At 64.8% G+C, this 57,276-nt stretch carries 50 protein-coding genes and 1 tRNA gene (1 of these 51 running past the window's edge); 30 read left to right on the forward strand and 21 right to left on the reverse strand.

Translation table 11 applies throughout. The features are described from left to right. Positions 1–819, forward strand: an 819-nt coding sequence (locus tag XH88_RS00275) for an IS1182 family transposase (RefSeq protein ID WP_271613434.1), incomplete at its 5' end; no start/stop codon positions are given. A gap of 157 nt (positions 820–976) precedes the next feature. Here XH88_RS00275 and katG read toward each other — a convergent pair. Next, positions 977–3,142 (reverse strand): catalase/peroxidase HPI, encoded by a 2,166-nt coding sequence (gene katG / locus XH88_RS00280; protein ID WP_271613435.1) that lies wholly within the window; start codon positions 3,140–3,142, stop codon positions 977–979. A gap of 114 nt (positions 3,143–3,256) precedes the next feature. Here katG and XH88_RS00285 point away from each other — a divergent pair, with 114 nt between their 5' ends. The 3 genes from XH88_RS00285 to XH88_RS00295 all read left to right on the forward strand — a co-directional run bounded on the left by XH88_RS00285 (position 3,257) and on the right by XH88_RS00295 (position 5,429). Then, positions 3,257–4,183, forward strand: coding sequence for a hydrogen peroxide-inducible genes activator (locus XH88_RS00285; RefSeq protein ID WP_271613436.1), 927 nt, complete (start codon positions 3,257–3,259; stop codon positions 4,181–4,183). 6 nt (positions 4,184–4,189) lie between these two features. Continuing rightward, on the forward strand, positions 4,190–4,642 hold the full coding sequence (locus XH88_RS00290; protein ID WP_271613437.1) for a GNAT family N-acetyltransferase: 453 nt from the start codon (positions 4,190–4,192) through the stop codon (positions 4,640–4,642). Between the two features lie 190 nt (positions 4,643–4,832). Then, on the forward strand, positions 4,833–5,429 hold the full coding sequence (locus XH88_RS00295) for a glutathione S-transferase family protein (protein ID WP_271613438.1): 597 nt from the start codon (positions 4,833–4,835) through the stop codon (positions 5,427–5,429). Here XH88_RS00295 and fabI read toward each other — a convergent pair. The 3 genes from fabI to fabA all read right to left on the reverse strand — a co-directional run bounded on the left by fabI (position 5,426) and on the right by fabA (position 8,159). Next, on the reverse strand, positions 5,426–6,226 hold the full coding sequence (gene fabI, locus XH88_RS00300; protein WP_271613439.1) for an enoyl-ACP reductase FabI: 801 nt from the start codon (positions 6,224–6,226) through the stop codon (positions 5,426–5,428). The two genes, XH88_RS00295 and fabI, sit on opposite strands and share 4 nt — an antisense overlap. Before the next feature lie 138 nt (positions 6,227–6,364). Continuing rightward, positions 6,365–7,588 carry a beta-ketoacyl-ACP synthase I gene (gene fabB / locus XH88_RS00305; protein ID WP_271613440.1) on the reverse strand — a complete coding sequence of 408 codons (1,224 nt, stop codon included), beginning with the start codon at positions 7,586–7,588 and terminating at the stop codon, positions 6,365–6,367. Positions 7,589–7,637: 49 nt separating this feature from the next. Continuing rightward, entirely contained in the window at positions 7,638–8,159 is a 522-nt protein-coding gene (gene fabA, locus XH88_RS00310) for a 3-hydroxyacyl-[acyl-carrier-protein] dehydratase FabA (RefSeq protein WP_271613441.1), read from the reverse strand. A 366-nt stretch (positions 8,160–8,525) separates the two neighbouring features. Here fabA and irrA point away from each other — a divergent pair, with 366 nt between their 5' ends. Beyond that, positions 8,526–9,014 carry an iron response transcriptional regulator IrrA gene (irrA, locus tag XH88_RS00315; protein ID WP_271613442.1) on the forward strand — a complete coding sequence of 163 codons (489 nt, stop codon included), beginning with the start codon at positions 8,526–8,528 and terminating at the stop codon, positions 9,012–9,014. A gap of 145 nt (positions 9,015–9,159) precedes the next feature. Here the strand turns inward: irrA and XH88_RS00320 are convergent, their stop codons facing one another. Beyond that, on the reverse strand, positions 9,160–9,690 hold the full coding sequence (locus XH88_RS00320; RefSeq protein ID WP_271613443.1) for an SH3 domain-containing protein: 531 nt from the start codon (positions 9,688–9,690) through the stop codon (positions 9,160–9,162). Between the two features lie 322 nt (positions 9,691–10,012). Here XH88_RS00320 and XH88_RS00325 point away from each other — a divergent pair, with 322 nt between their 5' ends. Continuing rightward, positions 10,013–11,014 (forward strand): 2-hydroxyacid dehydrogenase, encoded by a 1,002-nt coding sequence (locus tag XH88_RS00325; protein WP_271613444.1) that lies wholly within the window; start codon positions 10,013–10,015, stop codon positions 11,012–11,014. Between the two features lie 3 nt (positions 11,015–11,017). Here XH88_RS00325 and XH88_RS00330 read toward each other — a convergent pair whose 3' ends face one another. Continuing rightward, the gene (locus XH88_RS00330) at positions 11,018–11,929 is read right to left on the reverse strand and encodes a LysR family transcriptional regulator (protein ID WP_271613445.1); all 912 of its coding nucleotides are present in this window, start codon (positions 11,927–11,929) and stop codon (positions 11,018–11,020) included. A gap of 117 nt (positions 11,930–12,046) precedes the next feature. On the opposite strand from XH88_RS00330, the gene XH88_RS00335 reads away from it, so the two are divergent. Continuing rightward, entirely contained in the window at positions 12,047–13,054 is a 1,008-nt protein-coding gene (locus XH88_RS00335; RefSeq protein ID WP_271613446.1) for an aldo/keto reductase, read from the forward strand. A 9-nt stretch (positions 13,055–13,063) separates the two neighbouring features. Here the strand turns inward: XH88_RS00335 and XH88_RS00340 are convergent, their stop codons facing one another. Continuing rightward, on the reverse strand, positions 13,064–13,867 hold the full coding sequence (locus XH88_RS00340; protein ID WP_271613447.1) for a HesA/MoeB/ThiF family protein: 804 nt from the start codon (positions 13,865–13,867) through the stop codon (positions 13,064–13,066). Between the two features lie 91 nt (positions 13,868–13,958). Here XH88_RS00340 and XH88_RS00345 point away from each other — a divergent pair, with 91 nt between their 5' ends. Then, the gene (locus XH88_RS00345) at positions 13,959–15,320 is read left to right on the forward strand and encodes a S1 family peptidase (protein WP_271613448.1); all 1,362 of its coding nucleotides are present in this window, start codon (positions 13,959–13,961) and stop codon (positions 15,318–15,320) included. 138 nt (positions 15,321–15,458) lie between these two features. Here the strand turns inward: XH88_RS00345 and ggt are convergent, their stop codons facing one another. Beyond that, positions 15,459–17,138 (reverse strand): gamma-glutamyltransferase, encoded by a 1,680-nt coding sequence (gene ggt, locus XH88_RS00350; protein WP_271613449.1) that lies wholly within the window; start codon positions 17,136–17,138, stop codon positions 15,459–15,461. A 244-nt stretch (positions 17,139–17,382) separates the two neighbouring features. On the opposite strand from ggt, the gene XH88_RS00355 reads away from it, so the two are divergent. Next, positions 17,383–18,126, forward strand: a complete 744-nt coding sequence (locus XH88_RS00355; RefSeq protein ID WP_271613450.1) for a ParA family protein — start codon at positions 17,383–17,385, stop codon at positions 18,124–18,126. A gap of 263 nt (positions 18,127–18,389) precedes the next feature. Here XH88_RS00355 and mutM read toward each other — a convergent pair whose 3' ends face one another. After that, the gene (mutM, locus tag XH88_RS00360; RefSeq protein ID WP_271613451.1) at positions 18,390–19,271 is read right to left on the reverse strand and encodes a bifunctional DNA-formamidopyrimidine glycosylase/DNA-(apurinic or apyrimidinic site) lyase; all 882 of its coding nucleotides are present in this window, start codon (positions 19,269–19,271) and stop codon (positions 18,390–18,392) included. An 81-nt stretch (positions 19,272–19,352) separates the two neighbouring features. Here mutM and ubiE point away from each other — a divergent pair, with 81 nt between their 5' ends. The 12 genes from ubiE (at position 19,353) to XH88_RS00420 (ending at position 37,752) form a co-directional block, all read left to right on the forward strand. Then, positions 19,353–20,114 carry a bifunctional demethylmenaquinone methyltransferase/2-methoxy-6-polyprenyl-1,4-benzoquinol methylase UbiE gene (ubiE, locus tag XH88_RS00365; RefSeq protein ID WP_271613452.1) on the forward strand — a complete coding sequence of 254 codons (762 nt, stop codon included), beginning with the start codon at positions 19,353–19,355 and terminating at the stop codon, positions 20,112–20,114. Then, positions 20,111–21,685: a 2-polyprenylphenol 6-hydroxylase gene (gene ubiB / locus XH88_RS00370; RefSeq protein WP_271613453.1), complete on the forward strand. Its 1,575-nt coding sequence runs from the start codon at positions 20,111–20,113 to the stop codon at positions 21,683–21,685. The genes ubiE and ubiB overlap by 4 nt, the downstream gene beginning before the upstream one ends. 71 nt (positions 21,686–21,756) lie before the next feature. Beyond that, positions 21,757–23,217: a bifunctional phosphopantothenoylcysteine decarboxylase/phosphopantothenate--cysteine ligase CoaBC gene (gene coaBC / locus XH88_RS00375; protein WP_271613454.1), complete on the forward strand. Its 1,461-nt coding sequence runs from the start codon at positions 21,757–21,759 to the stop codon at positions 23,215–23,217. After that, positions 23,214–23,672, forward strand: a complete 459-nt coding sequence (dut, locus tag XH88_RS00380; RefSeq protein WP_271613455.1) for a dUTP diphosphatase — start codon at positions 23,214–23,216, stop codon at positions 23,670–23,672. The genes coaBC and dut overlap by 4 nt, the downstream gene beginning before the upstream one ends. A 374-nt stretch (positions 23,673–24,046) precedes the next feature. After that, entirely contained in the window at positions 24,047–26,551 is a 2,505-nt protein-coding gene (locus XH88_RS00385) for a PAS domain-containing sensor histidine kinase (RefSeq protein WP_271613456.1), read from the forward strand. Then, a complete protein-coding gene (gene tsaE, locus XH88_RS00390) occupies positions 26,548–28,068 on the forward strand; it encodes a tRNA (adenosine(37)-N6)-threonylcarbamoyltransferase complex ATPase subunit type 1 TsaE (protein WP_271613457.1) in 1,521 nt (506 codons plus the stop codon). The genes XH88_RS00385 and tsaE overlap by 4 nt, the downstream gene beginning before the upstream one ends. 86 nt (positions 28,069–28,154) lie before the next feature. After that, a complete protein-coding gene (locus tag XH88_RS00395; RefSeq protein WP_271613458.1) occupies positions 28,155–28,472 on the forward strand; it encodes a PilZ domain-containing protein in 318 nt (105 codons plus the stop codon). Positions 28,473–28,595: 123 nt separating this feature from the next. Further along, positions 28,596–29,318, forward strand: a complete 723-nt coding sequence (locus tag XH88_RS00400; RefSeq protein ID WP_271613459.1) for a nucleotidyltransferase family protein — start codon at positions 28,596–28,598, stop codon at positions 29,316–29,318. Between the two features lie 242 nt (positions 29,319–29,560). Continuing rightward, on the forward strand, positions 29,561–32,707 hold the full coding sequence (gene addB, locus XH88_RS00405) for a double-strand break repair protein AddB (protein WP_271613460.1): 3,147 nt from the start codon (positions 29,561–29,563) through the stop codon (positions 32,705–32,707). After that, complete coding sequence (gene addA, locus XH88_RS00410; RefSeq protein WP_271613461.1) at positions 32,701–36,210, forward strand: double-strand break repair helicase AddA; 3,510 nt, start codon at positions 32,701–32,703, stop codon at positions 36,208–36,210. The genes addB and addA overlap by 7 nt, the downstream gene beginning before the upstream one ends. A 69-nt stretch (positions 36,211–36,279) precedes the next feature. Continuing rightward, on the forward strand, positions 36,280–36,600 hold the full coding sequence (trxA, locus tag XH88_RS00415; protein WP_092289405.1) for a thioredoxin: 321 nt from the start codon (positions 36,280–36,282) through the stop codon (positions 36,598–36,600). A 144-nt stretch (positions 36,601–36,744) separates the two neighbouring features. Continuing rightward, positions 36,745–37,752, forward strand: coding sequence for an ATP-dependent DNA ligase (locus XH88_RS00420; protein ID WP_271613619.1), 1,008 nt, complete (start codon positions 36,745–36,747; stop codon positions 37,750–37,752). A gap of 117 nt (positions 37,753–37,869) precedes the next feature. On the opposite strand, the gene XH88_RS00425 is transcribed toward XH88_RS00420, so the two are convergent. From XH88_RS00425 to aroA, 11 genes are all read right to left on the reverse strand, one after another. Then, on the reverse strand, positions 37,870–39,213 hold the full coding sequence (locus XH88_RS00425; protein WP_271613462.1) for a bifunctional folylpolyglutamate synthase/dihydrofolate synthase: 1,344 nt from the start codon (positions 39,211–39,213) through the stop codon (positions 37,870–37,872). Further along, complete coding sequence (gene accD / locus XH88_RS00430) at positions 39,210–40,151, reverse strand: acetyl-CoA carboxylase, carboxyltransferase subunit beta (RefSeq protein ID WP_271613463.1); 942 nt, start codon at positions 40,149–40,151, stop codon at positions 39,210–39,212. Before accD ends, XH88_RS00425 begins: the two co-directional genes overlap by 4 nt. A 112-nt stretch (positions 40,152–40,263) precedes the next feature. Then, positions 40,264–41,106, reverse strand: coding sequence for a tryptophan synthase subunit alpha (gene trpA, locus XH88_RS00435; protein ID WP_271613464.1), 843 nt, complete (start codon positions 41,104–41,106; stop codon positions 40,264–40,266). Then, the gene (gene trpB / locus XH88_RS00440; RefSeq protein WP_271613465.1) at positions 41,103–42,320 is read right to left on the reverse strand and encodes a tryptophan synthase subunit beta; all 1,218 of its coding nucleotides are present in this window, start codon (positions 42,318–42,320) and stop codon (positions 41,103–41,105) included. Before trpB ends, trpA begins: the two co-directional genes overlap by 4 nt. Then, positions 42,317–42,976 carry a phosphoribosylanthranilate isomerase gene (locus XH88_RS00445; protein WP_271613466.1) on the reverse strand — a complete coding sequence of 220 codons (660 nt, stop codon included), beginning with the start codon at positions 42,974–42,976 and terminating at the stop codon, positions 42,317–42,319. The genes trpB and XH88_RS00445 overlap by 4 nt, the downstream gene beginning before the upstream one ends. Before the next feature lie 64 nt (positions 42,977–43,040). After that, positions 43,041–43,433: a lipopolysaccharide assembly protein LapA domain-containing protein gene (locus tag XH88_RS00450; protein WP_271613467.1), complete on the reverse strand. Its 393-nt coding sequence runs from the start codon at positions 43,431–43,433 to the stop codon at positions 43,041–43,043. Positions 43,434–43,504: 71 nt separating this feature from the next. Beyond that, positions 43,505–43,810, reverse strand: coding sequence for an integration host factor subunit beta (locus tag XH88_RS00455; protein ID WP_007598410.1), 306 nt, complete (start codon positions 43,808–43,810; stop codon positions 43,505–43,507). A 182-nt stretch (positions 43,811–43,992) separates the two neighbouring features. After that, complete coding sequence (gene sppA, locus XH88_RS00460; RefSeq protein WP_271613468.1) at positions 43,993–44,973, reverse strand: signal peptide peptidase SppA; 981 nt, start codon at positions 44,971–44,973, stop codon at positions 43,993–43,995. A gap of 263 nt (positions 44,974–45,236) precedes the next feature. After that, positions 45,237–46,943, reverse strand: coding sequence for a 30S ribosomal protein S1 (gene rpsA / locus XH88_RS00465; protein ID WP_164938351.1), 1,707 nt, complete (start codon positions 46,941–46,943; stop codon positions 45,237–45,239). A 267-nt stretch (positions 46,944–47,210) separates the two neighbouring features. Then, positions 47,211–47,849: a (d)CMP kinase gene (cmk, locus tag XH88_RS00470; protein ID WP_271613469.1), complete on the reverse strand. Its 639-nt coding sequence runs from the start codon at positions 47,847–47,849 to the stop codon at positions 47,211–47,213. After that, on the reverse strand, positions 47,846–49,183 hold the full coding sequence (gene aroA, locus XH88_RS00475) for a 3-phosphoshikimate 1-carboxyvinyltransferase (RefSeq protein ID WP_271613470.1): 1,338 nt from the start codon (positions 49,181–49,183) through the stop codon (positions 47,846–47,848). The genes cmk and aroA overlap by 4 nt, the downstream gene beginning before the upstream one ends. A gap of 161 nt (positions 49,184–49,344) precedes the next feature. Here aroA and XH88_RS00480 point away from each other — a divergent pair, with 161 nt between their 5' ends. The 3 genes from XH88_RS00480 to XH88_RS00490 all read left to right on the forward strand — a co-directional run bounded on the left by XH88_RS00480 (position 49,345) and on the right by XH88_RS00490 (position 50,381). After that, a complete protein-coding gene (locus XH88_RS00480; RefSeq protein ID WP_271613471.1) occupies positions 49,345–49,749 on the forward strand; it encodes a TIGR02300 family protein in 405 nt (134 codons plus the stop codon). 92 nt (positions 49,750–49,841) lie between these two features. Continuing rightward, positions 49,842–49,917: transfer RNA gene (locus XH88_RS00485), tRNA-Ala, on the forward strand. Between the two features lie 227 nt (positions 49,918–50,144). Further along, positions 50,145–50,381 carry a GIY-YIG nuclease family protein gene (locus XH88_RS00490; protein WP_271613472.1) on the forward strand — a complete coding sequence of 79 codons (237 nt, stop codon included), beginning with the start codon at positions 50,145–50,147 and terminating at the stop codon, positions 50,379–50,381. A gap of 16 nt (positions 50,382–50,397) precedes the next feature. Here XH88_RS00490 and XH88_RS00495 read toward each other — a convergent pair whose 3' ends face one another. Next, positions 50,398–50,856, reverse strand: coding sequence for a MarR family winged helix-turn-helix transcriptional regulator (locus XH88_RS00495; protein ID WP_271613473.1), 459 nt, complete (start codon positions 50,854–50,856; stop codon positions 50,398–50,400). Positions 50,857–51,014: 158 nt separating this feature from the next. Between XH88_RS00495 and XH88_RS00500 the strand changes: the two genes are divergently transcribed. The 6 genes from XH88_RS00500 to XH88_RS00525 form a co-directional block, all read left to right on the forward strand. Then, positions 51,015–51,440, forward strand: a complete 426-nt coding sequence (locus XH88_RS00500; protein ID WP_271613474.1) for an organic hydroperoxide resistance protein — start codon at positions 51,015–51,017, stop codon at positions 51,438–51,440. Between the two features lie 187 nt (positions 51,441–51,627). After that, positions 51,628–52,845, forward strand: coding sequence for a CaiB/BaiF CoA transferase family protein (locus tag XH88_RS00505; protein WP_271613475.1), 1,218 nt, complete (start codon positions 51,628–51,630; stop codon positions 52,843–52,845). Positions 52,846–53,093: 248 nt separating this feature from the next. After that, complete coding sequence (gene ugpB, locus XH88_RS00510) at positions 53,094–54,410, forward strand: sn-glycerol-3-phosphate ABC transporter substrate-binding protein UgpB (RefSeq protein WP_271613476.1); 1,317 nt, start codon at positions 53,094–53,096, stop codon at positions 54,408–54,410. 66 nt (positions 54,411–54,476) lie between these two features. Next, a complete protein-coding gene (gene ugpA / locus XH88_RS00515; protein ID WP_271613477.1) occupies positions 54,477–55,358 on the forward strand; it encodes a sn-glycerol-3-phosphate ABC transporter permease UgpA in 882 nt (293 codons plus the stop codon). Between the two features lies 1 nt (position 55,359). Further along, positions 55,360–56,208, forward strand: a complete 849-nt coding sequence (gene ugpE / locus XH88_RS00520) for a sn-glycerol-3-phosphate ABC transporter permease UgpE (protein ID WP_271613478.1) — start codon at positions 55,360–55,362, stop codon at positions 56,206–56,208. 4 nt (positions 56,209–56,212) lie between these two features. Next, on the forward strand, positions 56,213–57,276 hold the 5' portion of the coding sequence (locus XH88_RS00525; protein ID WP_271613479.1) for a sn-glycerol-3-phosphate import ATP-binding protein UgpC. Its footprint extends 22 nt past the window's final position; the window shows 1,064 of its 1,086 coding nt (coding positions 1–1,064); its start codon is at positions 56,213–56,215; its stop codon lies off the right edge, out of view.

Genomic DNA, 57,276 nt, shown 5'->3' on the forward strand with positions numbered 1-57,276 from the left:
CGTGCCGCGCATGGCAAGAAGCCGCTGCCGGAGAAGGAGCGTCATCCGGTCGAGAAAGAGACCAAGGTCTCGCGGACCGATCCGGAAGCCGGCTACATGGTCCGCGAAGGCAAGCCGAAGGGTTTTTTCTACCTCGATCACCGTACTGTCGATGGCCGGCTCGGCATCATCACCGATACCTATGCGACACCCGCCAACGTGCACGACTCGATCGTTTATCTGGGGCGGCTCGATCGCCAGCGGCAACGCTTTGGCTTCGATGTCGCGGCGGTCGGATTGGACGCCGGCTATGCCACCTCCGGTATCGCCCAAGGCCTGGAACAGCGCCGCATCCTGGGCGTCACCGGCTATCGCCGGCCGACCCCGCCGCGCCCTGGCATGATGGCCAACAAGGCGTTTACCTACGAGGCGAACGTGGACGGCTACCGCTGCCCCCAGGGGCAATTGCTCGCGTACGCCACCACCGACCGCGCGGGCTATCGCCACTACAAGAGCGATCCGGCGATCTGCAAAGCCTGTCCGCTCCGGGCCGCCTGCACATCCAGCCGCACGGCGGTTCGCCTGATCACCCGTCATGTCTGGACCGAGGCGCGCGAACGCGTCGATGCGCACCGGCTCACGCCATGGGGCAAGCGCATCTACAAGCGCCGCAAGGAGACGGTCGAGCGCTCGTTCGCCGACGCCAAGCAACTCCATGGCCATCGCTATGCCCGCTTTCGTGGCCTGCTCGCGGTCACTTGCCAATGTCTGCTCGCCGCCGCCGCCCAGAACATCAAGAAAATAGCTCTCGCCCTGGCCCCACGGCCCATGCCGGCATGAGCCAACTTAAAACCAGCCACAAAACAAAAACCCCGCCGAAAAATCGACGGGGTTTGTCAACAGTCTGGGGCGGCCGAAAGGCCGCCCTTTTTTCTTGTGGTCGCGTGGAATACCCGTGCTCCCTCTCCCGCTTGCTTTGCGGGAGAGGTGCAACAACTCACGCCGTGAGATCGTAGCGATCGAGGTTCATCACCTTGGTCCAGGCCTTGGCGAAGTCCTTCACGAACTTCTCCTTGGAATCCGAGGTCGCATAGACCTCGGCGAAAGCGCGGAGCTGCGAGTGCGAGCCGAAGATCAGATCGGCGCGCGTGCCGGTCCACTTCACTGCATTGGTCTTGCGGTCGCGGCCCTCGTAAGAGCCATCAGCGACCGGCGCCCACGCCGTGCTCATGTCGAGCAAGTTGACGAAGTAGTCGTTCGAAAGCGTGCCCACCTTCGAGGTGAAGACGCCGTGCTTCGAACCGTTGGCGTTGGCGCCGAGCACGCGCAGACCGCCGACCAGAACAGTCAGTTCGGGACCGGTGAGCTTCAGAAGCTGCGCGCGATCGACCAGGGCTTCTTCCTCTCGGAGGAACTGGTGTTTCTTGCCGACATAGTTGCGGAAACCATCGGCCCGCGGCTCCAGCGGTGCGAAGGAGGCGGCATCGGTCTGCTCCTGCGACGCATCCATGCGACCCGGCGTGAAGCCAACCTTGACGTCGACGCCGGCATCCTTGGCGGCCTTCTCGACTGCGGCAGTGCCGCCGAGCACGATCAGGTCGGCGATCGAGACCTTCTTGGCACCTGAAGACGCGTTGAACTCCTTCTGGAGCGCTTCGAGCTTGGCGAGCACCTTGGAGAGCTGAGCCGGCTGGTTGACCTCCCAGTCCTTCTGCGGAGCAAGGCGGATGCGCGCGCCGTTGGCGCCGCCGCGCTTGTCCGAGCCGCGGAAGGTCGAGGCCGACGCCCAGGCGGTCGAGACCAGCTCGGACACCGAGAGACCCGAGGCCAGCACCTTGCTCTTCAGCGACGCGATGTCCTGGTCGCTGACCAGCTCGTGATTCACGGCCGGAATCGGATCCTGCCAGATCAGCGCCTCCTTCGGCACCAGCGGGCCGAGGTAGCGCTGGATCGGACCCATGTCGCGGTGGGTGAGCTTGAACCAGGCGCGGGCGAAGGCGTCCGCGAACTGAGCCGGATTCTCCAGGAAGCGGCGCGAGATCTTCTTATAGGCCGGATCGAAGCGCAGCGAGAGGTCGGTGGTCAGCATCGTCGGCCGGTGCTTCCTTGACTTGTCGAACGGATCCGGAATGATCGCGTCGGCGCCCTTCGCCACCCACTGGTTCGCACCGCCAGGGCTCTTCGTCAGCTCCCATTCGTACTTGAACAGGTTCTCGAAGAAGTTGTTGCTCCACTTCGTCGGCGTCGTGGTCCAGGTCACTTCGAGACCGCTGGTGATGGAATCACCGGCCATGCCCGATGCGTACTTGCTCTTCCAGCCGAGGCCCTGATCTTCCAGCGCGCCTGCTTCCGGCTCGGGACCGACCAGCGACGGATCGCCGGCGCCATGGGTCTTGCCGAAGGTGTGGCCGCCGGCGATCAGCGCGACGGTCTCCTCGTCGTTCATCGCCATGCGGAAGAAGGTCTCGCGGATGTCTTTCGCCGCGGCGATCGGATCCGGCTTGCCGTTGGGGCCTTCCGGGTTGACGTAGATGAGGCCCATTTGCACGGCGCCGAGCGGCTCGGCGAGCTGGCGTTCGCCGCTATAGCGCTCATCGCCCAGCCAGGTGCCTTCCGGTCCCCAATAGAGTTCTTCCGGCTCCCAGACGTCGGCGCGGCCGCCGGCGAAACCAAACGTCTTGAAGCCCATCGATTCCAGCGCGACGTTGCCGGCGAGCACCATCAGATCGGCCCAGGAAAGCTTGCGGCCGTATTTCTGCTTGATCGGCCAGAGCAGCCGGCGCGCCTTGTCGAGGTTGGCATTGTCAGGCCAACTGTTGAGCGGGGCGAAACGTTGCTGGCCGGCACCGGCGCCGCCGCGGCCGTCAGTGATGCGATAGGTGCCCGCGCTGTGCCAGGCCATGCGGATCATGAGACCGCCATAGTGACCGAAATCGGCGGGCCACCACTCCTGCGAATCCGTCATCAGAGCCGTCAGGTCCTTGATGACCGCATTCAGATCGAGCGACTTGAACTCCTTGGCATAATCGAAGTCCTTGCCCATCGGGTCGGACAGGTCCGAGTTCTTGTGCAGCATCTCGATGCTGAGATTGGTTGGCCACCAATCGCGGTTCGCCGGCACGCGTTTTCCACCCGAAAACGGGCACTTTGAAGTGTCGTCCATGAATACCTCCTCTGGTGGCGTCGAACTCGCGCCAGTGACCAGGTTGAACCACTCTAAGCGCCACCTTCCATCAGGGGAAGTTGACTTTAATGATCGCTGCGATAGGTTTTTCTGATGATCAATCTGACGCTGCGCCAGCTGCGCTATTTCGACGCATTGGCGCGCCATGGCCATTTCGGCCGCGCCGCGGAGGCCTGTTCCATCTCGCAGCCGGCGCTGTCGATGCAGATCAAGGAACTGGAGGAGGCGCTCGGTGGGCTGCTGCTGGAGCGCAGCGCACGCCAGGTCGCGCTGACCCGGTTCGGCGAGGAGCTCGCGCAGCGCGTCCGTGACATCCTGCGCTCGGTCGACGAGCTCGGCGATTTCGCCCGCGCTTCGCAAGACCGCTTCGCCGGGCGCTTGCGCATCGGCATGATCCCGACCATCGCGCCTTATCTTTTGCCCAAGATCACCAAGAATCTCACGCGCATGCATCCGGAACTCGACATCCGCGTGCGCGAGACGATGACGCCGCGGCTGATCCAGGAGCTCGTCGAAGGCCGGCTCGACACCGCCATCGTCGCGCTGCCGGTCTCCGAACCCTCGCTCACCGAGGTCGCCCTGTTCGAGGAGAAATTCCTGCTGGTGCGGCCGGGTACGGATGCGGGCACCCCGGTGCCGTCGCGCGAGATGATGCGCGAGATGCGGCTCCTTCTGCTCGAAGAGGGCCACTGTTTCCGCGACCAGGCGCTGTCGTTCTGCAATATGCAGTCAGCGCCGCCGCGCGAGATGCTTGATGCGAATTCGCTGTCGACGCTGGTGCAGATGGTCAGCGCCGGTATCGGCGTTACGCTGATTCCGGAGATGGCGGTGTCGGTGGAGACGCGATCGGCCTCTGTCTCGCTGTCGCGCTTTCGCGATCCCGAGCCGTCGCGCACCATCGGCATGGTCTGGCGCAAGACCAGTCCGCTGGCGCGGCAGCTGCTCCAGATCTCGGAGGTGGTGTGCCTGTCGGCCGGCAAGGTGCGCGCGCGGCAATCCCTGCGCAATCAGCGGCCCTGACTTCTGATGCCGCATCCCATCATCCGCCGCGCCCGCGCTGACGAATATGACGAGATCGCCCGCGTCTGGATGGAGAGCTGGGTGTCGACCGGGCTTGCCGAAGTGAGCAACTTCCTGCTGGCGAATCTGCGCGCACGCGTCAGGCGCGAGATCGAGGATGGCTGGTCCCTGTACGTCGCCGACGACAATGGCACGATCGCCGCGATGCTGGCGCTGCATCTGCCGAAGCTCCATCTCGACCAGCTCTTCGTCGCGCCCGCCTATCAGGGCCAATCGCTCGGGCGGCAATTGCTCGCCTTCACGCGGGCCCAGATGCCGGACGAGATCGAACTGCGCTGTGTGCGTGAGAACGAAAAAGCCTGGCGCTGGTACGAGCGCGAAGGCTTCGTGTTCGAGAGCGAAGAGATCTCCCCGGTCACGGGCTTCACGATGAGATGCTACCGGTGGAGACGAAAATGATCCGGCAGTCAGGCGGCGAAACGGCGCGACGCTGCTTGACCAGCAGCACGCGAGAATAGACAAATACGCGTTGTCCAACATGTCGTTCACGCCGCATGTCCCGCCCAGGCGTCGAGCGTTGCGAATGCGCGGCAACCACGCCATGATTGCGTGCTGTTCGCTTCCCCCCGGATGAAAGGTTCGCTCCCCCATGATCAAGCTCTATTGGTCACCGCGCTCGCGTTCGTTCTCGACACTCTGGCTGATGGAAGAGAGCGGCCTGCCCTATGAGCGCGTGCTGACCGATATTTCGACGGGCGCGCAGAAAGCACCGGACTATTTGAAGATCAATCCGATGGGCAAGGTGCCGGCGCTCAGCGACGGCGATGCCGCGCTCGGCGAAGCCGCAGCGATCTGTGCTTACATCGCCGACCGCTATCCCGAGACGAAGCTCGCGCCTGATGTGACCGACCCGCGGCGCGCACGCTATCTGCAATGGCTGTTCTTCTCGCCCAGCTGCATCGAGCCGGCGATCATCCAGATCTTCACCAAGATCGAAGTGCCGACCTCGACCGCGGCTTGGGGCAGCGCGACGCAGGTGTTCGACGTGCTGGAAGCGGCGCTCGAAAAGGGGCCGTGGATTCTCGGCGAGGAATTTTCCGCCGCCGACATCACGATCGGCTCCGGCCTGAATTTCGCGGTGCGCCTGTTCAAGATGGTCCCGTCGCGCCCGGCCTTCGACGCCTACATCGCGCGCTGCATGGCGCGGCCGGCGTTCCAGCGCGCGGAGAGGATTGCGGCAGGTTAGTCCGACGCCTTCAAATCGTCGGGCCTTGGCATCAGCACGATGTTGTAGCCGGAATCGACGTAATGGATCTCGCCGGTCACGCCGCCGGAGAGATCCGATAGCAGATACAGTGCCGAGCCGCCGAGTTCGTCGAGCGTGACGCCGCGGCGGAGCGGCGAATGCTTCTGCATGAACGCAAACATCGCGCGCGCCTCGCCGATGCCGGAGCCGGCGAGCGTGCGGATGGGGCCGGCGGAGATCGCGTTGACGCGGATGCCGCGCGGTCCAAAATCGGACGCGAGATAGCGCACCGAGGCTTCCAGCGCCGCCTTGGCCACGCCCATCACATTGTAGTTCGGCATCGATCGTTCGGAGGCGCCGAAGGTCAGCGTGATCATGCTGCCGCCGTCCGTCATCAGCTCGGCGGCGCGCTTTGCGACTTCCGTGAACGAGAAGCAGGAGATCACCATGGTGCGCGAAAAGTTTTCGCGGCTGGTGTCGGCGTAGCGGCCCTTCAGCTCGTTCTTGTCGGCAAAGCCGATCGCGTGGATGACGAAGTCGAGCTTGCCCCATTTTTCGCGGAGCATATCGAAGGTGGCATCGACGCTGGCGATGTCCTCGACGTCGCAAGGCAGCACCAGTTCGACGCCGAGAGACTCCGCGAGCGGTTTGACCCGCCTGCCGAGAGCCTCGCCCTGGAAGGTGAAGGCAAGCTCGGCGCCATGGGCATGCAGCGTCTTGGCCATGCCCCAGGCGATCGAATGATCATTGGCGATGCCCATGATCAGACCGCGCTTGCCTTTCATCAAACCTTCCATCTCGCGATCACCTTCCTCTGTCCGTCATGCCGGGCTTGTCCCGGGCATCCATGTTCTTCCGCAGCCGATAACAAAGACGTGGATGGCCGGGACAAGCCCGGCCATGACGAGACAATCATCGATACGCCCGCGAGGGCGTCACACATCCATCCGGCTGAATACCAGCGTGGCGTTGGTGCCGCCGAAACCGAACGAGTTCGACAGCACGGTGCCGATCTTGACGTTGTCGATGCGCTTGCGGACGATCGGCATGTCGGCAAACACGGGGTCGAGCTCATGGATGTGTGCGCTCTCGCAGACGAAGCCGTTGTTCATCATCAGCAGCGAGTAGATCGCCTCCTGTACGCCGGTCGCACCCAGCGAGTGCCCCGTCAGCGCCTTGGTCGCCGAGATCGGCGGGCACTTTTCGCCGACGCCAAAGACTTTCCGGATTGCCTCGATCTCCGGCGGATCGCCGGCCGGCGTCGAGGTCGCGTGCGGATTGATGTAATCGACCTTGGTCTTCACCGTCGACATCGCCATGCGCATGCAGCGCTCGGCGCCTTCGCCTGACGGCGCGACCATGTCGTAGCCGTCCGACGTTGCTCCGTAGCCGACGATCTCCCCGTAGATGCGCGCGCCGCGCGCCTTGGCGTGCTCGAGCTCTTCAAGCACGAGCACACCGGCACCGCCGGCGATGACGAAACCATCCCGGTTGAGATCATAGGGACGCGAAGCGGTGGCGGGGGTATCGTTGTACTTCGACGACATCGCGCCCATGGCGTCGAACAGCACGGACAGGGTCCAGTCCAATTCCTCGCAGCCGCCGGCAAAGACGACGTCCTGCTTGCCCCACTGGATGGTCTCGTAGGCATTGCCGATGCAATGGTTCGACGTCGCGCAGGCCGAGGAGATCGAGTAATTCACGCCCTTGATCTTGAACCAGGTCGCGAGCGTCGCCGACGCCGTGGACGACATCGCCTTTGGCACCGCAAACGGACCGACGCGTTTGGGTCCCTTGGTGCGCGTCGTGTCGGCGGCTTCGACGATGGTGCGGGCGGACGGACCGCCGGAACCCATGATGATGCCGGTGCGGATGTTGGAGACTTCCTCGGGCGAGAGACCGGAGTCCTGGATCGCCTGCTCCATCGCGACGTGATTCCACGCCGCGCCCTGACCGAGGAAGCGCATCGCGCGTCGGTCGACCACGGTAGATGGATCAAGCGTCGGCGCACCCTGCACCTGCGAACGGAAGCCGAGCTCGGCATATTTCTCCGCCCGCGAAATGCCCGACTTCGCCTCGTGAAGGCTCGCAAGCACTTCCTGGGTGTTGTTTCCGATCGACGAGACGATACCCATCCCGGTGACCACAACCCGCCTCATGACAGCCTCGCCTAAATCGTTGTCTTCTTCGTAATGCTCGATAACGCGCCTAGCCCAGGCTCGTGCCCTGCTTGAACAGGCCGACCTTCAGATCTTTGGCGCGATAAATAATCTGGTCATCGACCGAAAGCCATCCGTCGGCGATGCCGAGCACGAGCTTTGAACGCATCACGCGTTTGATATCGACGTTGTACACAACCTTGCGGGCCTCGGGCAGCACCTGGCCGCCGAACTTTAATTCGCTCAGACCAAGCGCTCGGCCGCGACCTTCGCCACCGATCCAGCCGAGATAAAAGCCGACCATTTGCCACAGCGCATCGAGGCCGAGGCAGCCGGGCATGACGGGATCGTTCTTGAAGTGGCAGCCGAAGAACCAGAGGTCCGGCTTAACGTCGAGCTCGGCGCGGACCAGTCCCTTGCCGAACTCGCCGCCGTTGTCGTTGATTTCGGTGATGCGATCGAACATCAGCATCGGCGGCAGCGGCAGCTGGGCATTGCCCGGGCCGAACATCTCGCCGCGGGCACATGCCAGCAGATCTTCGTATTCGTAACCGTTGCGCCTGTTCAGCATGCGGAAGCCTCTGTTCTAACCCCGATTGAGCGGCGTTTCTGGCAAAAATGGGCCCCGTTTCGTTCGGAAAGCAACGCCTTTGCTGTCGTCAGCAGGCGCGAATGCCGAGAGCCCGGAGGACTAGCGAACATGGACTTGCGACCCTGGCCTCAATGCCCGGCCGCACCACACCAGGCTAAGCGGAACCGGGCGCTCTCTAACACAGGCCTTTTCGGTGGCAAAGCGATCTCATGAAGGTAAAATGACGATGCTCGGGCCCGGTTCCCCTGCTAATTAGAACCGCTCTAGTTGCGAGAAACTTGCATCTGCATCTATCTGTCCATATACTGCAGGTAGATAGTGTCCACGCGTGCCCGAATTTTGGAAATGAGCGAGAACAACGCGCCCCGTCAACACGAAGACGTCCATGCGGCCCTTCTGTCCGGCCGCCAGCCGGCTCTGACCGGCTGCCCCTGGCACGACGTCAACGAGATGCTCCAGTCTGCCGGCCTGCGCCCGACGCGTCAGCGCATGGCGCTTGGCTGGCTGCTGTTCGGCAAGGGTGCACGCCACCTCACGGCTGAAATGCTCTACGAGGAAGCGACCCTGGCCAAGGTCCCGGTGTCGCTCGCGACCGTCTACAACACGCTGAATCAGCTCACCGACGCCGGCTTGCTGCGCCAGGTCAGTGTGGACGGCACCAAGACCTATTTCGATACCAACATCACCACCCACCACCACTATTATCTCGAGAACAGCCACGAGCTGGTCGACATCGAGGATCCGCATCTGGCGCTGTCCAAGATGCCGGAGGTGCCGGAGGGCTACGAAATCTCGCGCATCGACATGGTGGTGCGTCTGCGCAAGAAGCGCTGAGATCGATCCAAAATTGTTGAGTTGTCGTCATGGCCGGGCTTGTCCCGGCCATCCACGTTTTTGGGGCTTAGCGAAAAGCGCGCCGATGCCCGGGACAAGTCCGGGCATAACGATTCAAGCTACAGCTCGGGCTTCAGCCCGCGGGTCAGTTGACCTGCTCGTCGGCATAGACGCCCCAGAGGCGCTCCTGCTGGATCCAGCCATCAAAACCGTTGCCGGTGACGTGGCACCAGCTGGTCGTGCACTTTTTCACCTGCGTGACGACGCCGGCCTGGAGTTTCGCGGCGACCGCACTGTCCGCATCGGCGCGGTCATAGATCGGCGCGAGGTCGTCCTTGTGCTTCATGGTGACCACCGCAGTGCGGCGGCCCGATAGCAGCGAGTGGTAGACCCAGCCCTCGGCACCTTCGGAATCGCGCACCCGGCGCCAGTTCTCAAACTCGGCGGTGATTTCGACCGGCAGCCCGGCGCGGGTGTAGACCCAGGCCACGTCATTGTCCTTGGTCGGACCGGCGCGGACATTCACGTGGTCCGATTTCAGGCTGACATAGCGCGGTACCGGCAGGCCACTGGCAGTCTGCGGGGTGGTGTCCTTGGCCGAATGCGAGGGGCCGACCGAAGCGCTCCACCAGGTGCAAACGAGCGCCATCACCGAACAAAAACGCCCCAACGCCATTAACCCGTCTCCTGTCGAAGACCCGGCTGAACCGGGTCCTCACCCCAAATTCCAAAACCTTGCCGCGTCCCCTTTTCCCGCCCCACGCGGGTGTTCCCGAAGCACTAGCCCTGGTTCTTGTCTTGGCCCGGCCTTCTGCTAGAGAGGACGGACGCTTGAACAACCAGTTTGCCCCGATTTTCCGGCCGGAAAATGGGGGAAAGCTTGAAGGAAACGCCGGGGACGACACGGCAACGCCAGTGTCGAACAACCGGGTTAATGAGGCCTCAACGGCCGGCCTTTGGCGACAAAGGCGGCCTGCAACGCCTCATGAGGGCAGGACATGTCGGTGAAGAAAAAGCCCCTCGTCGTCGTGACGCGCAAGCTGCCGGACTCGATCGAGACCCGGATGCGCGAACTGTTCGACGCGCGCATCAATCTCGACGACACGCCGATGTCGACCGACCAGCTTGCAGAAGCCGCGCGCACTGCCGACATCCTGGTTCCGACGGTCACCGACAACATCAGCGCCGACATCGTCAACCAGCCCGACTGCAAGCTGCGCCTGATCGCGAATTTCGGTAACGGCGTCGACAATATCGACGTTGCGGCCGCGCATGCCCGCGGCATCACCGTCACGAACACGCCGAAGGTGCTGACCGAAGACACCGCCGACATGACCATGGCGCTGATCCTGGCCGTGCCGCGCCGAATGATCGAAGGCGCCTCGGTGCTGACCGAAGGAAAACCCTGGGCGGGCTGGTCGCCGACCTGGATGCTCGGTCACCGCATCGGGGGAAAACGCCTCGGCATCATCGGCATGGGCCGCATCGGTCAGGCGGTTGCGCGCCGCGCCCGCGCCTTCGGCCTGCAGATCCACTACCACAACCGCCGTCCCGTCGCGCCTGTCATCGCCGAAGAGCTCGGCGCAACCTATTGGGAAAGCCTCGACCAGATGCTGGCACGGATGGACATCATCTCAGTGAACTGCCCGCACACGCCGGCCACCTATCATCTGCTGTCGGCGCGGCGGCTGAAGCTGATCCGCAAGGACGCCTACATCGTCAACACCGCGCGCGGCGAGGTGATCGACGAGGACACGCTGATCAAGCTGATCGAAGGCGGCGAGATCGCCGGTGCCGGCCTCGACGTCTACGAGCACGAGCCCGCGGTCAATCCGAAGCTGGTGCGGCTTGCGAAAGCCGGCAAGGTGACGCTGATGCCGCATATGGGCTCGGCCACGATCGAGGGCCGCGTCGAGATGGGCGAGAAGGTGATCATCAACATCCGCACCTTTCTCGACGCGCACAAGCCGCCGGATCGGGTGCTGCCGAGCATGCTCTAAAGGTTACGTGCTGCGCATCTCGCGCTTGCGCCAATCTGCGACGAAATCGATGAACGCGCGCAGCGCGGGCGGCACCTGGCGCCGGCTGGGATAGTACAGGAAGGGGCCCGGGAACGGCTCGCACCAATCTTCCATCAGACTGACCAGCGCGCCGGACTTCACGGCCTCACCGACATAGCCATCGATCGTGGCCCAGATGCCCACGCCATCGAGTGCGGCACGCATGGCAAGCTCCATATTGGTCGAGATAAGCTTTGCGGGTGGATCGACCTTCACGACCTGGCCGCGCTTCTCGAACTCCCAATCATGCATGACCCCACTCGAGTAGCGGGCGCGGATGCAATCATGATCGAGTAGGTCTTTCGGATGCTTCGGCCTGCCGCGCCGCGCGATGTAACCGGGCGAGGCGACAACGATGTAACTCTGCGGGCCACTTAGCGAGATCGCCACCATGTCCTGCGCAAGATGCTCGCCATAACGCACGCCGGCGTCAAAGCCGGCGCCGACGATGTCGACGAGGCCGCTCTCGGAGACGAGATCGAGATCGACCTGTGGATGGGCCTGCAGAAACGGACCAACCATCGGCGCCAGCACGAGGTCCACAGCAGGCGGCGGCGCGTTGATGCGCAGCCGGCCCGAGGCGACCTCGCGCAGGCCCCGCACCTGATCCAGCGCATCGCCGACGTCGCGCAGCGCGGGAGCCACCCGCGACAGCAGGAGCTCGCCGGCCTCCGTGAGCGCGACGCTGCGGGTGGTGCGGTTCATCAGGCGGACGCCGAGGCGCTCTTCCAGCTCGCGCAGCCGCTGGCTAAGGCTCGACACCGACACGCGGATTTCCGCCGCCGCACGGCGGAAATTGCGGGTGCGGGCAACCGCCACGAAGACATCGAGATCGCGCAGGTCGGGATCGGCCATTGTTCGATAATCTGAACAAGCTATTCCGAATTGTCCAGCTTATCGGCGCAATCCGAAGATCGCATATCTGCCCTCGTCACGCGGCGCCATCAGCCGCCTTTTCGAGGAGAGCCATCAATGGAACAGCGCAAACTCGGTTCAACCGGTCCGACCGTCTCCAGCCTCGGTCTCGGCTGCATGGCGATGTCGGACGCCTATGGCCCGGCCGATCGCGGCGAGAGCATCGCCACGGTGCACGCGGCGCTCGATGCCGGCATCACCCTGCTCGACACCGGCGATTTCTACACCATGGGTCACAATGAAATGCTGCTGCGCGAGGCGTTGAAGGACGTCCGGCGCGACAAGGTGCAGCTCAGCGTCAAGTTCGGAGCGCTGCGCGGCTCCGCCGGTGAATTCAACGGCATGGACTGCCGGCCGGCCGCGATGAAGAATTTCCTTGCTTATTCACTGCAGCGTCTCGGTACCGATTACATCGACATCTACCGTCCGGCTCGTCTCGATCCCAGTGTGCCGATCGAGGAGACCATCGGGGCCATCGCTGAGATGGTGAAGGCAGGCTATGTCAGGCATATTGGTCTGTCGGAAGTCGGCTCCGACACCATCCGCCGTGCCCATGCCGTGCATCCGATCGCCGACCTCCAGATCGAATATTCGCTGATCGAGCGTGGCATCGAGCGCGACATCCTGAAGACCTGTCGCGAACTCGGCATCGCCATCACCGCCTATGGCGTGCTGGCGCGCGGGCTCATCAGCGGTCATTGGTCGAAGACCTCCGGCACATCAGGCAGGGACTACCGGTTGATGACGCCGCGCTTCCAGGGCGAGAACCTCGATGCCAATCTCGCACTGGCGGAGCAATTGCGCGCCATCGCCGGAGAGATCGGCGCGACGCCGGCGCAGGTCGCGATTGCCTGGGTGGCCGCGCAGGGCGACGAGATCGTGCCGCTGGTCGGCGCCAAGACTCGCAACCGCCTCGCCGAAGCGCTCGGTGCCACCGATGTGAGGCTGACGCCGGCGCATCTGGCCGTGCTGGCAAAGACCTTCCCGCCCAATGTCGCCGCCGGCACGCGCTACGCCGCCGAACAGATGGCGCATCTCGACAGCGAGAAGCTCGCGACGAGATAGCGGCAACAATCAGTCGCGATGGACGCCGAGATCGGCGATCACGGGCCCGTCGCCATTGAGCGGATTGGCCGGATCGCGCGCGTAACGCAATGTCTCGAAGCGCATCGCGCGCGCATCGATCATCAGGAGGCGGCCGACCAGGCCCTCGCCGAAACCGACGATCTCGCGGATCGCCTCCAGCGCCATCATCGAGCCGAGCACGCCTGCCAGCGCGCCCATGACGCCCGCCTCCGCGCAGGCCGGCACCGTGCCCGGCGGCGGCGCCTCTGGAAATAGGCAGCGATAGGTGGGATTGAATTCACCCTGCTCGTTCTTTTCGTGAGCGCGGATGGTCGTGAGTGAGCCATCGAAGGTGCCAAGCGCAGCCGTGATCAGCGGCCGCTTTGCGAAAAAGCAGGCATCCGACACCAGATAGCGCGTCGAAAAATTGTCGGAACCGTCGAGCACGAGGTCGTAGTCGCCGATCAGGCTCAGCGCATTGTCGGCGTTGAGCCAGGTCGCGTGGCCGACGAAACGGACATGCGGATTGAGCGCCGCGATCCGCTCGGCCGCGCTCTCGACCTTATGCCGGCCAATGTCAGGCGTGGTGTGGATCACCTGGCGCTGAAGATTCGACAGCGACACCACATCGTCATCGACCACGCCGAGCGTGCCGACGCCGGCGGCGGCCAGATACATCAGCGCGGGCGCGCCGAGCCCGCCGGCACCAATCACCAGCACGGAGGCCCGCTTCAGCGCAGCCTGGCCGGGACCGCCGACGTCGCGCAGCACGATATGGCGGGCATAGCGTTCGAGTTCGTCCGGGCTCAGCACCGTCTCTTACTCCTGAACCACCCCGAGATTGTTCGCGACCAACGAGATGTGGTTCAATGGCAGTGCGTTCAATGGGCTGGCTGGATTTGTCATGAGATCGATGCTTGCGGCAACACTGATGTTGGCGTCTGCCACAGTCACCAACGCCCAGACGACGGCGCCGCAGGTCCCTGGCACCAAGCCGAGGGTGGTGCAGACCGTCCCGATCAAGCCGCCCGCCCTGCAAACGCCGTCGGAAACGGCCGACGCGATGGCACAGGCCGAGCGGCTGTCGCTGCAATCCGACCTCGCCTGGGTCGGTCAATATAACGGTGCCATCACCGGCGACGTCAGCTCGCGCATGGTCGATGCCATCAAGGGATACCAGAAGGGCAAGGGTGGCAAGCCGACCGGCGTGCTCAATCCGCAGGAACGCGCCGCGCTCGCCGAGACCGCACGACGCAAGCAGGACAGCGTCGGCTGGAAGATCATGACGGAGATGACCAGCGGCGCGCGGATCGGCATTCCCTCGAAACTGGTGCCGCAGCAGGCCACCGATGCCAATGGCTCGAAATGGACCTCGCCGACCGGAACGGTGCAGGTGATGCTCAGCAGGCGCAAGGAGGCCAACCCGACCACCGCAAAGCTCGCGGACGCCGAGAAGAAAGAGCCTGCGGGGCGCAAGGTCGACTACATCGTGGTGAAGCCCGACTTCTTCGTGCTGTCGGGACTTCAGGGCCTGAAGAAATTCTACGTGCGCGGCACCTTCAAGGGCGACGAAGTCCGCATCATGACCATTCTCTACGACCAGGCCATGGAGAACACGGTCGAGCCGGTCGTGATCGCGATGTCGAGCGCGTTCAACGCGTTTCCGACGGGCCCGCAAGCCGGACCTCCGCCACGCAAGACCGTCGAATACGGCACCGGCATCGTCGTCAGCGACGACGGTGCGATTCTGGCGGATCGCCTCGTGACGGACTCTTGCCTCGCCATCACCATCGGCGGCTACGGCAGTGCCGACCGGCTTGCCGAGGACAAGGAGCACGACCTCGCGCTGCTGCACATCTACGGCGCGCGCGGCCTGAAGCCGCTCAGCCTCGCGAGCGGCATTGTGAAGACGAGTGTCGATGTCGTCGGCATCGCCGATCCGCAGAACCAGGGCGGCGCGGCCAACGTGTCGACCGTCAGGGGCGCACTGGCGCCGGTGACGGCGAGCGATTCGGCGCTGTCTCCACCGCCGGCCCTCGGCTTCTCCGGCAGCCCGGCCGTCGACGGCGAGGGCAAATTCGCCGGCGTCGCGCTGTCGAAGCCGGCGATGGTTGCCGGCCCCACGACATCCATGCCGGCGTCGCAAGCGGTGATGGTCTCGGCAGAAGCCGTGCGCGATTTCCTCAAGGCGAACGCTGTCACCGCGAATGGCACATCGACCGACGCGAAGAGCGCCGTCGTGCGCGTCATCTGCGTGCGGAAATAGCTATCGTGTCCCGGACGCGCTGCAACGCGCCAGTGTTGCTGCGCCGAGTCGGGACCCATGCCCCCTTAGCTCCGTGCTAGCTGCTTTCTGTGCCCCGGCTCTGCAGCGCACCGCTCTGCGCTGCGTCCAGGCCACCAGCTAGCTCAGCCTGAATCGGACTCCGCCCTTCGCCAGCCCGCCGGAGATCCCGACCGGCGTGCCATCGGCGCGCCAGCAGGCGGCGCCGGTCATGGTGCCGTCGTCGTGGAAGGCGATGCCGTTCATGCCGCCGGCGACCGTCGCGACCGGCTGCACCTTGTGGCCGAGCGCCGCGAGTTTTGCGCGCACAGTTTCCGGCACTGTATGCTCGACCTCGAGCGCATTGCCTTCGGTCCAGACGCGGGGCGCTTCGACGGCTTCCTGCAGGCTCATGCCGTGGTCGATCAGGTTGATCAGCGCCTGCATCGCGCTCGGAAAGATGCGCTTGCCGCCCGGCAGGCCCAGCGCGTAACGCAGCTTGCCGTCACGCAAAGCCATCATCGGCGACATCGAGGTCGTGACGCGCTTACCTGGTGCCAGCGAAAGCGCATGGCCCGGCCGCGGATCGAACAGATTCATGTAATTGTTGGCAATCGCGCCCAGACCCGGGATCATGATCTTGGCGCCGAACAGATTGTTGATGGTCTGCGTGGTCGCGACCACGTTGCCGAAGCTGTCCGCCGCCGTCATGTGCGTGGTGTGTGCGCTTTCGAGCTGTGTCACGCCGGCGCCAAAGGCCTGCGCACGAGCCGGATCGATCGTACGGCGGCGCTCCTCGGCATAGGCTTTCGACGTCAACTTCTCCACGGGCACGCCGACGTAATCAGGATCTCCGCTGGCCGCGGCGCGATCGGCGAAGGCGATCTTGAGGACCTCGGCGAGGTAGTGAATCGTCTCCGATGAACCGAACCCGAGCGCTTCGATATCGTAGCCCTCGAGAATGTTCAGCATCTGCGCGATGTGCACGCCAGAGGCCGCGGGCGGCGGCGGACCAAGGATGGTCCAGCCGCGATAGTCGGCGCGGATAGGCTGGCGCTCAACGGTCTTGTAATTGGTGAGATCGTCGCGGCGAATAAAGCCGCCAGCTTTCTCCATGTAGTCGACGAGGACATCGCCTAGCGCTCCCTCGTAGAGAGCCTTCTCGCCGTGATCGGCGATATGGCGCAGCGTCTCGGCATATTCTGAGTGCACCACGCGCTCGCCGACCTTGAGCGGCTCGCCACCCGGCAGATAGATTGCCGCAATCGGCTTGTCCTTGCGCATCACGCTCGCGCTCTCGCTGATGCATTCGTGCAGATACGGCGTCGCCGCATAGCCGCGCGCGGCGTGCTTGATCGCGGGCTGCATGACGTCGGCAAGCGACATGGTGCCGAACCTTTGCAGCGTCTCGCACCAAGCCTTCAGCGAGCCCGGCGTGGCCACCGCTTTCGGACCGTTCAGGTTCTCGTTGCCGACGGTGTCGAACACATCGGGCGCCGAGCCCGGCCTGGATGTGTAGGTGGTGTCGCGCACCAAAGCAGGCACCGTGCTCTGGCCGTCGATGACGCGATGACTGCCGTCGGCAAGCCTGATATGCGCCATGCCGCCGCCGATGATGCCAACCATCATCGGCTCGACCACGGTCAGCGTGAACAGCGTGGCGATCGAAGCATCGATGGCGTTACCGCCGGCGGCGAGCATCTCGGCGCCGGCGCTGGAGGCGAGCGGGTGGTTGCTGACGACCATGCCGCGGCTCGAGACCGCCGGCATTTTCTGACAGTCAAAGGTGGTTGCCGTCCGATCGCGCCAATTGCCGCTCATCACGCCTGCCCTTTCTGTTCAAGGCAGCAAGCACACCATAGGCACAACTACGGGTCCAGTATTGGTACGGATTAGCTGGCATTCCCGGTTCTGCCATCATCGTTAGCGTTGATTCGGACATCCGCGGTCCCCTTTGGATCGGGCAGGGTACGTCCTGAGCGAGAAGAGCTCAGCATCGAGAAGCGATGCACGTTCGCGTGGCGTTATCCGCAAGACCCAGGCACTCCAAAGGATTGATCTTCAAATGCACACGATCGTACTGGCCACCCAAAAGGGCGGCAGTGGCAAGAGCACGCTCGCCATCGGCCTCGCGCTGGCCGCCAGGCAGGCCGGCTTCACCGTCCGCCTGATCGAGACCGACCCGCAGGGCACCCTCTCCAATTGGTCGCGCCGCCGCAACAACGACGACATCGTCGTCGAGCCGATCTATCACGCCGCCGATTTCGCGCCGCGGCTGAAGATGCTGGCCGACAGCGGCCTCCAGCTCGCGATCGTCGACACCGCCGCCGGCCTTTCCGCCGCGACCACGGCTGCGATCCGTTACTCCGACCTCTGCCTGATCCCGGCCCGCCCGAGCGTCGCCGATATCGAGGCGACCGTCTCCACCGTCAGCGTCGCGCGCGCCTGGAAGCGGCGCTACAGCTTCGTACTGAACCAGACGCCGATCCGCGGCCAGCGCATCGATAATGCGGCGAGCGCGCTCGCCGAGGAAGCGGCACTCGATCTCACTGAGGTTCTCGCGCGCCCGCTGATCGTGATGCGCAACGACCACCAGGACTCGCTCGCCTCGGGCCTCGCCGTCAGCGAATTCGCGCCGAACGGCAAGTCGACGGAAGAGATCCGCGGCCTCTGGCGATGGATCGAGAACCGCCTCGAGCTCGAGGTCACGACCAATGCCCTGATCGACCAGGTCATGTCGGCGGCGGACGGGATGCTGCAGGTCGCCGGCGAGCTTGCGGCGGACGAAACCACGACTCTGGCGTCCTGAGCGGGGCGATCGCTCAGGAGAAAGACGGGCTCTTCGCTGTCCGGTGAATGAGCCCAAGCGACGAAGCAATCCGGCCAGCAGCCCGGCCGGATTGCTTCGCTTCGCGCGTCTCGGACATTCCATCCACAGGTCGCTGCGAGCGTAGCGAAGCAATCCAGAGTGTTTCGGCGGAGGGATTCTGGGTTCCTTCGCTGCGCTCGCAGTGACGGCGTGGTGAGATCATCATTTTACAGAGGCTCTCGGCCGTTCGCCTGCAATTCCTCTCATTTCTGACATTTCGGGCACCAGAAGGTCGAACGGCCGTTCTGGGTGAAGCGCTTGATCGTGCCGCCGCAGCGCGGGGTCGTGCATGTCTCGCCTTCGCGGTCATAGACCTTGAAGGAGTGCTGGAAATAACCGAGCTCGCCCGAGGTCTGGCGATGATCCCGCAGTGACGAGCCGCCGGCCTTGATGGCATCGTTCAGCACGGTGTGGATGGCGCCGACCAGGCGCTTGGCGTGATCGGTCGCCTCCCCCTTCTTGGTCGACAACGTCGCGGCGATTCGGCGCGGCGACAGGTGGGAGCGATGCAGGGCTTCGCAGACATAGATGTTGCCGAGACCTGCGACCACGCGCTGGTCGAGCAGCGCGGCCTTCAGGCTGGTGGTCTTGCCCTGGCAGGCGCGCGCCAGCATCGCAGCATCGAACTCGTTGCCGAGCGGCTCGGGGCCGAGGTCGCGCAAGAGCGGCTCGTCCTCGAGCGCATTGCGTGCGATCACTTTCATGTAACCGAAGCGTCTGGGATCGTTGAAGACGATGTCGGCGCCCGAGGACATCCGAAACAGCACGTGGTCGTGCGCGGAATCCTTCGCCTTCGGATAGTGAAACTCACCGGGCGCGGCCTGGTTGTCCGGCTTGATGACGCGGAACGATCCCGACATGCCCAGATGCATCAGCAGCACGTCGCCGGAGGCGAGATCGGCCATGAGGTATTTTGCACGGCGGCCAAGTCCCGTGACGATCTGTCCCTGGAGCCGGGCCACGAAATCGGGCTGGAACGGAAAGCGCAAATCGGGCCTGCGGGCCTCCGCGACCACGATTTTTGCCCCCTCCATCACGGGCTGAAGGCCGCGGCGGACGGTCTCGACTTCGGGCAATTCAGGCATGGTCAGGCATTCACCTTATGAGGGCGGTGTGATAGCGCCATTGCGGCGGCCGCGCTATGGTCGGCATCGTGGAGTAGAGTAATGGATCGGCCGGGCGAAACCACGCATTTTGGCTTCAGGGATGTCCCCCTGGGGGACAAGCAGACGCTGGTGAACGATGTGTTTCACAGCGTGGCGTCGCGCTATGATCTGATGAACGACCTGATGTCCGGCGGCCTGCACCGGGTCTGGAAGGACATCATGATCAACGCGCTGGATCCGCCGCGAAGCGACCGGCCGTTCAAATTGCTCGACGTTGCCGGCGGCACCGGCGACATCTCGTTCCGGGCCGCCAGGGCGGCGGGCTCCGGCTTCCATGCCACGGTCTGCGACATCAATTCCGACATGCTGGCGGTGGGCCGCGAGCGCGCCGCCAGGCGCCACCTCGACACCCAGGTCGATTTCGTCGAAGGCAATGCCGAAGCGCTCGCCTTCGCCGACCGCAGCTTCGACGCATATACGATCGCTTTCGGCATCCGCAACGTGCCGCAAATCGACAAGGCGCTGCGCGAGGCCTATCGGGTGCTGAAGCCCGGCAGCCGTTTCCTGTGCCTTGAATTCTCGACCGTCGAGATGCCCGGGCTCGACAAGCTCTACGATTTGTTCTCGTTCAAGGTGATCCCGCCACTCGGGCGCATGGTCACGGGCGACGCCGAATCCTACCAATATCTCGTCGAATCGATCCGCAGGTTTCCAAAGCCAAACGTCTTCGCCGACATGATCCGCGACGCCGGCTTCTCTCGCGTCGGCTTTCAGACCCTGACCGGCGGCATCGTCGCACTGCATTCAGGCTGGCGTTTGTGATTTCTGCCATCACCCACATTTCGCGCCTGATCCGCGCCGCGTTCGTGTTTGCGCGCGAGGGCGTGTTCGGCGCCGTCGACCCGAGCCTGGTGCCGCCGCCCGGGCAGCTCGCGCTGAAGCTTGCACGTCTCGTCGAACGCCGTGGCGTCAAGCACGGGCCGAAAATCTCGCGCGCGCTGACGCGGATGGGCCCGGCCTATCTCAAGCTCGGGCAATTCCTGGCGACGCGCCCGGATGTGGTCGGCGTCGTCATGGCGCGCGATCTCGAAAGCCTGCAGGACCGCCTGCCGCCATTCTCTCAAGCCGAAGCGGAAGCTGCGATCATCACCTCGCTGGAGCGGCCGTTGACGGACGTGTTCGCGAGCTTCGGACCGCCGGTCGCTGCCGCCTCGATCGCGCAGGTGCATCGCGGCGAGGTCGCGCGCGACGGTATCCGCAGGCCGGTCGCGATCAAGGTGCTCAGGCCCAACGTGTCCGCGCGCTTCCGCCGCGACCTCTCCGATTTCTTCTACGTCGCGCACAAGGCCGAAGCCTATTCGGCCGAGGCGCGGCGCCTGCGCCTGGTCGAGGTCATCAACACGATGTCGCGCTCGGTCGCGATGGAGATGGACCTGCGGCTCGAGGCCGCCGCGCTGTCGGAGATGGCGGAGAACACGCAGGACGATCCTGATTTTCGCGTGCCTGCCGTCGATTGGGATCGCACCACGCATAACGTGCTGACAATGGAGTGGATCGACGGCATCGCGCTGAACGACCACAAGCGCCTCGCAGAGGCGCAGGTCGACCTGCCCGATCTCGGCCGCAAGATCATCCAGAGTTTCCTGCGCCACGCGCTGCGCGACGGCTTCTTCCATGCCGACATGCATCCGGGCAATCTGTTCCTCGATGACGCCGGCCGCCTCGTCGCGGTCGATTTCGGCATCATGGGCCGGCTCGGCATGAAGGAGCGGCGCTTCCTCGCCGAAATCCTGCTCGGCTTCATCACGCGCGATTATCGCCGCGTGGCGGAAGTGCATTTCGAGGCGGGCTACGTGCCCGCGCATCATTCGGTCGAGAACTTCGCACAAGCCATCCGCGCCATCGGCGAGCCGATCCACAATCGCACCGCCGAGGAGATCTCGATGGCGCGGCTGCTGACGCTGCTGCTCGAGGTCACCGGCCTGTTCGACATGACGACGCGGCCCGAACTGATCCTGCTGCAGAAGACCATGGTGGTGGTCGAGGGCGTGGCGCGCGGCTTCGATCCCAAGCTCGACATCTGGAGAGTCGCCGACCCCGTGGTGCGCGAATGGATCGAGCGCAATCTCGGCCCCATCGGACGGGTGCAGGGCGCGCTGGCCGGCGGCGGCGACCTCGCCAAGGTACTGATGCGCCTGCCTGACATCGCCCATCGCTCGGTCGCGGTGCTGGAGCAGCTCGAGACCATGACGCGGGAAGGCATTCGGTTGTCGCCGGAGAGCATCGCCGCGATGGGACGCAGCGAGGGCCGCAAGAACCGCTGGCGCACCGTGGCAGTCTGGATCATCGCCGTGACCTTCATTGGCATCCTGATCGCGGTCCGGAATCTGTGATTGTCAAAAGCTTGATTGCATTGCAATCACATGACTGATAGCATCGCTATCATTCCGTGCTGGAGGGTGCCGTGGCAAGCCTGACCATCCGCAAGCTCGACGACGCCGTCAAAACCTATCTGCGGCTGCGATCGGCCAGGAATCGCCGATCGGTCGAGGAGGAGGTCCGGGTCATCCTGCGGGAGCTGATCGAGGGCCGCGAGGAGCCGCTGACGCCGTTTTCGGCGCCCCCGGCACCGTCCAGCGTTCCGGCGCCCCAGCGCACCGGCGCCCTTCCCGAGGCCAGTGTTACCCTGATCATCGGCGGCGGCATCGCCGCCTACAAGTCGCTCGACCTGATCCGCCGGCTGAAGGAGCGCCGCATCGAAGTCCGCTGCGTGCTGACCAAGGCGGCACAGCAATTCGTCACCCCGATGGCCGCGAGCGCGCTGTCGCATGAGCGCGTCCACACCGACCTGTTCGACCCTCAGAGCGAGTTCGACGCCGGCCATATCCGCCTCGCGCGCGACTGCGATCTGATCGTGGTGGCGCCGGCCACCGCCGATCTGATGGCGAAGATGGCCAATGGCCACGCCGACGATCTCGCCAGCGCGATCCTGCTCGCCAGCAACCGAAAGATCCTGCTGGCGCCGGCGATGAATCCGTTGATGTGGAACAATGCGGCGACGCGCCGCAACGTCGCGCAGCTGCAGCGGGACGGCGTGGTGCTGATCGGACCCAATTCCGGCGAGATGGCCGAATCGGGCGAAGCCGGAATCGGCCGCATGTCGGAGGCGATCGAGATCGCAAATGCCGCCGAGAAACTGCTGCGTCCGCCGGTGCCGCGCCCCCTCGCCGGCAAGCGCGTGCTGATCACTGCAGGCCCCACCCACGAGCCGATCGATCCGGTGCGCTATATCGCCAACCGCTCCTCCGGCAAGCAGGGCTTTGCCATTGCCGCCGCTGCGCAAGCTGCCGGCGCCGAGGTGATCCTGGTGAGCGGCCCGGTCGATCTCGATGATCCCGCTGGCGTCACCGTGAAGCACGTGGAGTCGGCGCGGCAGATGCTGGAGCAGGTGCAATCCGCGCTGCCTGCCGACATCGCGATCTTCGCCGCCGCCGTCGCTGACTGGCGCGTCGCCAATGAAGGCGAGCAGAAGCTGAAGAAGACTTCGGCCGGCATGCCGCCACTTCAGCTGGTCGAGAACCCCGACATCCTCGCCACGATCTCCAAGCTCACCGAGAAGCGCCCGCCGCTGGTGATCGGCTTCGCCGCCGAGACCGAGCACCTGATCGACAACGCCAAGACCAAGCTCGCGCGCAAGGGCTGCGACTGGATCGTCGCCAACGACGTTTCGCCCGCCACGGGCGTGATGGGCGGCGACCGCAACACCGTGCACCTCATCAGCAAGAATGCTGAGAAGAACGGCGAGATCACAGTTGATTCCTGGCCTGTCATGACCAAGGAACAGGTCGCCATCGAACTGGTCGCGCATATCGTGAAAAGCGTGACCAACAAATCCGTCGACAACTCCTTGGAGCCGGCATCTTGAGCAGCAAAGTCACGGTCGAACTGCAACGCCTGCCCCATGCGGAAGGCTTAGCCCTGCCGGCCTATCAGACCGCGGAGGCCGCCGGCCTCGACTTGATGGCAGCGGTGCCGGAGGGCGAGCCGATGACGCTCGCGTCGGGCCAATATGCGCTGGTGCCGACGGGCCTTGCGATCGGCCTACCACCGGGACACGAGGCCCAGGTGCGGCCGCGCTCCGGGCTCGCGGCCAAGCACGGCGTCACCGTACTGAACACGCCCGGCACGATCGATGCGGACTACCGCGGCGAGATCAAGGTGATCCTGATCAATCACGGCGCATCGCCGTTCGTGATCAAGCGCGGCGAGCGCATCGCGCAGATGGTGATCGCGCCGGTGCTTCAGGCTACGCTGGTTCCCGTGGCGACACTGTCCTCGACCGATCGCGGCGCCGGCGGCTTTGGATCGACAGGGCGGTAGCCGAACTGCGCGTTGGCTTCACCTCTCCCGCTTGCTTGCGGGAGAGGTCGCGCAAGGCGCGGGTGAGGGTTCTGTCCTCTGGGAGATTGTCCCGTTGCGGCGACACCCTCTCCCCAGCCCTTCCACCGCAAGCGGGGGAGGGAGCGCACCGTATCGCAACAACCAGCCCGCATCCTCCGCTAACGCGCGACGCCTCCAACCGAACTGCCCGCAGAATCACGTGAGCCTGGAACTCCACGCTCGGCATTTTTGTGGGGCCGCCCCTGCGTTCACGGTCTGGACTCTTACCGGTGGAGTCGCGGTGAGGGTATTGTCTTTTGATTCGCGCGCGGCGGGGGTCGCCGAGCGCAAATTCGTGCGGTCTTGGGGCAACTATGTCAGGCGTGATCGTGTCGATGCGTCGGACGCTGTTGTCGTGCACTTCGTTGGCGCGCAACGGCTTGTTGGGAGGCGCTCTCGCAGCGCTGCTGCCGGCTGAGCCGGCGAACGCCGCCGACCTTGTCGATACACTCTCGATATTGCTGGATTTCAACCGGCAGGAGCTTGCGGTGCTGGCCACTGCGCTTGCTCTGCTGGGCTTCTCGGTCATGGCCGCAATCCTCTTGATGCGCACGCGCGTGCGCACCGCCAAGACCGAGGCGGCGTTGCGCGGGCGGATCAGGGAACTCCAGTTGCAGGCCGACCGGTTCGGCGCGCTGCTGTTCGCCGAACCGCAGGTCCTGATCTCCTGGCCGGCCGGCGACGATCGCGCGCAGGTCTCCGGCGACATCTCCATGGTGCTGCCTCGCGATTCCTCGCCGCAGCGCGTGCTCGCATTCGGAACCTGGCTGCCGCCGGAACCGGCGCTCCGGATGGATCACGCCGTCGATAGCTTGCGCGAACGCGGCGACGGTTTCCAGGTCACCCTGACCACCGCCAACGGCCATACGCTGGAAGCGATCGGCCGCGCCATTGGCGGCCAAGCCATTGTCCGGATTCGCGAATTATCCGGCCTGCGGCGCGATTTGGCCGAGACCAATCTGCGCTACAGGGCGCTCTCCGACGAAACCGAGATGCTGCGCGGCTTCGCCACCGCCGCGCCATGGCCGATCTGGGCCAAGGGCGAGAACGGCGCGCTGACCTTTGCCAACCCGGCCTATGTCCGCGCCACCGAAGCGACCACCATCCACGATGCCCAGGACCGCAAGCTCGAGCTGCTCGACAGCGCCGACCGCACTGCCATGGAGCGCGGCCTGAAAGAGGCAGCTCAATTCACCTCGCGCCTGCCGATCGTGATCGGCGGCGAGCGGCGCATGTACGACGTGCGCGCCGTCAATGTCGGCCATGGCAGCGTCGGCGTCGCGATCGATGCCAGCGAGGCCGATGCGCTGAGCGCGGCCCTGGTGCGAATGGCGGAGGCGCATCGCCGCACACTCGACCAGCTCTCCTCCGGAGTTGCGGTGTTCGACGGCCAGCGCAGGCTCGCCTTCTACAACGATTCCTACCGCCGGCTGTGGGATCTCGACCGTAGCTTCCTCGACACCAACCCTGACGATTCCAGCGTGCTCGACCGGCTCCGCGCCGCGCGCAAACTGCCGGAGCAGCCGGACTTCCGCGCCTGGAAGGCCAAGCTGCACGAGGCCTATCGCGCGGTCGAAGCCGCCAAGGACACCTGGTACCTGCCAGACGGCCGCGCGGTGTCGGTCGTGACCACGCCGAATCCCGAAGGCGGCGTCACCTATCTGTTCGACGACGTCACCGAGAGCCTCGAGCTCGCCCGCCGCTTCGACGGCATGATCCGGGTCCAGCGCGAGACGCTGGACAGCCTCGCCGAGGGCGTCGCCGTGTTCGGCAGCAACGGCAAGGCGCAGCTGTTCAATCCGGCCTTCCTGCGCATGTGGAGGCTCTCGAACGACGCCATGCGCGAGGAGCCACACATCCAGACCGTCGAGGGCTGGTGCCACCAGCTGTTCGACGACCCCGCGGTCTGGCGCCAGATCCGCGAGGCCATCACCTCGATCGAAAACCGCGTCGATGTGCCGCTGAAGCTGGAGCGCAAGGACGGCAGCGTGCTCGACGGCATGATCCGTCCGCTGCATGATGGCGCGACCATGCTGACCTTCCTCGACATCACCGACACGGAAAACGTCGAGCGCGCGCTGCGCGAGCGCAACGAGGCGCTGGAGGCGGCCGATCAGATGAAGGTGGATTTCGTCCACCACGTCTCCTACGAGCTGCGCTCGCCGCTCACCACCATCATCGGCTTCGCGCACTTCCTGAGCGACCCCTCGACCGGGCCGCTGACGCCGAAGCAGGCCGAATATCTCGACTATGTCACCAAATCGACCAATGCGCTGCTGGCGCTGACCAACAACATCCTGGATCTTGCCACCATCGACGCCGGCGCCATGAAGCTGGAGCTCGGCCCGGTCGACGTCAGCAAGACCATCGAGCTCGCCGCGGAGGGCATCCAGGACCGCCTCGCCACTGACCGCATCCGTCTCAAGGTCGAGATCGCGCCCGATGTCGGCAGCTTCATCGGCGACGAGAAGCGCGTGGTGCAGGTGCTCTATAACCTGCTCGCCAATGCCGTCGGCTTCTCGCCGCAGGATTCCACCGTCGGGATCAGCGCGCGCCGCACAGAGCGCAGCGTGGTCTTCATTGTGACAGATTCCGGACCTGGAATACCCGCCGATATGAAGGACAAGGTGTTCAACTGGTTCGAAAGCCGCTCGCAAGGTTCGCGCCATCGCGGCGCCGGACTCGGCCTGTCGCTGGTGCGCTCCTTCGTCGAGCTGCATGGCGGCAAGGTGCAGGTGGATTCGGTCGTCGGCAAAGGCACGGTCGTCACTTGCGACTTCCCGACCGATCAGGCGGCGCATCGCGACGCCGCCGAATGAGCGAACCAGCCAAATTCTCCGTTGCGCTCCACGACGAGACGGCCACTGTGCAATTGATGGCCGACCTCGCGCTGCTGGTCGGCCCCGGCGACACCATCACGCTCTCAGGCGACCTCGGCGCCGGCAAGACGGCGGCGGCGCGCAGCCTGATCCGCTATCTCGCCGGCGACGACGACCTGGAAGTGCCGAGCCCGACGTTCACGCTGGTGCAGGGTTACGAGCTGCCGGCGTTCGCGGTGATGCACGCCGACCTCTATCGCGTCGAGGACGAAAGCGAGCTCGAGGAGATCGGGCTGTCGCCGCTGCCTGACGCCACGCTGGTGCTGATCGAATGGCCGGAGCGCGCGCCGTCCGCAATGCCTGAAGACCGTATCGACATCGCGCTGACGCATCGCCCGGAGCTGGGATCGACAGCCCGCGCCGCCGACGTCACCGGCTACGGCAAGAGCGCTGCGACCGTTGCGCGGTTGGAGGCGCTGCGCCAATTCCTCGACGCATCAGGCCATCTCGACGCCGGCCGCAGGCGCATGGCGGGCGATGCCTCCACCCGCTCCTATGCGCGCCTGATCCGCGACGATGGCGTCGTCATCCTGATGAACTCGCCGCAGCGCCCCGATGGCGCTGCGATCTATGACGGAAAATCCTACAGCGCCGCGGTGCATCTCGCCGAGAACATCAATCCTTTCGTCGCCATCGACGAAGGTTTGCGCGCGGCAGGAATTTCCGCACCGAAGATCCACCATGTCGATCTCGAGCACGGCTTCCTGATCTCCGAGGATTTCGGCAGCGAAGGGGTGATCGAAGGCAATCCGCCGCGTCCGATTCCCGAACGCTATGAGGTCGCAACCGACGTGCTGGCCGTGCTCCACGGCAAGTCATTGCCGGAAACGCTGCCGCTGGACGGGCAGACCTACACGATTCCTGTTTTCGACGCCGAGGCGCTGCTGATCGAGATCGGCTTGATGCCGGAATGGTATCTGCCGGATCGCAACGCGCCGCTGAGCAACGAGAAGCGCGCGGAATTCTTTGCGATGTGGCGCGAGCTGCTGAAGAAGCCGCTCGCCGCGCCGAAGACCTGGATTATCCGCGACTACCACTCGCCCAATCTGATCTGGCTCGCGGACCGCACGGGCATCGCTCGCGTCGGCGTGATCGATTTCCAGGACACCGTGCTCGGGCCGCGCTCCTATGACGTGGTGTCGCTGCTTCAGGACGCCCGCATCGACGTGCCCGAAGCCCTCGAGCTGACGCTGCTGTCGCGCTACATCAAGGCGCGCCGCGCTGAAGATGCGAGCTTCGATCCGGCCGGTTTCGCCGAGCTCTATGCCATCATGTCGGCGCAGCGCAACACGCGCCTGCTCGGCACCTTCGCCCGGCTCAACCGCCGCGACGGCAAGCCGCATTATCTGCGGCACCAGCCCAGGATCTGGACTTACCTCCAGCGCTCCCTCGCACATCCGGCGCTCGAACCTTTGCGCGATTGGTACCTCGCCAACGTCCCGCCGCCACAATCCTGAACAGCGACCGGTTTACCGGCTGTTAGCCATCGCACCAGTATCCTCGCGCGCAGGCAGCCGGATGAATACGGGCTGGAGCAAGGCGGATGGCGGTCAAGGCGGACCCTCGCGGGACCAACAGAGTTGTTTTCGAACGTGGGGTACCGGCCCAGATGATGGGCATCGACGGCACCTGGCGGCGCGAATGCACCATGGAGGACGTCTCCGAGAGCGGCGCCAAGCTGACCATCGACGGCTCGGTCGAAGGCCTGCATCTGAAGGAATTCTTCCTGCTGCTGTCGTCGACCGGGCTTGCGTACCGGCGCTGCGAACTGGCCTGGGTGAATGGCGATCAGATCGGCGTCAATTTCCTGAAAGTCGGCGACAAGAAGAAAAAGGCGCGTTCCACAGCCGCTGGGGCGTGACGGCAACACACGTCGCACAACCGTCACGGCGGGCGGCTAAGGCGATCAAGACGCGGTGCGGCCGGCCGGGGCTCGTGCTAGGCTGCCGCAGCACAGAGATTTCGAGGTTCGAGAAAGCGAAGGATGTCCGTCAAACCGACCAAAGCCATGGTGCTCGCCGCGGGGCTCGGCCTGCGCATGCGTCCGCTGACGGATAAGATGCCGAAGCCGATGGTGCCGGTGGCGGGACAGCCGCTGCTCGACCACGTCCTCGACAAGCTCGCGCAGGCCGGCGTCACCGAGGCGGTGGTCAACGTGCACTATCTGCCCGACCAGATCATCGAGCACACCGCAACGCGCCAGCATCCACGCGTGATCATCTCAGACGAGCGCGACCAGGTGCTCGGCACCGGCGGCGGCGTGGTCAAGGCGCTGCCGCTGCTCGGCGATGCGCCGTTCTTCCATGTCAATTCCGATACGCTTTGGATCGACGGCGTGCGCTCCAATCTGGCGCGGCTTGCCGAAAACTTCGAACCAGCACGCATGGACATCCTGCTGCTGATGGCACCCACCGCGACCAGCATCGGCTATAGCGGTCGCGGCGATTACGGCATGCTGCCCGACGGCGCCCTGCGCAAGCGCAAGGAAAAAGAGATCGTCCCGTTCGTCTATGCCGGTGCCGCCATCCTGTCCCCGAAAATCTTCGAAGGTGCGCCACAGGGCGAGTTCTCGCTGACCAAGATGTTCGACCGCGCCAATGAGCAGGAGCGCCTGTTCGGCCTCCGCCTTGACGGCGTCTGGATGCATGTCGGCACGCCGGATGCGATCCACGCCGCGGAAGAGGCGTTTCTGGAGAGCGTGGCGTAGGGGACTCTCTTGTCCCGGACGCGGTGCGGCGCGAAGTGCCGCTCCGCAGAGCGGGCCCACTCCATCCTCGCTTGTGGAACGAAGGCGGCTGGGCCCCGGCTCAGCGGCGCATCACTGCGTGCTGCGCCGCGTCCGGGGCACGAGAGCCGTGTGACGGCGAACAGCGGGGACGACATCACCAGAGCCCATGACCATTTGAATCGGCGTCCCTATATTGCCTGATCCTTCGAATCAGGCAGCCCATGCGCGTTTTCAGCGTTCCGCTCTCAGTTCCGTTCCTGCGCACGATCGTCTCGGCTCTGCTCGAGGGACGGCTGGTTGACGGCTTCGAGGCGCGCAAGGAACCGGCGCGGCTGGCGGACACGACGCTCTATCTCCCGACGCGGCGCGCCATGCGTGTCGTCCGCGAGATCTTCCTCGACGAGATGAAGGCGGACGCGGTGGTGCTGCCACGCATCGTCGCGCTCGGCGACATCGACGAGGACGAGCTCGCCTTCGCTGATGAGGCCGAACAGTTTTCCGGTACAACACCGCTCGAGATCCCGCCGCGGCTCGGCGAGCTGGAACGGCGGCTGACGCTGGCGCAGCTCGTGGCCGCCTGGGCCAAGGGGCCGGTGCTGGCGCCGCTGGTGGTCGGCGGCCCCGCCTCGACGCTGGCGCTGGCCGGCGATCTGGCCCGCCTGATCGACGACATGGTGACGCGCGGCGTCGACTGGAGCGCACTCGACGGCCTGGTGCCTGACAGCCTCGATCGCTACTGGCAGCACTCGCTCGAATTCCTGCGCATCGCCCGCATCGCCTGGCCGCAGCATCTGGCGGAGATCAACCGGATCGAGCCGGCGGCGCGGCGCGATCTCCTGATCGCCGCGGAAGCCAGGCGCCTGACCGCGCATCCCAACGGGCCCGTGATCGCAGCCGGCTCGACCGGCTCGATGCCGGCCACTGCGAAGTTCCTGCATGCGGTCGCCGCGCTGCCGCACGGCGCCGTGGTGCTGCCGGGTCTCGATACCGATCTCGACGAGGACGCCTGGCGCAGCATCGGCGGCGTGCGCGATTCGCTCGGCAAATTCGCCGAGCATCCGGTCTCGAACCATCCGCAATATGCCATGCATGCGCTGCTGGATCGCTTCGGCATCAAGCGCAGCGATGTCGAGATCCTCCAGCCGCCGGCGGACGACGGCCGCGATCTGCTCGCTTCCGAATCGATGCGTCCCTCCGCCAAGACGGAACTCTGGCACGACCGGCTGAAGCAGCCTGACGTCGCAGCGAAGATCGGCCGCGGCATGACGAATCTCGCCGTGGTCGAAGCTCCCAATCCGGAGATGGAAGCGCTGGCGATCGCCATTGCGATGCGCGAGGCGCGGCATCTCGACAAATCGGCAGCGCTGGTGACGCCGGATCGCGCACTGGCGCGGCGCGTCATGGCCGCGCTGACCCGATGGGATCTCGTCTTTGACGATTCCGGCGGCGACGCGCTGATGGAAACCTCCGCCGGCGTGTTTGCCCGGCTCGCAGCGGAGGCGGCGACAAGGGGCCTGGAGCCGCCGACACTGCTGGCGATGGTGAAGCATCCGCTGTGCCGGCTCGGCCGCGCGCCCGGTGCGTGGAAGGCGGCGATCGAGGACCTCGAGCTCGCCGTGTTGCGCGGCACGCGCCCGCCGGCGGGCACGGGCGGTCTCCTGCGCGAGTTCAACCGTTTTCGCGAGGAGCTTGGAAAACTGTGGCGTAGCGAAGTCTCTGCGCTCCACGCCGCCGAGCCTCGCGCACGTCTCAAGGCGGAAGATCTCGACCGTATCCAGGCGCTGATCGATGCGCTGCAGAAGGCATTGGCGCCGGTCGAGTGTCTGGTGGCATCGAAGCCGTTCGACTTCGCCGAGCTTGCGCACCGCCATCGCGAGATCATGATCGAGCTGTCGCGCGACGAGCAGGGCATTCCGCTGGCCTTCGAGGAGCGCGAGGGCCTCGCGCTGGCCGGCGCCTTCGACGATCTGCTGCGCGGCGGCACGACCAGCGGATTGATGGTGACGTTGCCGGATTATGCTGACGTGTTCCAGACCGCCTTCAGCGATCGCGCCGTGCGCCGACGCGACAGACCCGGCGCACGCCTGCAGATCTACGGCCCACTGGAATCGCGCCTGATGCAGGCCGACCGCATCATCATCGGCGGACTGATCGAGGGCGTCTGGCCGCCGGCGCCGCGCATCGATCCCTGGCTGAGCCGGCCGATGCGGCACGAACTCGGCCTCGACCTGCCGGAGCGGCGCATCGGCCTCTCCGCGCATGACTTTGCTCAGCTGCTCGGCGGCGATGAGGTGATTCTCACTCATTCCGCCAAGGCCGGCGGCGCGCCGGCGGTAGCCTCGCGCTTCCTGCACCGGCTGGAGGCGGTCGCGGGCGTTGAGCTCTGGAAGGCGGCTGTCCGCGCCGGCGAAAAGTACGTGCAGTTTGCGGGCGCGCTGGATCAGCCCAATACGGTCGAGCCGATCAAGCAGCCCGAGCCGCGGCCGCCGCGCGCGACGCGGCCGCTGAAGATGTCGGTCACCGCGATCGAGGACTGGCTGCGCGATCCCTACACGATCTATGCAAAATATATCTTGCGCCTGGATGCGCTCGATCCCGTCGACATGCCGCTCTCGGCCGCCGATCGCGGCTCAGCCATTCACGATGCGATCGGCGAATTCACCGAAAGCTGTGCGGCGCGTCTGCCCGACGATCCCGCGCGCGTGCTGCGGGCGATCGGCGAGAAGCATTTTGCGGCGCTGATGGAGCGCCCCGAGGCGCGCGCGCTGTGGTGGCCGCGCTTCCAGCGCATTGCGCACTGGTTCGGCGAATGGGAGACGGCGCGGCGCGATGCGATCGAAGCAATCGCGGCGGAGACGCGCGGCCAGATCTCGATCACGCTCGACAACAATCGCAGCTTCCAACTCTCCGCCCGCGCCGATCGCATCGAGCGGCGCAAGGGCGGCAGCTACGCCATCCTCGACTACAAGACCGGGCAGCCGCCGACCGGCAAACAGGTCCGCATGGGCCTGTCGCCCCAGCTCACGCTGGAAGCGGCGATCCTGCGTGAGGGAGGTTTTCCTGACATCGACGCCGGCGCGTCCGTGAGCCAGCTTGTCTATGTCCGCCTGAGCGGCAACAATCCGCCGGGCGAGGAGCGCATTCTCGAGCTCAAATACAAGCCGGGCGACGAACCGCAGCCGCCGGATACGGCTGCCGCGGAGGCGCGCGCCAAGCTGGAGGCGCTGATCCGAGCCTTCGAGGACGAAAGTCAGCCCTATACCTCGCTGAACCTGCCGATGTGGGCGAACCGCTACGGCGCCTATGACGATCTCGCCCGGATCAAGGAATGGTCGGCAGCCGGCGGATTGGGGATCGAGGAATGGTAAGGGCCCCGCGTCCCATCCCGGATGAAGTGCGCGCGCGGCAGGCGCGCGCGTCCGATCCGACCGCGTCGGCCTTCGTCTCGGCCAATGCCGGCTCGGGCAAGACGCACGTGCTGGTGCAGCGCGTGATCCGCCTGCTGTTATCGGGCGTGCCGCCGGAAAAGATCCTCTGCATCACCTTCACCAAGGCTGCTGCCGCGAATATGGCCGAGCGCGTGTTCACGACACTTGGCCATTGGGTCACGCTTGACGATACCGGGCTCGACGCCGCGATCCGCGCCGTCGGCATCCCCCACCCGAGCGCGAAATTGCGCCGCGAAGCACGAAAACTATTCGCCTGCGCGCTGGAGACGCCGGGCGGATTGAAGGTGCAGACCATTCATGCGCTCTGCACCCGCCTGCTCCAGCAATTTCCGTTCGAGGCCAACGTGCCCGCGCGCTTTTCCGTCATGGACGATCGCGACCAGGCCGACATGATGGAGCGCGCCAATCTGAAGGTGCTGCTGGAGGCCGCGCGTGATCCGGAGAGCGTCACCGGCCGCGCGCTGCTGACCGCAATGGCGAGCGCCGCCGACGTCACCTTCAAGGAGGTCGTGCGCGAGGCCTGCCTGAGCCGGGACCATTTCATGGCCTGGACCGACGAGGCCGGCAATCCCGGCGCGGCGACCGCACAGATGGCGGCCGTGCTGGGCGTCGATCCGAGCGACCGCATCGAGGATGTCGAGACGGAGATTCTCGATGGACCATACTTGCCGCGCTCGCGCTGGGACGACATTGCCTTCGCGCTGGAGGACGGCAGCAAATCCGACAACGACCAGGCGAGTCGTCTTCGCGAAGCAAAGGCTTTCTCCGGCGCCGCGCAGGTCGATGCCTATCTCTGCGTCTTCCTCACGGATGAAAAGCTGCCGCGCAAGGCGGTACTGACCAAGAAGTTTGGGGAGCACAATCCGTCCGTCGCGCGCCTGTTCGAGAACGAAGCATCTCGTCTCTGTGGATTGGTCGAGAAACGCCGCGCTGTGACCCTGCGCGACCGCACCGCGGCCTTGCTGCATATCGCGACGGCCGCCGCTGCGAACTACCGCCGCGAGAAACTGGAGCGCGGCCTGCTCGACTACGACGACCTCATCGACAAGACGCTGGCGATGCTCGATCGCATCGCCTCGGGCTGGGTGCATTACAAGCTTGACCGCGGCGTCGATCACGTCCTGATCGACGAGGCCCAGGATACCAGCCCCAGGCAATGGGACATCGTCGCGCACATCATCTCGGAATTCACCGCCGGCGAAGGCGCGCGCCAGGGGCTGAACCGCACGGTGTTCGCCGTCGGCGACGAGAAGCAGTCGATCTTCTCGTTCCAGGGCGCAGCTCCCCATGAATTCGACGCGCGCCGGCGCGAGCTGCATCGCAAGTTCACCGCGGCCGGACTGAAGTTCGATCCGGTCGCGTTCACCTATTCGTTCCGCTCGGGCGCGACGATCCTGCATTCGGTCGATCACGTCTTTCGCGATCCCGCGATCTACAAGAGCATCCATGCGGTCGAGATCGGCCATCCCCTGCACAATGCGCTCGCCGATGCCGGTCCCAGCGTGATCGAGCTGTGGGATCTTGCGGAGGCCGACGACCGGCAGGAGATCGAGGGCTGGCGCGCGCCGTTCGACGGCGTCGCCGTCACCAGCCCCGAGGTCAAGCTCGCCCGCCGCATCCAGGCCGAGATCAAGCGGCTGGTCGAGAGCGGTGCGCTGACGGGCCATGAAGGCGAGCGGCGGCCGCTGCGCTATGGCGACATGCTGATCCTGGTGCGCCGGCGCGGCAATGCGTTCGACGCGGTGATCCAGGCGCTGAAGCACGCCAACATCCCGGTCGCCGGCGCCGACCGCCTCAAGCTCACCGAGCACATCGCGATCATCGATCTGATGAACCTTGCGGATGCGCTGCTGCTGCCGCAGGACGACCTCGCGCTGGCCGTGGCGCTGAAGAGCCCCCTGTTCGGGCTCGACGACGACGATCTGTTCCAGCTTGCCCATGCCCGCAAGAGCTCGCTGCGCCGCGCGCTCGGCGAGCATGCGGCGGACAGCGAGAAATTCGCGGCCGTGCTGGGGCGGCTTGAAGCGTGCGAAACGCGCGCGCGCGAGGAGACGCCGTTCGCGTTCTACGCTTGGCTGCTCGGCGGAGACGACGGCCGTGCGCGCATCCTGCGCCGGCTCGGCCACGAGGCCAATGACGCGCTCGACGAATTCCTGGAGCTGGCGCTGAACTACGAGCGTAAGGCGCCGGCCTCGTTGCAAGGTTTCATGGCCTGGCTGCGCTCGGCCGACACCGAGGTGAAGCGCGACATGGAGATCACGCGCGACGAGGTGCGGGTGATGACGGTGCACGGTGCCAAGGGTCTCGAGGCCTCGGTCGTGTTCATGGTCGACACCACCTCGTCGCCCGCTGACTCCCAGCGGGTCCGACTGATCAATGTGCCGCGCGGTAACGGCGGCGAGGTCGTGGTCTGGGCCGGCCGCAAGGCCGATGATCCCAAGCCGGTCGCCGAGGCGCGCAAGGCGATGCTGGAGGAGACCGAGGACGAATATCGCCGCCTGCTCTACGTCGCGATGACGCGCGCCGCCGACCGGCTGATCGTCGGCGGCTGCATGCCCGGCAATATGAGGACGGTCCGCAAGCTGAGCTGGTACGACCTCATCGACACCGGGCTGTCAGGCTCGGGCCTGGCCAAGGAGACGATCGAAACGCCGCTCGGCAAGGTGACGCGATTCGCCCGCCCCGAGGACGTTGTTGCGCTCGGCATGCCCACAACCGCGGTGGAGCATTCGGTCACGCTGCCGGACTGGCTGCGGACGCGCGCACCACGCGAAATGATCGAGGACGATCCGGTGCGCCCGTCTGGCCAGGCGGCGGAGGAAGGCCGCGCAGTCCGATCGGGCGAATCAGTGCAGTCGCGCGCGCTGGCGCTCCAGCGCGGCACGCTGGTGCACCGTCTGCTGCAGTCGCTGCCCGACATCGCCACCGAGCGGCGGCGCGAGGCCGCGCTCGGCTTCATGGCGCGCAATGCGCCGGACTGGTCCGAAACTGACCGCGTTGCGCTCGCCGACAAGGTGCTCGCCCTGATCACCGAGCCGCGCTTTTCGGCCGTGTTTGGCGCCGACAGCCGGGCCGAGGTCGCCATTGTCGGCAAGCTCGACCGGCCCGGGCGACCGCCGGCGCTGGTGTCAGGCCAGATCGACCGGCTGGTCGTTGGTCCGGAGGAAGTCTTGATCGTCGATTTCAAGACCAACCAGGCCGCACCCAGGAGTGCGGCGGAGGCGCCCGCCGCCTACGTCCGACAACTCGCGCTGTACCGGGCGGTGCTGGCACGGCTTTATCCCCAAAAGCCCATCCGCGCCGTCCTGCTCTGGACCGAGGTCCTTGAATATATGGAGATTTCAGCCCCCGCGCTGGACGCGGCGCTGGCATCCGTTCATCTCGGTGTGAGCGTCCTTGACCCGGCAAGGGGCCGTTCATAGGTTGACGCCATGATCCCCGGCGCGATTCCAGGTCGCGCCGATTCTCTTTCAACCGAGTGAGGTACTCCCATGGCCGTTGGCAAGGTTTCCGACAGCGATTTCGAAGCCGAAGTGCTCAAGGCGAACGGCCCCGTGGTCGTCGATTTCTGGGCCGAGTGGTGCGGCCCCTGCCGCATGATCGCGCCCGCCCTCGACGAGATCGCCGGCGCGATGGGCGACAAGGTCAAGATCGTGAAGCTCAACGTCGACGAGAGCCCGAAGACGGCGTCGAAATACGGCGTGATGTCGATCCCGACCCTGATGATCTTCAAGGGTGGCGAGATGGCCTCCCGCCAGGTCGGCGCCGCCCCGAAGGCGAAGCTGCAGCAGTGGATCACCTCTGCGGTCTGATCCACCGCGCCACAAATTATTTTCGACAACGGCCGGCGAAATGCCGGCCGTTTGCGTTGACGGGACGTGTCCTGCGTATGATGAGTCCCGCCCTTGCCGGTCCCTCCCACAAAACGCGCGCGAAAAACGGCTTCGCTGGTTGCGATGGAGGCGAAGTCGGTCGATGCGATCCCGCGCGGCAAGGAGTGGCAGTACGAGCCGAAATGGGATGGCTTTCGCTGCCTGCTCTCGCGCGAGCGCGACCACGTCGATCTCCGCTCGAAATCCGGCGAGGACCTCGCGCGCTATTTTCCTGAAATCGTCGCCGCTGCGCTGAAATTGAGGGCGGACCGGTTCATGCTCGACGGCGAGCTCGTCGTGCCGCAAGCCAAGGGCTTCTCCTTCGACGCACTGCTGCAGCGGATTCATCCCGCCGCAAGCCGTGTGAAGAAGCTCTCGCAGGAAACGCCGGCGCTCTATCTCGTCTTCGATCTGCTTGCGACCGCCAAGCAGAATGAGCTTGCCGAAGCGCCGCTCGCCGAGCGTCGGCCGACGCTGGAAGCCTTTGCGAAAGCCAATCTGAAGGGCAGTCTCTTTCGCCTCTCACCCGCGACGACGAGCTTCGCCACCGCCCAAAAATGGCTGGCACAATCCGGTGGCGGTTCGGACGGCGTGATCGCCAAGCGCATCGACCTGCCCTATCAGGCGGGAAATCGCGACGGCATGCAGAAGATCAAGAAATTTCGCAGTGCCGATTGCGTGGTCGGAGGCTTCCGCTATGCGACCAACCAGATCGCGGGTCGGAAAGTCGTGGGCTCGCTGCTGCTCGGGCTCTATGACAACAAGGGGACTCTGCACCATGTCGGCTTCACCTCGGCGATCAAGGCTGCTGAGAAGCCTGCCCTGACCGACCGGCTCGAGGCGCTGACCGGCGAGCCCGGCTTCACCGGCAACGCGCCGGGCGGGCCGAGCCGCTGGTCCACGGAACGCTCGGCAAAGTGGTGCCCGCTCAAGCCGAAGCTCGTCATCGAGGTCTGTTACGACCATTTCAGCGGCGAGCGCTTTCGCCACGGCACCTCGATCCTGCGCTGGCGCCCGGACAAGGCGCCGCGGCAGTGCACGTGCGAGCAATTGAAGCAGAAGGTGGCGGACCCGATGAAGATGTTGAAGTGATATTCGGGTTCGTTCCCGGACGCAGCCCCGCGTGAACGATGCGTTGCTGAGCCGGGGTCCATCTATGCGGCTCCTGGATCCGGCTCTGCGGAACAGCGTTACACGGGACAGGAGAGATTATGCAGGAGGCGTGCCGTTGAGCCCGAGCACGTGGCCGGCGAGATAGAGCGAACCGGTGATGAGAATCCGCGGCGGCACCTCGTAGGCGAGCCGCGACAGCGCCCGCAGCGCGGCCTCGATGCCGGGCGCGATCTCGACGCGCATGCCGAGGCTGCGCGCCGCGTCGGCAAGACGATCGATCGGCATCGCATTCTCGGTGTCGGGTATAGGCACCGCGATAATGTGACGGGTGAGGCCGGCGAAATTGGCGAGGAACGCCTGCGCATCCTTGTTGGCCATCATGCCTGCGATGACGACCAGAGGCCGCGAGACACGCTCTTCGAGATCGCCGAGCGCGGCGGCGGCGACGCGGCCGCCTTCGGCATTGTGCCCGCCGTCGAGCCAGATTTCCGAACCCTGCGGCCCCCAGGAGAGCAACTCGCCCGAGGTGATGCGCTGCATCCGTGCCGGCCATTCGGCGCCGACGATACCGGCCTCGAATGCCGCGTGGTTGACTTTGAACGTGGGTATCGCGCGCAGCGTCGCGATCGCAAGGCCTGCATTGTCGAACTGATGGCGGCCGAACAGGCGCGGCGCCGCCAGATCCATCAGGCCCCGGTCGTCGGAATAGACCAGGCGCCCGTGCTCGACATTGACGTGCCAGCTTTCGTTCGCGGCAAACAGCGGCGCCCGCATGCGCTTGGCCTGCGCCTCGATCACCGCCATCGCGTCCGGCGACTGCTCGGCCGAGATCACGGCCACGCCCGGCTTGATGATCGCAGCCTTCTCGGCAGCGATGGATGCCAGGGTCGCCCCTAGAAAATCCATGTGGTCCATGCTGACGGGCGTGATCACGCAGGCCGCCGGCGCGTCGACCACGTTGGTCGAATCGAGCCGGCCGCCGAGGCCGACCTCAAGCAGCACCGCATCGGCGGGGTTCTGCGCGAACAGAAGGATCGCGGCGGCCGTCTTCAGCTCGAACACGGTCGCGGGCTCGCCGGCATTGACGCGTTCGACCTCTTCCAGCGCAGCACACAATTCGTCGTCGGAAACGAGCACACCGCCGCCGAGACGGCCCAGGCGAAAACATTCGTTGATGCGGACGAGATAGGGCGAGGTGTAGGCGTGGACGCGCAGGCCCGCTGCCTCCAGGGTGGCGCGCAGATATGCCACCGTCGAGCCCTTGCCGTTGGTGCCGGCGACATGGATCACGGGCGGCAGCTTGCGTTCGGGGTGGCCGAGCCGCTCGAGCAGGCGGTGCATCCGCTCGAGACCGAGATCGATACGCTTCTGGTGCAGGGCCGACAGCCGCCCGATCACTGCATCGAGTGGCGACTTTGTGCTGTCAGGAGAGGCGTTCACGCGTGGGGCGCAGCCGGCGCCGTTTCAGGGGCCGATATAATCTGCGCCGGGCTGGCGACAGCCTGCGCCGGTTTCGAGGCGCTCTCCAGCGCCGGCGCCTTGGTCAACAGGCGACAGAGCCGCGCGAGGGTCGGGCGCAGCTCGTGGCGATGCACGACCATGTCGACCATGCCGTGCTCTTTCAGATACTCCGCGCGCTGGAATCCTTCCGGCAGCTTCTCCCGGATCGTCTGCTCGATCACGCGCGCACCCGCAAAGCCGATCAGCGCGCCGGGCTCGGCAATCTGCACGTCTCCGAGCATCGCATAGGAGGCGGTGACGCCGCCGGTGGTCGGATTGGTCAGCACGACGATGTAGGGCAGCTTGGCTTCGCGGAGCATCTGCACCGCCACCGTAGTGCGCGGCATCTGCATCAGCGACAGGATGCCCTCCTGCATGCGCGCGCCGCCCGATGCGGCGAACACGATGAAGGGCGACTTCTTCTCGACCGCGAGCTCCATCCCGCGCACGATGGCCTCACCTGCGGCCATGCCGAGCGAGCCGCCCATGAAGTCGAAATCCTGGACGGCGACGACGACGCCGGCGCCCTCGAGCTTGCCGTAGCCGACCTTGACCGCGTCATTCAGATTGGTGCGCGCCCGCGCATCCTTGATCTTGTCGACGTATTTCCTCTCGTCGCGGAACTTCAGCGGATCCGGCGTGACCTCGGGCAGGGCGACGTCGAACCAGGTCTCATTGTCGAAGATCGACTTCAGCCGCGCCACCGCGCCCATGCGCATGTGGTAGTTCGAGCCGGGGATGACGAACTGGTTGGCCTCGACGTCCTTGTAGAACACGAGCTGTCCTGAATCCGGGCACTTGATCCACAGATTCTCCGGCGTCTCCCGCCGCAGCATGTTGCGGATCTTCGGCCGGACCACATTGGTAAGCCAGTTCATGGTTTGCTCCGAAGTGCTGGTCCCGCTTAAGGACCGCCTGAAGGGATATATGGCGGCCGGGCCTTCGCCCGGCAAGCCGCCGCGTCGCCCGCTTGATCAGCGGAATTATGGCCTATTCGGCCGCTGTTTTGGCTTTGGCGTCCTTGACGCCCTTGGCCAGGGCTGCGGTCAGCTCGGCCACGGCGTTAATGGTCTTGGCGGTCGCCCGCCCCTCTGCATCGAGGCTGTTCTTGAGCGCATCGACCAGCGCGGTGCCGACCACCGAACCATCGGCCTTCTCGGCAATGGCGCGCGCCGCCTCCGGCGTCCGGATGCCGAAGCCGACGCAGACCGGCAGCTTGGTGTGTCGCTTGATTCGGGCCACCGCCTCGCTCACCGCGGAGGAGTCCGCAGCTGCAGCACCCGTGATGCCGGTGATCGAGACGTAGTAGACAAAGCCCGACGTGTTGGCGAGCACGGCCGGCAGGCGCTTGTCGTCCGTCGTCGGCGTCGCCAGACGAATGAAGTTCAGGCCGGCCTTCATCGCGGGCAGGCACAGTTCGTCATCCTCCTCCGGCGGCAAATCGACGATGATCAGACCGTCGACGCCAGCGCTCTTGGCATCGACGAGGAATTTGTCGACACCATAGACGTAGATCGGATTGTAATAGCCCATCAGCACGATCGGCGTGGCGTCATCATCCTTGCGGAAGCCGCGCACGAGTTCGAGCGTCCTCTTCAGGGTCATCCCGGCCCTGAGCGCGCGAAGCCCTGCGGCCTGGATCGACGGGCCGTCGGCCATCGGATCGGTGAAGGGCATGCCGATCTCGATCACGTCGGCGCCCGACTTCGGCAGCGCCTTGATGATCTCGAGCGAGGTCGCGGGATCAGGATCGCCAGCCATCAGGAAGGTCACGAAGGCCGAGCGGCCTTGCTTCCTCAGCTCGGCAAAACGGGTGTCGATACGCGTGGTCACTTGCTCTTGCCCCTCAGGATATCACCGACCTGCGGGACATCCTTGTCGCCGCGGCCGGAGAGATTGACGACCATCAGGTGGTCTTTCGGCCGCTTCGGCGCGAGCTCCATCACCTTGGCGATGGCGTGCGCGGGCTCGAGCGCGGGGATAATGCCTTCGAGCTTCGAGAGCAGCTGGAACGCGGCGAGCGCCTCGTCATCGGTCGCCGAGAGATAATTCACGCGGCCGACCTCGTGCAGCCAGGAATGCTCGGGGCCGATGCCGGGATAGTCGAGCCCGGCCGAGATCGAATGCGCGTCCTGGATCTGGCCGTCGGCATCCATCAGCAGATAGGTGCGGTTGCCGTGCAGCACGCCGGGACGGCCGCCAGCGATCGACGCCGCATGCAGCTGGGTGAGCCCGTGGCCTGCGGCTTCGACGCCAAAGATTTCGACGCTGGGATCATCGAGGAACGGGTGAAACAGGCCCATCGCATTCGAACCGCCACCGATGCAGGCGACCAGCGAATCCGGCAGACGGCCCTCGACCTCCTGCATCTGCGCCTTGGTCTCGTGACCGATGATCGACTGGAAATCGCGCACCAGCGTCGGATAAGGATGCGGACCCGCCACCGTGCCGATGCAATAGAACGTGTTGTGCACGTTGGTGACCCAGTCGCGCAGCGCCTCGTTCATCGCGTCCTTCAGCGTGCGCGTGCCCGACTGCACCGGAAACACCTTCGCGCCCAGCATCTCCATGCGGATCACATTGGGCTGCTGCCGCTCGACGTCGACGGCGCCCATATAGACCACGCATTCCAGGCCGAAGCGCGCGCACAGCGTTGCGGTGGCAACACCGTGCTGGCCGGCGCCGGTCTCGGCGATGATGCGCTTCTTGCCCATGCGCCGGGCCAGCATGATCTGGCCGAGCACGTTGTTCACCTTGTGCGAACCGGTGTGGTTGAGCTCTTCGCGCTTCAGGTAGATCTTGGCGCCACCGAGATGTTCGGTGAGACGCTCGGCGAAATAAAGCGGCGAGGGCCGGCCGACATAGTTCTTGAGATAGCCGTTCATCTCGGCCTGGAAGGCCGGATCGGCCTTGGCCGCGGTGTAGGCCTTCTCCAGATCGAGGATCAGCGGCATCAGGGTTTCGGCGACGAAGCGTCCGCCGAAAATGCCGAAATGGCCGCGCTCGTCGGGCCCGCTGCGATAGGAATTTGGTTTGGCGATGTTCATCGAACGCTCAACTCTTGGGTGGCGCGCGCGGCGCGAATGAAGGCCTTGATCAATTCCGGATCCTTGACGCCAGGGGCGCTCTCGACCCCGGAGGACACATCGACGCCGCCGGCGCGGGTGACGCGGACGGCCTCGGCGAGGTTTTGGGCATCGAGGCCGCCCGAAACCATATACGGGAGATCCAGCTCCAGGTTTTGCAGCAGATGCCAGTCGAACGGCGCACCGAGGCCGCCGGGCCGCGTCGCATCCTTGGGCGCGCGTGCGTCGAACAGGATGCGGTCGGCGACCGCAGCGTAGCCGGGCAGCGCGGCGAGATCGGCCGACGTTTCGACCGGCACCGCCTTCATCACCGGGCGGCCAAACCTCTGTTTGATGTCGCGCAGCCGCGCCACGCTCTCCTTGCCGTGGAGCTGGAAGATGTCCGGCGACAGCGCATCCATGATGTTGTCGAGCGTGGCGTCGTCGGCATCGACGGTGAGCGCCACCTTCAGCGCGCGCCGCTTCACCTGCCGGCCGAGCTCGCGCCCCGTCTCCAGCGAGACATGCCGCGGCGAGGGCGGAAAGAACACGAACCCGACCATGTCGGCGCCAGCGTCGAGCGCCACATCGAGCGTCTCGCGCGTGGACAGGCCGCAGATTTTGACGAGCAGGGACATGGTCTCAAAGCAAAGGGAGGCCGCAAGTGGCGGCCGGGAAACGGGCTTTTCGGTCGGGCCGCTTCTACAACGTCGCGCGCTGCTTGTCTCGCCCGATGGGTCCGTAAAGGCCCATCCCCGAGCGCACCGGGAGACGCTGGGCCTCCGGCTTGGCCGGGGCGGTCTGGGCCCGCAGATCGGCCAGTTCGACCCGGGCGGCCCGGGCATCCGCCTCATGCCGGCGCGCCGCGCGGCGCCAATGCCGCTGGCCGAACCAGACGGCACAGCCACCGGCGACCACGCCCACGACGGCGACCAGGATCAGCAGCAGAAACAGCGGCAGCGTGATCGACAGGGCCGGATCTGCCGCCATGAAAGGATCGAAGGAGACGGTGACGAAATGCCGGTTGGCCACGGCAAAGGTCACCAGGATCAGGCCCAGCGGAATCACGATCAGCGCGGTCAGGAACTTTCGCATCGCGATCGCTCGTCTTGAATCAGGCTTGCGGCCGCATCATGCGGCCAACAGGTAAAATCTGGACGACGGGCCTAGTCGGGCGCGCCCGGATCCGGATGGTCGCGGTTCAGCCGCTCGCGCATTTCCTTGCCGGTCTTGAAGAACGGAACGCTCTTCTGATCGACGGGGACATGGGCGCCGGTACGCGGATTGCGCCCGGCGCGTGCGGGGCGATGCTTGACCGAGAAAGCGCCGAAGCCACGCAGCTCGACGCGGTCGCCGCGCGCGAGGGCCGCTACGATCTCTTCGAGAATCGCATTCACAATGTTCTCGACATCCCGCTGGTACAGATGCGGGTTGTGCTCGGCGATACGCTGAACAAGTTCGGATTTGATCATCGAGAGATAGGACCCGGAAGCGTGCGGATGACCATTTCCGTGAAAATGCCTTGATCTGTCAAGACGCTAAATGAACGCCCGGTGCCGTGAAAATGCGTGACAAATGCCGAAAAACCGGGCTGCGCGGCTACCCGCCAGACGGGAAAAAAGTCCGAAACTCGCGTTGTTCCCGTCTATTCCGCTTAATTCGACGCGGCCGGCTCCCACAGGGCCAGCATTCCATCCAAGCCGACGCGATCGACCGCCTGCACCACGCCGGTTTGCGCGATTTGATGCGCAATCGAGCCGAATCCAAGCGCTTCCAGCGTGACGGCGGCAGTTGTCCTGAGGAACGTCAGATCGCCGAAACGCGGCTCGAGCTTGTAATCGCGGACCGAAAGACCCTTCTTGACGCCCTTCTGCTCCTCGAGCCAGGTCACCGCGGTTTTCTCGTCGCCGAGCTGATCGACCAGCTTGAGACCGATCGCCTGGCGGCCGGTGAAGACACGGCCATCGACGACTTTTTCCAGCTGCGTGTCATCCATGCCACGGCGCTGCTTCACCAGATCCTTGAACCAGGCATAGGAATCCTTCACCAGCGCATCCAGCGCCGCCCGCGCTTCCGGGCTGGTCGGCTCAAAACCGTTGGGGGCGGCCTTCAGCGGCGTGGACTTCACTTCCTCGACCTTGACCCCGATGGTCTTCAGGAGTTCCGAAACGTTGGGAAACTGGAACAACACGCCGATCGAGCCGACCAGCGAGCTCTGCTGGGCGATGATGTGGTCGCTCGCAATCGCGGTGATGTAGCCGCCGGATGCCGCAAGACCTTCGACCACGACGACCAGGGGCTTCTTCGCCTTCAGCCGTGTCAATGAATCATAGAGCTGCTCGGATCCAGCCGTGGTGCCGCCCGGCGAATTGATGTGGACGATCACGGCGGCGGCCCTCGAATTCTCCAGGCGCTCCAGCGCCCGCGTGCGCTCGGCATCGCTGCGGATCAAGCCGTCGATCTGCACGCGCGCGATCGCACCGGCAGAGGCGAACGTGCCCCTCGCACCCGGTGTCGCGATCAGTGCAAAGCTCGCGATCGCAGCGATCGCGATCAGCGCGGACATCACGCGCCAGAACGTCAGCTTGCGACGGATCCTGCGGCGATCGACGATGATGTCCGAATCGAGCGACATCGAGATATCTCCAAATGAAAGGCCGCCGGCGTTGTGCCGTCACATTGTGACCATCAGCTTGTCTGGATACATCAATTGCGGCGCAATTTGAAGAAAACAAGGCTGTGACTGCGTAGCCCGGATGGAGCGCAGCGCAATCCGGGGTTACTGCCGCACGGAAAGACCGTCCCGGATTTCGCTGCGCTCCATCCGGGCTACAGGCACCCAACAAAAAAGCCCCGGCTCGCGCCGGGGCTTTGATGTCAGCAAAAGGCGAGTTTTGCTTACTTGCTGTCGCGGTTCTTGAGCGCGGTGCCCAGGATGTCGCCGAGCGTCGCACCCGAATCCGAGGAGCCGTACTGCGCGATGGCTTCCTTCTCTTCGGCGACTTCGAGCGCCTTGATCGACACCTGGACCTTGCGGGCCTTCTTGTCGAACTGGATCACGCGGGCATCGACCTTCTCGCCGACGGCGAAGCGTTCGGCGCGCTGGTCGTTGCGATCACGCGCGAGCTCCGAGCGCTTGATGAAAGTCGAGAAGTCGGTCCCGGTGATCTTCACCTCGATACCGCTTTCCTTCACTTCGAGCACTTCGCAGGTCACGACCGCGCCCTTCTTGACATCGCCCGGCTCGGCGAAGGGGTCGCCTTCGAGCTGCTTGATGCCGAGCGAGATGCGCTCCTTCTCGACGTCCACATCGAGCACCACGGCCTTCACCATGTCGCCCTTCTTGTAGTTGTCGATCACCTGCTCGCCCGGAAGCTTCCAGTCGAGATCGGAGAGATGGACCATGCCGTCGACGTCGCCCTCGAGGCCCAGGAACAGACCGAACTCGGTCTTGTTCTTGACTTCGCCCTCGACCACCGAACCGGTCGGGTGACCTTCGACGAAGACCTCCCACGGGTTGCGCATGGTCTGCTTGAGGCCGAGCGAGATGCGGCGCTTGACGGAATCGACTTCCAGCACCTGCACGTCGACTTCCTGCGACGTCGACACGATCTTGCCGGGGTGCATGTTCTTCTTGGTCCACGACATCTCGGAGACGTGGATCAGGCCTTCGATGCCCGGCTCGAGCTCGACGAACGCGCCGTAGTCGGTGATGTTGGTGACACGGCCGGTGAAGCGGGCACCCAGCGGGTACTTGGCTTCGATGCCTTGCCACGGATCATCCAGCAGCTGCTTCATGCCCAGCGAGATGCGGTGCGTCTCGTGGTTGATCTTGATGATCTTGACCTTCACGGTCTGGCCGATCGAGAGCACCTCGGTCGGGTGGTTGACGCGGCGCCACGCGATGTCGGTGACGTGCAGCAGGCCGTCGATGCCGCCGAGGTCAACGAACGCACCGTAATCGGTGATGTTCTTGACCACGCCGTCGATGACCTGACCCTCTTCGAGGTTCTGCACCAGCTCCTGACGCTGCTCGGCGCGGGTCTCTTCGAGCACCGTGCGGCGGGACACCACGATGTTGCCGCGGCGTCGATCCATCTTGAGGATCTGGAACGGCTGCGAGTTGTTCATCAGCGGCGCAACGTCGCGGATCGGACGGATGTCGACCTGCGAGCGCGGCAGGAAGGCCACGGCACCGTCGAGGTCGACGGTGAAGCCGCCCTTGACCTGGTTGAAGATGACGCCGTTGACCTTCTCGTTGTTCTGGAAGGCCTTTTCGAGCTTGCCCCAGCTCTCTTCGCGGCGCGCCTTGTCGCGCGACAGCACGGCCTCGCCGAGAGCGTTTTCGATGCGATCGAGGAACACTTCCACCTCGTCGCCGACCTTGAGGTCAGAGTCACGGCCGGGGCCGGAAAATTCGCGCAGGGCGACGCGGCCCTCGGTCTTCAGGCCGACGTCGATGACGGCCATGTCCTTTTCAATTGCAACCACCTTGCCCTTGACGACCGAGCTCTCCTGAAGGTTGCCACCTGCGAAGGACTCGTCGAGCATCGCGGCGAAATCGTCACGCGACGGGCTGTAGGTATCAGCGGAAGTCGAAGCCATTTGTTCTCCAGTTGCGGATGTCTTGCCGGCCGTTGGGTTCAAGGGCGTATCGCGCGCGCAGTGTCGGAAGGCCCGCAAGACCTTCGAGCGACCGCTCGTTGCTCCGGCTCGACGCCGAAACAGCGGAAGCGGGCCGGCAGGGCCCGCGCGTTCGATACGTGGAAATTCTTGTGTCCGGAGCCTGGATCGCGTCGGTCCCGAAACAGGAACCGAGAGTATCGACCTCAAAGAGCGGGAGCGGGCGCTTCCTCCAATGACGGCTGCGGCTTAACCCCGCGGCCGGCCCGCTCGGACGGCCTCGATAATGTCGATGGCGGCCCGGACGCCGCCTTCTATATCCAGTTGGGAGTTATCTAGCAAGTAAGCATCCGGGGCCGGTTTTAAAGGCGCAACGGGCCGGTTCTTGTCGCGTTCATCGCGCTGGATGATGTCGGCGAGCACTGCCGCCTCATCGGCCTCCTCGCCCCTCGCCCTCGCCTCCATGGTGCGGCGGCGGGCACGGACCCTGGGGTCGGCGACGACGAAGATCTTCACGTCGGCATGCGGGCAGATCACGGTTCCGATGTCCCGGCCGTCCAGCACGGCGCCGGGCGGATCGGCGGCGAATTGCCGCTGGAAATTAAGCAGGACCTCGCGGACTTTGGGGATCGCCGAGACGATCGAGGCGCCCTCGCCGGCCGCCTGGGTCTTCAGGGCGGGATTACCGAACTTTTCGGGATCGAGCTCCAGCGCCGCCGCGACGGCCGCGGCCTCGTCCCGGAGATCGGCGCCCGACTGCATCAGGGCATAGGCGACCGCGCGATAGATCACGCCGGTATCAAGATGACGATAGCCGTAATGATGGGCGAGGCGCTTGCCGAGCGTGCCCTTGCCCGAGGCCGCGGGTCCGTCGATGGCGATGATCATGAAAACTCGGCCCCCAGCGACCGCATCATCGGAATGAAATCCGGGAAACTGGTGGCGATGAAGGCGGTGTCGTCGACGGTCACCGGCTGATCGGACGCGCAGCCCATCACCAGCGCGGACATCGCGATGCGGTGATCCATGTGAGTGGCGACCGTGCCGCCACCGGGCACGTGGCCGCGACCCTCGACGATCAGATCGTCGCCGGACACGGCGACCTTCACGCCGTTGACGCGGAGCATGTCGGCGGTGGCCTCGAGCCGGTCGGATTCCTTGACGCGCAGTTCTTGCAGCCCGCGCATGATGGTCGTGCCTTCGGCGAAGGCGGCCGCGACCGCCAGCACCAGGTATTCGTCGATCATCGAGGGCGCGCGCTCCGGCGGCACCTCGACGCCGCGCAGCTTTGATGCGCGCACGCGCAAGCGCGCCATCGGCTCGCCGGCATCGTGGCGGACTTCGCTTTCCTCGATGAAAGCACCCATTTCACGCAGCGTCGTGAAAAGGCCGGTGCGCAGCGGATTGGTCATCACATCCGACAGCACGACGTCCGAGCCCTCGACGATCAACGCTGCGACGATCGGGAAGGCCGCCGAAGATGGATCGGCTGGCACCACGACGGTGGCGCCATGCAGCTCGGGCTGGCCCACCAAGGTGATGCGGCGGCCATGCTGGCCTTCCTGCACCGAGGTGATGTCAGCGCCAAAATGCTTCAGCATCAGCTCGGTGTGATCGCGGCTGGCCTCGCTCTCGATCACAGTGGTGGTGCCGGGCGCAGCCAGGCCCGCCAGCAGCACCGCCGACTTGATCTGGGCCGAAGCGACCGGGGTCTTGTAGGTGATCGGCAGCGGGTCGCGCGCACCCTGCAGGGTCAGCGGCAGCCGGCCAGCTTCACCGCCGGAGATCACCTTCGCCCCCATTTTCTCGAGCGGATCGAGGATCCGGCGCATCGGGCGGCTGCGCAGCGAGGCGTCGCCATCGAACACCGCCGAGATCGGACAGCCGGCGACGGCGCCCATGACCAGCCGGCAGCCGGTGCCGGAGTTACCGAAATCCAGCGCCGCCTTGGGCCGGGCGAAGCCTCCGACGCCCACGCCCTGAACCTTCCAGGCGAAATCGCCGGTGCGCTCGACCTTGGCGCCAAGGGCCTGCATGGATTTGGCCGTGTTGAGGACGTCCTCGCCCTCCAGCAGGCCCGTAATCCGGGTCTCGCCGACCGCCAGCGCACCCAGGATGAGGGCGCGGTGGGAGATCGACTTGTCCCCGGGCACCCGTACTTTTCCGGTCAGGGGACCGCTTGAGCGCGACGTCAGCGGTGTCGGCTTGTCGGAATGGGTCAAGATTGTGTCCTTGGATGCGCCCCAGGGGGGCTGCGGGCAGGTACCACATGGTCTCCCCGCCGTCACGAGCATGTCTTTCTCTCGTAATGCGCTATTGACAGCGGGCCGCCAACTAGCCAAGTGAAGCACCGCTTTTCAGACATTCCCAGGATTCCTCTGCCGTGGCCAAGTCCGAACTCGGAACCAAACGTATTTGCCCGACCACGGGCAAGAAATTCTACGACCTCAACAAGAATCCGGTGATCTCGCCCTATACCGGCGAGGTGGTGCCGATCGCCCCGATAGCGCCCGCGCGCGGCCGTGGCGCTGAAGCCCGCAACATGGCCCAGGACACCGCGCCGGAGCCGGCGGAAACCGAAGAGTTGGTCTCGCTCGAGGAGGCCGATGCCGAGGAGAACACCGGCAAGGTCAAGGCCGTCGTCCCCGAATCCGAGGACGATATCGAGGTCGACGAGACCCTCGACGACGACGATGACGATGATTCGACCTTCATTGCCGACGAAGAAGAGGGCGATGAGGACGTGACCGACATCATTGGTGATGTCGGAGGTGATGAAGAGACTTGAGATCAGCCCTGATCTGTGAAAAAGGGTGCACCGCGCGAGTCGCTGGCTCGCCGGTTGGGAGTGATCCCCCCAGGGATCGCTCCAAGGGTTAAGGGGCCATAGCTCAGCTGGGAGAGCGCTTGCATGGCATGCAAGAGGTCGGCGGTTCGATCCCGCCTGGCTCCACCAGCCTTCGCTCGCTTCGCGAGCTTCGGCTGGGCAAGCCCGGGAAGTCCCTCGTAGCGAAGTGAGCGAAGGCTGTCTCGCCATAGCCCGAAGGGCGACGGCGAGACTGGGGCCATAGCCCGAAGGGCAACGGCGAGACTGGGGCCGACATCCACACTGTTCGCACTATCTCTGACAACATCCTAAACGTGTCTCGAAGCTGCTATCCTACCCTCTGGGGAGGAAGCAGAATGAAATACGTCTATATCCTCGAAAGTCTCGACTCCGAGCACTTCTACGCTGGCATCACTGACGATCTGCGGGCGCGCCTGGCGAAACACAACGCCGGCGAGGTGCCTCACACGTCAAAATACGGCCCTTGGCGAATTCGAACCTATTTCGCCTTCAATGACGCCGCACGCGCTGTCGCATTCGAGCGATATCTCAAATCTGGCTCTGGTCACGCGTTCGCCAAGAAACATTTCTAACCGCGCGTATCCGCCGCTACTCCCCAATCACCGCGTTCAGCCGATCCCTCAGCGCGACGATCTCGTCCTTCATCGCCACCAGCTCCGAGACGGTGCAGTTCGACGCAGCCAGGATCGACTGCGGGACGCTGCGCGCCTTTTCCTTCAGGGCGTGTCCCTGCGGCGTCAGCGCGATCAGCACCTGACGCTCGTCCTCGCTCGAGCGCGTGCGCTTGACCAGATGAGCCGCTTCGAGCCGCTTCAGCAGCGGCGTCAGCGTCCCCGAATCGAGAAAGAGCTTCTCGCCGATGTCCTTCACCGGCACGTCGTCGCGCTCCCACAGCACGAGCATGACGAGGTATTGCGGATAGGTCAGGCCGAGCCTGTCGAGCAACGGCTTGTAGACGCGATTGAAGGCGTGCGCGGCGGAGTAGACTGCGAAGCAGATCTGGTTGTCGAGGCGTTGCGGATCCAGCGTCGATAATTTCCGGGACATCGAGAATCTCACGGGATTTGCCTCATTCTGGGGCCGGGCGGGCGCATATTCAATTGCGAACAATTAAATGTGAGGCATGCGAATTTCAATTGCGCACAATCTAATTGCCTGCGATATAGATCGCACCCCAACCCGAAAGCCCCCATGAGGAGACGAAAATGTCCGTGAACGTCCTCTACAAGACCAGCGCAAAAGCCACCGGCGGCCGCGACGGCCATGCTGCGACCCTCGACGGCGCGCTCGACGTCAAACTGACCACGCCGAAGGAGCTCGGTGGTGGCGGCGGCGCCGGCAACAATCCCGAACAGCTGTTTGCGGCGGGCTATGCTGCCTGTTTCATCGGCGCGATGAAGTTCGTGGCCTCGCAGGGCGGCCCCAAGGTTCCGGCGGACACCTCTGTGACTTCGACCGTCGGCATCGGGCCACGCTCGGAAGGTGGTTTCGGCCTCGACATCGATCTCGCCGTCTCGCTGCCGGGTCTGTCCCGCGCAGATGCCGAGGCGCTGGTCGCGAAGGCGCACCAGGTGTGCCCGTACTCCAACGCGACGCGCGGCAATGTCGACGTTCGCCTGACGGTCGTCTGATCCAAGGGTGGATTGGCTGGCCCGGGATCCCCCTCGGGCCGGCCGCTTCCGCGAGATTCCCAAATCTTGATTTGCCACGCTGCGGGATGACGCGGCGACGCATACGCCTCCACGCGTCAAGCCATTGCTGGCGCGTCCGAACCCCGCTACGCCTCTGGTGAAATATCGACACAGAGGAAGCGAAGGCATGACCGAAGCCGCCAGTTCTGGAGCAGCAATGGGCGCAGTGAGCGGACTGCGCGTCATCGATCTCACGCGCGTGCTCGGCGGTCCCTACTGCACCCAGATCCTCGCCGACCATGGCGCCGACGTGATCAAGGTCGAGCCGCCCGCAGGCGACGAGGTGCGCGAATGGGGCCCTCCCTTCCACGAGGAAGACGCGGCCTACTTCATCGGCATCAACAGAAACAAGCGCTCGATCGGTCTCGACCTCGCTTCCGAGGGCGGCCGCGCGGTGCTGCTGAAGATGCTGGAGACGGCCGACGTCCTGATCGAGAATTTCAAGCCGGGCACGCTGGAGAAATGGGGCATCGGCAACGATGTGCTCAGCAAGAAATTTCCGCGCCTCGTGCATTGCCGGATCTGCGGCTTCGGCGCCGACGGGCCGCGCGGCGGCAATCCCGGCTATGACGCCATCATCCAGGCCATGACCGGCATGATCGCCGCGACGGGCTCGGTCGAGAGCGGGCCGATGCGGATCGGCGTGCCACTGGTCGACATCACCACCGGACTCTATGCCGCGATCGGCATCCTGATGGCGCTGTCGGAGCGGCAGCGCTCGGGCAAGGGTCAGTTCCTGGAGACGACGCTGTACGAAACCGGCCTCGCCATCATGCATCCGCACACCGCGAATTATTTCATGCATGGCAAGCCGCCCGGCCTCACCGGCAACGAGCATCCGAACCTCGTGCCTTATGCGATCTTCCCGACCAAGACTGACAACATCTTCATCGGCGTCGGCAATGACGGCACCTTCCGCAAGCTCTGCAAGGAGATCGGCAAGGTGGAACTCGGCACCGATCCGCGCTTTGCCCGCAACAAGGACCGTATCGCCAATCGCGAGGCGCTGCGCGCCGAGCTTGCTGCGGTGTTCAGCCAGCACGAGGCCGAGCCGCTGTGCAATCGCCTGCTCGCCGCCGGCCTGCCGGCAGGGCCCGTGCAGAAGATCGACCAGGCGTTGACGAATGCGCACACGATCGCGCGCGGCGATATCATCGAGAAGGACTGGTACAAGGGCGTGGCCTCGCCGATCCGGCTCGATCGCAGCAAGCCGAGCCTGCGCCGCCTGCCGCCGAAGTTCAGTCAACACTCCCAGGAGGTGCTCGGCGAATTCGGCTACTCAAAGGCGGAGATCGACGCGATGATCGCGCAGGGCACGGTCTGCGGCCCAGAGCGCAAGCGTTAGACGATACACTCCCTCTCCCGCTTGCAAGCGGGAGAGGTGAAGAATGATTTGAGCGATGCCGCAGTGCGGCGGGCACGCATGTGCACCGCGAACGGAGGAGCCTGCACGCGGCGCGTTCGCCTATTTGATGGCTTCCCTTTTCCAGCGCTTGCCGCTTTCGTTTCGGCCGCTTACACAGTCATGTGAACGTCATATGGCGCTGCTAGCGCAAGCGACCGTAATGGCGACCCAGAGGGGGAGGTATTTTGATGGTTTTTCGACAATTCGGTGCGGCCGCTGCTCTTGCAGGCGCGCTTGGTCTTGCGGCCTCTCCGGCGCATGCCGTGACAGAGATCCAGTGGTGGCACGCCATGACGGGTCCGAACAACGACGTCGTGGTCAAGCTTGCGAACGACTTCAATGCATCGCAGAGCGATTACAAGATCGTGCCCACGTTCAAGGGCAGCTATGCCGATACGCTGAATGCGGGCATCGCGGCGTTTCGCGCCGGCAATGCACCGGGCATCATGCAGGTGTTCGAGGTCGGCACCGCGACCATGATGGCTGCGAAGGGCGCCATCAAGCCGGTCTCCGATCTCATGAAGGAGCAAGGCGAGAAATTCGACCCGCAGTCTTATCTGCCGGCCATCACAGGCTACTATTCGACCGCGAAGGGCGAGATGCTCTCGTTCCCGTTCAACTCGTCGAGCATGGTGATGTGGGTCAATCTCGACGCACTGAAGAAGGCCGGCATCGAGGCGCCGCCGAAGACCTGGCCGGAGGTGTTCGCCGACGCCAAGAAGCTGCACGCGACGAGCCCCACATGCGGCTTCTCCTCGAGCTGGATCACATGGGGCCTGATCGAGCAGTTCTCGGCCTGGCACAACATTCCGATCGGCACCAAGGCCAACGGACTTGACGGCTTCGACACCGTGCTCGAATTCAACAACCCGCTCGAGACCAAGCTGCTCGAAAACCTCGTCGAGCTGCAGAAAGACAAGAGCTACGACTATTCGGGCCGCACCAACACCGGCGAAGGCCGCTTCACGTCGGGTGAATGCGCGCTCTACATGACGTCGTCGGCCTTCTATCCGAACGTCAAGGCGAACGCGAAGTTCAACTATACGGCCGTTCCGATGCCGTATTTCCCGGACGCCAAGGATGCGCCTCAGAACTCGATCATCGGCGGCGCCTCGCTGTGGGTGATGGGCGGCAAGTCCAAGGAAGAGTACAAGGGCATCGCGAAGTTCTTCACCTTCCTGTCCGACACCGACCGCCAGGTCTATCTGCACGAGGTCTCCGGCTATCTGCCGATCACCAAGGCGGCCTACGAGAAGACCAAGGCGTCGGGCTTCTACGAGAAGAACCCGATCCTGGAAGTGCCGTTGAAGGAGCTCACCAACAAGCCGCCGACCGAGAACTCGCGCGGCCTGCGCTTCGGCGGCATGGTGCAGATGCGCGACGTCTGGTCCGAGGAGATCGAGGCGGCGCTCGCCGGCAAGAAGTCGGCCAAGGAAGCGCTCGACGCGGCGGTCTCGCGCGGCAACCAGATGCTGCGTCAGTTCGAGCGGACCGCGACCAAGTAGGATCGCATCAGTCGTGGCTGCGGACGGTCCGCAGCCACGACTTTCAAGGAGTGAGGCGGGGGCTTCATGGAGAACCGGGCGATATTTTCAGGCAGGCTGCTCGCCTGCCTCCTGGTGTTCCCGCAGCTTGCGATCTCCCTGATCTTTTTCTACTGGCCGGCCGCGCAGGCCGTCTGGCAATCCTTCCTGGTGCAGGATGCCTTCGGACTCTCGACCGAGTTCGTCTGGTTCGAGAATTACGTCAATCTGCTGAAGACGCCCGAATATTATCACGCGATCGGCACCACCTTCTTCTTCTCGCTGCTCGTCGTGTTCTTCTCGCTCGCCATCGGTCTCCTGCTCGCCGTCATGGCGAACCGCAACATCGCGGGCGTGCAGATCTATCGTACCTTCCTAATCATCCCCTATGCGGTCGCCCCTGCGGTCGCGAGCGTGCTCTTCATCTTCATGTTCCAGCCCGGCCTCGGCATGATCGCGCGCGCGCTTCAGCGTAATGGCATCGACTGGAATCCGGTGCTCAACGGCAACCATGCGATGATCCTGATCGTCATCGTCGCGGTCTGGAATCAGATCAGCTACAATTTCCTGTTCTTCCTCGCCGGCCTCCAGTCGATCCCCAAGAGCGTGATCGAGGCGGCGGCGATCGACGGCGCGCGGCCGGCGCGGCGGTTCTGGACCATCGTATTCCCGCTGCTGTCGCCGACGACGTTCTTCCTGATCGTCGTCAACATCACCTATGCCTTCTTCAACACGCTCGGCATCATCGACACGGCGACCGAGGGCGGGCCGAACGGCTCCACATCGACGCTCGTCTACAAGGTGTTCCTGGACGGCAAGGCCGGCTCCGATCTCGGCGGATCGGCGGCGCAATCGGTGATCCTGATGATCATCGTGATCGTGCTGACCGCGATCCAGTTCCGTTACGTCGAAAAGAAGGTCCATTACTGAAATGGTCGAGCATCGACGCTTTGGAAATCTGCTGCCTCACCTGGTGCTGATCGCAGGTGTGATCGTGGTCGCCTTCCCGGTCTACCTCGCGATCATCGCCTCCACCCACGACAACACCGTCATCGCCAACGGCCAGATGCCGCTTTATCCGGGCAGCCACGCGTTCGAGACCTATTGGAACACCATCGTCTCCGGCACCGGCAGGACCACGCGCGAGCCCGTCGGCAGCATGTTGCTGTCGAGCTTCGTCATGGCGGTCGGGATTGCGCTGGGAAAGATCGCGATCTCGATCATCTCCGCCTATGCCATCGTGTTCTTCAACTTCCCGTTCAGGATGGCGACGTTCTGGACCATCTTCATCACGCTGATGCTGCCGGTCGAGGTACGTATCTTCCCGACCTACAAGATCACGTCCGACCTGCACATGCTGGATTCCTATTCCGGCCTGATCCTGCCTTTGATCGCATCGGCGACCGCGACGCTCCTGTTCCGGCAGTTCTTCATGACGGTGCCGAAGGAACTGGTCGAGGCCTCGAAGATGGATGGAGCCGGCCCGATCCGCTTCTTCTTCGATACGCTGCTGCCGCTCTCGGTCACGAACATCGCCGCGCTGTTCGTGATCCTCTTCATCTACGGCTGGAACCAATATCTCTGGCCGCTGCTGATCACGACGCGAGACGACATGCAGACCATCGTGATCGGCATCAAGAAGATCATCGACGTGAAGGACGCACTCACCGAATGGTCGGTCGCGATGGCCACCGCGGTGCTCGCGATGCTGCCGCCGGTGGCGGTCGTCGTGCTGCTGCAACGCCTGTTCGTCAAGGGCCTGATCGAGACGGAGAAATAGGCCCATGGCCAATGTTACGCTGCGCAATGTCAGAAAGGCCTATCCCAATGGCTTCGAGGCCATCAAGGGCGTCGACGTCGATGTCGCCGACGGGCAGTTCTGCGTGCTGGTCGGCCCTTCGGGCTGCGGCAAGTCGACCCTGCTCAGAATGGTCGCGGGGCTCGAAACCATAACCTCCGGCGAGATCGACATCGGCGGCCGTGTCGTGAACCAGGTCGAGCCGGCCGACCGCGACATCGCGATGGTGTTCCAGAACTACGCGCTCTATCCGCATATGAGCGTCTTCAACAACATGGCTTACGGCCTGCGCAATCGCGGCATGAAGGAAGCCGAGATCAAGACCCGGGTCGAGGAGGCCGCACGCATTCTCGAGCTCGGGACGATGCTCACCCGCAAGCCGGGACAGCTCTCCGGCGGCCAGCGCCAGCGCGTCGCCATGGGCCGCGCCATCGTGCGCCAGCCGAAAGTGTTCCTGTTCGACGAGCCGCTCTCCAACCTCGACGCCAAGCTGCGCATCGCAATGCGCGTCGAGATTCGCAAACTGCAGCGCCGGCTCAACACGACGTCGATCTACGTCACCCACGACCAGCTCGAGGCGATGACGCTCGCCGACATCCTCGTGGTGATGAACGGCGGCCAGGTCGAGCAGGTCGGCAATCCCCTCGCCATCTACGAGAAGCCGGCAACGACGTTCGTCGCCTCCTTCATCGGCGCGCCGCCGATGAACCTGATGTCGACGCGCGCTGAGGAGATCAAGTCGCAGCTCGGCGGCAACGCGGGCGAGGCCGGCATCCTCGGCATTCGCCCTGAGGATTTCGTCATCACCGATCAGACGCCATCGGGCGGCGTTGCCTTGTCCCTGAGCGTGGAAGCGATCGAGCGCGTGGGCGCCGAAACTTTCGTCTACGGCTCCCGCGAGCAGGAAGACCAGCGCGTGGCGGCCACCCCGGGCGAGCTGCCGCCCGGCGAAGTCATCGTCCGGATTCCCGGCACCGAGGCGCCTGCCATCGGCCAGAAGATCCGCGTCGCTGCAGTCCGCTCCAAGCTGCATCTGTTCAGCGGCGACGG

Source organism: Bradyrhizobium sp. CCBAU 51627 (genome assembly GCF_028128765.1).
In the GTDB taxonomy this organism is placed as follows: Bacteria; Pseudomonadota; Alphaproteobacteria; order Rhizobiales; family Xanthobacteraceae; genus Bradyrhizobium.

What these genes read in the sequence shown, in the direction of transcription:
- katG (WP_271613435.1), bottom strand. Translation starts at nt 3,142, where the DNA reads ATGGACGACACTTCAAAGTGCCCGTTTTCGGGTGGAAAACGCGTGCCG.
- XH88_RS00285 (WP_271613436.1), top strand. Translation starts at nt 3,257, where the DNA reads ATGATCAATCTGACGCTGCGCCAGCTGCGCTATTTCGACGCATTGGCG.
- XH88_RS00290 (WP_271613437.1), top strand. Translation starts at nt 4,190, where the DNA reads ATGCCGCATCCCATCATCCGCCGCGCCCGCGCTGACGAATATGACGAG.
- XH88_RS00295 (WP_271613438.1), top strand. Translation starts at nt 4,833, where the DNA reads ATGATCAAGCTCTATTGGTCACCGCGCTCGCGTTCGTTCTCGACACTC.
- fabI (WP_271613439.1), bottom strand. Translation starts at nt 6,226, where the DNA reads ATGGAAGGTTTGATGAAAGGCAAGCGCGGTCTGATCATGGGCATCGCC.
- fabB (WP_271613440.1), bottom strand. Translation starts at nt 7,588, where the DNA reads ATGAGGCGGGTTGTGGTCACCGGGATGGGTATCGTCTCGTCGATCGGA.
- fabA (WP_271613441.1), bottom strand. Translation starts at nt 8,159, where the DNA reads ATGCTGAACAGGCGCAACGGTTACGAATACGAAGATCTGCTGGCATGT.
- irrA (WP_271613442.1), top strand. Translation starts at nt 8,526, where the DNA reads ATGAGCGAGAACAACGCGCCCCGTCAACACGAAGACGTCCATGCGGCC.
- XH88_RS00320 (WP_271613443.1), bottom strand. Translation starts at nt 9,690, where the DNA reads ATGGCGTTGGGGCGTTTTTGTTCGGTGATGGCGCTCGTTTGCACCTGG.
- XH88_RS00325 (WP_271613444.1), top strand. Translation starts at nt 10,013, where the DNA reads ATGTCGGTGAAGAAAAAGCCCCTCGTCGTCGTGACGCGCAAGCTGCCG.
- XH88_RS00330 (WP_271613445.1), bottom strand. Translation starts at nt 11,929, where the DNA reads ATGGCCGATCCCGACCTGCGCGATCTCGATGTCTTCGTGGCGGTTGCC.
- XH88_RS00335 (WP_271613446.1), top strand. Translation starts at nt 12,047, where the DNA reads ATGGAACAGCGCAAACTCGGTTCAACCGGTCCGACCGTCTCCAGCCTC.
- XH88_RS00345 (WP_271613448.1), top strand. Translation starts at nt 13,959, where the DNA reads ATGAGATCGATGCTTGCGGCAACACTGATGTTGGCGTCTGCCACAGTC.
- ggt (WP_271613449.1), bottom strand. Translation starts at nt 17,138, where the DNA reads ATGAGCGGCAATTGGCGCGATCGGACGGCAACCACCTTTGACTGTCAG.
- XH88_RS00355 (WP_271613450.1), top strand. Translation starts at nt 17,383, where the DNA reads ATGCACACGATCGTACTGGCCACCCAAAAGGGCGGCAGTGGCAAGAGC.
- mutM (WP_271613451.1), bottom strand. Translation starts at nt 19,271, where the DNA reads ATGCCTGAATTGCCCGAAGTCGAGACCGTCCGCCGCGGCCTTCAGCCC.
- ubiE (WP_271613452.1), top strand. Translation starts at nt 19,353, where the DNA reads ATGGATCGGCCGGGCGAAACCACGCATTTTGGCTTCAGGGATGTCCCC.
- XH88_RS00385 (WP_271613456.1), top strand. Translation starts at nt 24,047, where the DNA reads ATGTCAGGCGTGATCGTGTCGATGCGTCGGACGCTGTTGTCGTGCACT.
- tsaE (WP_271613457.1), top strand. Translation starts at nt 26,548, where the DNA reads ATGAGCGAACCAGCCAAATTCTCCGTTGCGCTCCACGACGAGACGGCC.
- XH88_RS00395 (WP_271613458.1), top strand. Translation starts at nt 28,155, where the DNA reads ATGGCGGTCAAGGCGGACCCTCGCGGGACCAACAGAGTTGTTTTCGAA.
- XH88_RS00400 (WP_271613459.1), top strand. Translation starts at nt 28,596, where the DNA reads ATGTCCGTCAAACCGACCAAAGCCATGGTGCTCGCCGCGGGGCTCGGC.
- addB (WP_271613460.1), top strand. Translation starts at nt 29,561, where the DNA reads ATGCGCGTTTTCAGCGTTCCGCTCTCAGTTCCGTTCCTGCGCACGATC.
- addA (WP_271613461.1), top strand. Translation starts at nt 32,701, where the DNA reads ATGGTAAGGGCCCCGCGTCCCATCCCGGATGAAGTGCGCGCGCGGCAG.
- trxA (WP_092289405.1), top strand. Translation starts at nt 36,280, where the DNA reads ATGGCCGTTGGCAAGGTTTCCGACAGCGATTTCGAAGCCGAAGTGCTC.
- XH88_RS00420 (WP_271613619.1), top strand. Translation starts at nt 36,745, where the DNA reads ATGGAGGCGAAGTCGGTCGATGCGATCCCGCGCGGCAAGGAGTGGCAG.
- accD (WP_271613463.1), bottom strand. Translation starts at nt 40,151, where the DNA reads ATGAACTGGCTTACCAATGTGGTCCGGCCGAAGATCCGCAACATGCTG.
- trpB (WP_271613465.1), bottom strand. Translation starts at nt 42,320, where the DNA reads ATGAACATCGCCAAACCAAATTCCTATCGCAGCGGGCCCGACGAGCGC.
- XH88_RS00445 (WP_271613466.1), bottom strand. Translation starts at nt 42,976, where the DNA reads ATGTCCCTGCTCGTCAAAATCTGCGGCCTGTCCACGCGCGAGACGCTC.
- XH88_RS00450 (WP_271613467.1), bottom strand. Translation starts at nt 43,433, where the DNA reads ATGCGAAAGTTCCTGACCGCGCTGATCGTGATTCCGCTGGGCCTGATC.
- XH88_RS00455 (WP_007598410.1), bottom strand. Translation starts at nt 43,810, where the DNA reads ATGATCAAATCCGAACTTGTTCAGCGTATCGCCGAGCACAACCCGCAT.
- sppA (WP_271613468.1), bottom strand. Translation starts at nt 44,973, where the DNA reads ATGTCGCTCGATTCGGACATCATCGTCGATCGCCGCAGGATCCGTCGC.
- rpsA (WP_164938351.1), bottom strand. Translation starts at nt 46,943, where the DNA reads ATGGCTTCGACTTCCGCTGATACCTACAGCCCGTCGCGTGACGATTTC.
- cmk (WP_271613469.1), bottom strand. Translation starts at nt 47,849, where the DNA reads ATGATCATCGCCATCGACGGACCCGCGGCCTCGGGCAAGGGCACGCTC.
- XH88_RS00490 (WP_271613472.1), top strand. Translation starts at nt 50,145, where the DNA reads ATGAAATACGTCTATATCCTCGAAAGTCTCGACTCCGAGCACTTCTAC.
- XH88_RS00495 (WP_271613473.1), bottom strand. Translation starts at nt 50,856, where the DNA reads ATGTCCCGGAAATTATCGACGCTGGATCCGCAACGCCTCGACAACCAG.
- XH88_RS00500 (WP_271613474.1), top strand. Translation starts at nt 51,015, where the DNA reads ATGTCCGTGAACGTCCTCTACAAGACCAGCGCAAAAGCCACCGGCGGC.
- XH88_RS00505 (WP_271613475.1), top strand. Translation starts at nt 51,628, where the DNA reads ATGACCGAAGCCGCCAGTTCTGGAGCAGCAATGGGCGCAGTGAGCGGA.
- ugpB (WP_271613476.1), top strand. Translation starts at nt 53,094, where the DNA reads ATGGTTTTTCGACAATTCGGTGCGGCCGCTGCTCTTGCAGGCGCGCTT.
- ugpA (WP_271613477.1), top strand. Translation starts at nt 54,477, where the DNA reads ATGGAGAACCGGGCGATATTTTCAGGCAGGCTGCTCGCCTGCCTCCTG.
- ugpE (WP_271613478.1), top strand. Translation starts at nt 55,360, where the DNA reads ATGGTCGAGCATCGACGCTTTGGAAATCTGCTGCCTCACCTGGTGCTG.